This window comes from Rhodoferax sp. GW821-FHT07F03 (assembly GCF_059418745.1).
The window spans coordinates 167,375-224,519 of record NZ_JBWKQM010000006.1 but is presented as its reverse complement, the minus strand read 5'-3'; the positions used below and the strand labels follow the sequence as shown (position 1 = coordinate 224,519).

Here is a 57,145-nt window from a genome sequence, read left to right as displayed (position 1 = left end):
AGTTTTACGGCGCCAAGCAGGATGGCAGCGAGCGTGTGGCCGGTTTTGATGCCGATATGGTGTTGCTGAGTCCTAAAGACACGCTGCGCTATGGTTACCGGATCTGGAGCGAGAAGAAGACAGGCCTGGTCGTCAAGCTGCAGACACTGGACGCGGACGGCAAGGTGCTGGAGCAGGCTGCGTTCTCCGAGTTGCAGCTGGATGCACCAGTAAAGATGGAAAAGCTGGGCCAGATGATGGCCAATACAGCAGGCTACCGTGTGGAGACCAGTTCCATGCTCAAAACCACAGCCTTGTCAGAGGGTTGGGTATTGAAAAATACGGTGCCGGGCTTTAAATCCATGAGCTGCTTCCGCCGCTCCGTGGCGGGCGCACCGGCCAGTGCTGCTGAAAGTACTTTGCAATGGGTCTTTTCGGACGGATTGGCATCAGTGTCCCTGTTCGTGGAGCCCTTTGATGCACAGCGCCACGTCAAGGAGGGTGTGTTGGCCATGGGGGCTACCCAATCTCTGACGCGTCGCATAGGCGCGTGGTGGTTGACCGTGGTGGGCGAGGTGCCTTTGCAAACCTTGAAGGCGTTTGCCCAAGGGCTGGAACGCAAGAAGTAGCAGTAGCGCCGGCCTTATCGGCTGGCCCTTTGAATTTTGAAAGAAAGCATGACGATGTTGCCGCTCAGTTTGAAAAAAGTACGTTTTCTTGCCCTGACGTGGACCGTGGCAGTGGCATCCACCGTTGCTCTGCTGCCCAGCACCCCGGTGTTGGCCCAGACCCGTACCTTGCCCGATTTCACCGATCTGGTGGAGCAGGTTGGACCCTCTGTGGTGAATATTCGTACCTTGGAAAAGGTGTCCTCCCGTGCCACGGCAAACAACAGTATGGACGAGGAGATGCAGGAGTTTTTCCGGCGCTTTGGTGTGCCGATTCCGAACACGCCACGTCAGACTCCGCGCCAGCAAAAGCCGCAGCAAGATCCGGATGAAGAAACGCCGCGCGGAGTGGGCTCCGGCTTCATTCTCAGTTCGGACGGTTTCATCATGACCAATGCCCACGTGGTTGAGGGCGCCGATGAGGTGATGGTCACTCTGACCGACAAACGGGAGTTCAAGGCCAAGATCATCGGTTATGACAAGCGCAGCGATGTGGCTTTGGTCAAGATCGATGCATCTGGCTTGCCTGCGGTGAAGGTCGGAGATGTGAACCGCCTCAAGGTTGGCGAATGGGTCATGGCGATCGGCTCGCCATTCGGTCTGGAAAACACCGTGACCGCCGGCATTGTCAGTGCCAAGCAACGCGATACCGGCGATTACCTGTCTTTCATCCAGACCGACGTGGCTATCAACCCTGGCAATTCGGGTGGGCCGTTGATCAATATGCGTGGTGAGGTGGTAGGTATCAACAGCCAGATCTACTCGCGCTCTGGCGGCTTTATGGGCATTTCGTTCGCAATACCGATCGATGAAGCGGCCCGCGTGGGTGATCAGCTGCGGGCTTCCGGGCGAGTCTCGCGTGGCCGTATCGGTGTGCAGATTGAGCAGGTTTCCAAGGATGTCGCTGAGTCGGTTGGACTGGGTAAAGCGCAAGGTGCGTTTGTGCGGGGTGTGGAGGCGGGCGCTCCGGCGGAAAAGGCTGGCGTGGAGGCGGGCGACATCATTACCAAGTTCGACGGCAAGGCAATTGATAAGTCTTCGGACCTGCCACGTCTGGTGGGTAATACCAAGCCCGGCACAAAGAGCAGCCTGACAGTATTTCGGCGAGGCACGTACAAGGACTTGTCCGTGGTGATTGCTGAGATCGAAGACGATAAACCTGCCAAAAAACCCACTGCCAAGGAGGAAAAGCCCAAGGCATCTTCGGCTGGCCAATTGCTCGGCCTGGCCGTGAGTGAATTGAGTGACGCACAGAAGAAGGAGCTGAAGCTCAAAGGCGGCGTCAGAGTAGATAGCGCCACTGATGGTGCAGCCAGGGCCGGGGTGCGTGAGGGAGATGTGATCGTGGCAATCGCAAATGTCGAGGTCAATACGGTCAAGGACTTTGAGGCTGCAGTGGCCAAAATGGACAAATCCAAGCCCGTAAATCTGTTGTTCCGGCGTGGTGAGTGGGCGCAGTACGCACTGATACGTCCTGGTAAATAAGCTTGTAAACCCATAAAAGTCCCCCTTCCCAACTAGGGATTGGGGCTTTTTTTGTCGCTGAAAACCTGTAAATGGGCTGTCACAAAAAATTCTTGTGTGCCTTTCGGGTTCTTTGGATGTTTGTAATTACTAACTTCAAAAAGTGCTAACAACGATTTTGGATAGAATCAGCGACTCGCTCTATGGGTTTTGGACATATCAAAAATGGTGAAAACCACGATGCGGGACGAAGCCTTGTGGAACGCAGGCGATCCACAGATCGCCCACAAGTTGTCCAGAAAACTATCCACCGACTCTGTTGATAAGTTGTGAATAAGTTGCCTGTTGTGACCTTGCAACGCTTGCATGGTGCTGGTGCGTGGGCTGTGCTGATTCGCCTTTTTACCTACAATGAAGCTCCAGCTATCGCAGTTGCCAAAGATTGTTGGTTCAGGGCGCGTTCGTCATCGACGCGCCCTTTTTTCATTTCTGCGCCTTTTAATTCAATCACTTAAAGCTTCCCGTTGATGAACCACATCAGAAATTTTTCCATCATCGCGCATATTGACCACGGTAAATCAACGTTGGCGGACCGCCTGATTCAACGCTGCGGCGGACTGGCTGAACGCGAAATGGAGGCCCAGGTGCTCGATTCGATGGACATCGAAAAAGAGCGTGGGATAACTATCAAGGCACAGACGGCAGCGCTGCACTACAAGGCCAAGGATGGTCAGATTTACAACCTGAATCTGATCGACACGCCCGGCCATGTGGACTTCTCGTACGAAGTGAGTCGCTCGCTGTCTGCGTGTGAAGGCGCGTTACTGGTGGTCGATGCCAGCCAGGGCGTGGAAGCACAAACCGTGGCCAATTGCTACACCGCGCTCGACCTCGGCGTGGAGGTCATGCCGGTGCTGAACAAGATCGATTTGCCGAATGCAGACCCTGACAACGCACGGGCTGAAATTGAAGACGTGATCGGTATCGATGCGACCGATGCCATCCCTTGCTCGGCGAAAACGGGTTTGGGTATTGATGAGATTCTGGAGGCTATCGTGGCCCGGGTGCCAGCACCCAAGGGCAACCCGGACGCACCCTTGCGCGCCATGATCATCGACAGCTGGTTCGATTCTTATGTGGGCGTGGTGATGCTGGTGCGCGTGGTCGATGGCCGTTTGGGCAAGGGCGAGCGCATCCGCATGATGGCTTCGGGCGCGGTCTATAACGCCGATAACCTGGGCGTGTTCACGCCGGCCACCGAAGTGCGTCAGTCCCTTGAGGCGGGCGAGGTGGGATTCATCATTGCCGGCATCAAGGAGCTGCAAGCTGCCAAGGTGGGCGACACGGTAACCTTGGAGAAGAAGCTGCCGAACAACGCCGGCCCAGCGGCCGAGGCCTTGCCGGGTTTCAAGGAAATCCAGCCCCAGGTGTTTGCCGGTCTGTATCCGACCGAGGCCAGTGAGTACGACTCACTGCGCGACGCGCTGGAAAAGCTCAAGCTCAACGATGCATCACTGCACTACGAGCCCGAGGTGTCGCAGGCCTTGGGCTTTGGTTTCCGCTGCGGTTTCCTCGGCCTGCTGCACATGGAAATTGTGCAAGAGCGCCTGGAGCGCGAGTTCGACCAAGATCTGATCACTACCGCACCTAGCGTGGTGTACCAGGTGGCGCGTTCTGACGGCACCGTCACCATGGTGGAGAACCCATCTAAGATGCCCGACTCCAGCCGCATGGAGGAAATACGCGAACCCATCGTGACCGTGCACCTGTACATGCCGCAAGAGTACGTGGGTGTGGTGATGACGCTGGCGAACCAGAAGCGCGGCGTGCAAATGAACATGGCCTACAAGGGCCGCCAGGTCGTGTTAACTTACGAGATGCCGTTGGCCGAGATCGTGCTCGATTTCTTTGACAAGCTCAAATCAGTGAGCCGCGGCTACGCCTCTATGGACTACGAGTTCAAGGAGTACCGCGCTGCGGATGTGGTGAAGGTGGACATTTTGCTGAACAGCGAAAAGGTCGATGCCTTGTCGATCATCGTGCACCGCAGCCAGTCGCAGTACCGTGGCCGCGCGGTGGTGGCCAAAATGCGCGAGATCATTTCCCGCCAGCAGTTCGACGTGGCGATCCAGGCGGCCATTGGCTCCGGCATTATTGCGCGTGAGACAATCAAAGCGCTGCGCAAGAATGTGATCGCCAAGTGTTACGGCGGCGATATTTCGCGCAAGAAGAAACTCCTCGAAAAACAAAAGGCCGGTAAAAAACGTATGAAGCAAATCGGCTCGGTAGAAGTCCCGCAAGAGGCTTTTCTGGCAATTCTGCAGGTGGAAGATTGATGCAAGCTCTGACTTCGGTAATTTTGGCGGCCTTTGTGGGCTACTGCGGCGCCTGGTATATGGGCGTGGTGGAAGGCAACTTTGCGTTGCTCTTGTTTTTGGCGACCTTGGTCACCGGTTTGTACTGGTTGGCCGAACGGTTTTATTTTCTACCGCAACGCAAGTTGGCCGTGGTGCGCCTGGAAGAGGCTTCCACCCAGCGATTGGCTGAATTGAACAAGATGGGCATCACCCAGGTAGACCAGGTGGTGCCTGATGCCAAGGCCCGTCTGTTGATGCAACCCTGGTGGCTGGACTGGACCGCCGGCTTGTTCCCGGTGATCATTGCTGTCTTTTTGCTGCGTTCCTTCTTGTTCGAACCCTTCAAGATCCCGTCTGGCTCCATGATTCCGACGCTGTTGGTGGGCGACCTGATTCTGGTGAACAAATTCCACTACGGCATTCGCTTGCCGGTACTGAACACCAAGATCACAGCCGGCACGCCACCCCAGCGTGGCGATGTCATGGTGTTCCGTTACCCACCCAAGCCCAGCATGGATTACATCAAGCGTGTGGTGGGCGTGCCCGGTGATGAGGTGGCCTATATCAATAAGCGCCTGACTATCAACGGCAAGGAAATTGCGACCAAACCCACCGCAGACTTCTTTGACGAAGACCAGATGCGCTACTTCAAGCAATTTGAAGAAAACCTGGGTGATCGGCCCCACCGTTTGCTGAATGACGACAGCCGACCTGCTTTTGTACAGGGTACGGATGATTTCCCCTTCAAGGAAAACTGCAAATACAGTGTCGAAGGCGTGGTGTGCAAAGTCCCCGAAGGCCAGTATTTCATGATGGGCGACAACCGCGACAACTCGGCAGATTCCCGCTATTGGGGCTTTGTGCCGGACAAGAATATCGTCGGCAAGGCCTTCTTCGTATGGATGAATTTCAGTAGTCCCAGGCGCATTGGCTCGTTCCACTAACCGTAATCGATGCAAAGTTACCGTATGAACACATCTGCATTCAAATCCAAGCAACGTGGCCTGTCCTTCATCGGGCTGGTTCTCATGATGGCACTGGTGATTTCGGTATTCATCGTAGGCGCCAAGGTGGTGCCGACCGTGATCGAATACCAGACCATCCTGAAGGCCCTGAACAAGGCCAAAGAGGGCAATACCGTGTCGGAAGTGCGCGTTATTTTTGACAAGGCCGCCAGCATTGATTTGATCTCCTCGGTTACAGCCAAGGACTTGGAAATCAGCAAAAACGGCGACAAGGTTGTCGTCTCGGTGGCCTACAACAAAGAGATCGAACTCTTTGGTCCGGCATATCTATTGATCAAGTACTCTGGCTCCAGCAAATAGCGTGAACGATGGTCTTCTTGCGTTGCAGCAACGTCTGCAACATGTGTTTTCTGATGAAAAACTGCTGGTCCGTGCCACCACGCACCGCAGCTTTTCGGCAGACCACAACGAACGCCTGGAATTCCTGGGCGACTCGGTATTGAATCTGGCCGTTGCCGGCCTGCTCTACACCCGTTTGAGTTCCTTGCCCGAAGGCGATTTGTCCCGCGTGCGCGCCAATATGGTCAAGCAGGACACGCTGTACCAGCTGGCGGTGGTGCTGGACCTGCCAGGCGTGCTGCGCCTGGGCGAGGGCGAGGCCCGCTCGGGTGGGCAAAAACGCCCGTCCATTCTGGCCGATGCGCTGGAAGCGGTGATTGGCGCGGTGTTCCTCGATGCCGGCTACGGCGCTGCCGAGGCCTTGGTGCACCGCCTGTTCAAGACGGTGGAAATCAACCCGCAGATGCAGGCGATCGGCAAGGACCCCAAGACCGAGTTGCAGGAGTGGCTGCAAGGCCGCAAAATGAAGTTACCCGCTTACCGCGTGGTCAGCACCTTGGGGGCGGCCCACCGGCAGACCTTTGATGTGGAATGTGAAATTGTTGAGCTTGGCCTGGCCGAGCGCGGCATCGGCGGCTCGCGCCGCGCTGGCGAACAGGCGGCGGCCGCTGCCATGCTGGTCAAACTTGAATCCAAAGCCGTCGCCGTGAAAGCCTCCAAATGACAGCAAGCTCTAACCCTCCTAATCCCCCAGAGTCCTCCACCGAACCCACAGACGCACCAGACGATGCCATGGCGTCCCTGGAAGGCATGCTGGCCGATTTAAAAAAAGCATCTCCTGATGCGCCTGTAACCGGCCAGCGCTGCGGCTTGGTGGCCATTGTCGGCAAGCCCAATGTGGGCAAGTCCACTTTGCTCAACGCGGTGGTGGGCCAGAAGATCAGTATCACCTCGCGCAAGGCCCAGACCACGCGGCACCGCATTACCGGTATCCGTACCCGCGACAACACGCAGTTCGTGTTTGTCGATACGCCCGGCTTTCAGACCCTGCACAACAACGCGCTGAACCGCTCTTTGAACAAGACGGTGCAGGGCGCGGTGAGCGACGTGGACCTGGTGCTGTTCGTGGTGGAAGCCGGCAGCTTTACCCTGGCCGATGCCAAGGTGCTGTCCCTGCTCAAGCCGAATATTCCGGTGCTGCTGATTGCCAACAAGCTGGACAACGTACACCGCCGTGCCGAGATCGCGCCCTGGCTGCAGAGTATGCAGGAGCGCCACCCGTTTGCCGAGTTCGTGCCCATGTCGGCCAAGAACGCCAAGGATATCGAGCGCCTGTTCGGCATCTGCGCCAAATACCTGCCCGAGCAGGCCTGGTGGTATGACGAAGACGAGTTGACCGACCGCAGCGAGAAATTCCAGGCCGCTGAAACCGTGCGCGAGAAGCTGTTCCGCTTGACCGGCGACGAGTTGCCCTATACCTCCACCGTCATCATCGACAAGTTCGAGGAAGAGCCGCCTGCGCGCAAAGGCCAGAAGCGCCTGCTGAAGATAGCCGCCACCATTGTGGTCGAACGCGATGGCCACAAGGCCATGGTGATCGGTGACAAGGGCGAGCGCATCAAGCGCATCGGCATGGAAACCCGTGTCGAACTCGAAAAATTGATGGATGCCAAGGTGTTCATCGAGGTCTGGGTGAAAGTGCGCTCCGGCTGGGCCGACGACGAGGCAAGAGTCCGCTCCTTTGGCTACGAGTGATTCGTGGCTCCAAAACGGTTCCATGATGAGCCTGCATATGTTTTGCACCGCTACGACTGGAGCGAGTCCAGCCTGATCCTGGAGGTCTTCACCCGCCACCACGGCCGCATGGCGATTGTGGCCAAGGGGGTGAAGAAGCCGACTTCCAACTTCCGTCCCATCCTGCTGCCGTTGCAGCCTTTGCGCCTGTCGTTTGGCGGTGATGCGGAAATCCGCAACCTCAAGGCGGCCGAATGGGTGGGCGGCCACGTGATGCCGACCGGCGATGCGCTGCTGTCCGGCTACTACCTGAACGAGCTGCTGATGCGCCTGCTGGCGCGCGACGACCCGCACACGGCTTTATTCGACGCCTACGGCGTTGCGGTACAGGTGCTGGCCTCTGAACATGGCGAAGCGTTGCAACCGGCGCTGCGGGCGTTTGAGCTGCTGTTGCTGCGCGAGATTGGCCTGCTGCCCTTGCTGGACGTGCAGACCATGACCTTCGAGCCCCTGGAGCCCGAGGGCCGCTACAGCCTGGTCGCCGAAGGCGGCCTGCGCCAGAGCCAGGCGGACGACCGGGCCAGCCTGAGCGGCACACAGTGGCTGTCGCTGCAGCAATCGCTGCAGCCCGGCGCACCGTTCACAGCCACTTTGCGCGCCTGCGCCGAGGTATTGAACGGACTGAAGCCCCAGTTGCGCGCCGTGCTGCACTACCATTGCGGCATGGCAACGCTGCATACGCGGCAATTGATGATGGATCTGCAAGCCCTATGACTTCTCCCCACGCTGCGGTGCGAACCGCCCTCTCGGTCAACGTCAACAAGGTGGCGCTGGTGCGCAACACCCGGCATCTGGGCATCCCCAGCGTAGCCCGTGCCGCCACCTTGTGCCTGGAGGCCGGTGCCCAGGGCATTACCGTACACCCGCGGCCCGACGCGCGGCATATCCGCACCGAAGACGTCTACGAGCTGTCTGACCTGCTGACCGCCTGGCCCGACCGTGAGTTCAACATTGAAGGCAACCCGTTCCAGAACCTGATGGACTTTGTGCGCCGCTGCCGCCCCCACCAGTGCACTTTTGTGCCCGACGGCGAAGACCAGTTCACCAGCGACCATGGCTGGAACCTGGCCCAGGACGGCGACCGCTTGCGGCCGCTGATCGCCGAGGCGCAGAGCCTGGGCGTGCGCGTCAGCCTGTTCATGGACCCCGTGCCCGAGGCCATGGCGTTGGCCAAGGCCGTGGGCGCAGACCGCGTCGAGCTCTATACCGAAAGCTACGCCAGCGCCTACGGCAAGCCCCAATTTCAAGAGGTTTTAAGCCAGTTCGCGCAGGCAACACAAGCGGCAGCAGCTATCGATTTAGGAGTGAATGCCGGCCACGACCTGAGCCGTGACAACCTCACCGCCTTTCTGCGCGCCTGCCCGCAGGTGCAAGAAGTGTCCATAGGCCACGCGCTGGTGGCCGACGCGCTGGAGCTGGGCTATGCCGCCACGGTGCGTGACTACCTGCGCTGTATTGCCGACGCCGCCCGGCCATGATTTACGGCATAGGTACCGATATCTGCGACGTGCGCCGCATCCGCGCCAGCCTGGAGCGCCATGGCGATCGCTTTGCCGAGAAGGTGCTGAGCGATGCCGAGCTGGAGACCTGGCGCAAGCGCGGCGCGCGCTGGCCCGAGCGGGGCGTGCGCTACCTGGCCACGCGCTTCAGCGCCAAGGAGGCGTTCAGCAAGGCCATAGGCATGGGCATGCGCATGCCCATGACCTGGCGCTCCTGCGAGATCGTCAACCTGCCCAGCGGCCAGCCCAGCATTGTTTTGCACGCGGCACTGAAAACCTGGTTTGAGGCGCAGGGGCTGAGCGCCCACGTCACCGTGACCGACGAAACCGACTACGCCGCCAGTTTTGTCGTCGTGGAGCGTTTGCCAGCGTGATTCTTGATTGCTATAGTATTCATAGCTGCTTGCACAGGTATTGCCTGCGCTAGAAGCATTTATTTGATAAATCCTTCCTATGTCCCAACACGCCCCCCTGATCATTGACATTGCCGGCACCACGCTGACCCGCACCGACCGCCAGCGCCTCAAGCATCCGCTGACCGGCGGCATCATCCTGTTTGCTCGCAATTGGCAAGATCGGGCCCAGCTCACCGCCCTGTGCCGGGACATCAAAAAGGTCCGCAAAGACCTGCTGATCTGCGTGGACCATGAAGGCGGTCGGGTCCAGCGTTTCAAGACCGATGGCTTTACCCACCTGCCGCCCATGCGCGTACTGGGCGAGATGTGGATGCGCGACGCGCTGCAGGCCACCAATGTCGCCACCGCCTGTGGTTATGTGCTGGCCACCGAGTTGCGCGCTTGCGGCGTGGACTTCAGCTTCACCCCGGTGCTGGACCTGGACTTTGGCGAGAGCAGCGTGATTGGCGACCGCGCCTTCCACAGCGATGCGCGGGTCGCCAGCCTGCTGGCTAAGAGCCTGATGCACGGCCTGCTGCAAGCCGGCATGGCGAACTGCGGCAAGCACTTCCCCGGTCACGGCTTTGTGAAGGCCGATTCGCACACGGACATTCCGGTGGACAAGCGCAGCCTGAAAGCCATCCTGGCCGAAGACGCCTTGCCCTACGCCAGCCTGAACACCAGCTTGTCCAGCGTCATGCCGGCCCATGTGATCTACCCCAAGGTGGACAGCCGGCCCGCGGGCTTCTCCAGCAAGTGGCTGCAATACGTGTTGCGTGGCCAGCTGGACTTCCATGGCGCGATCTTCAGCGACGATTTGAGCATGGCCGGCGCGCGTCGCATTGACGGTAAGGACGTGAGCTATACCGCCGCCGCCGTGGCCGCGCTGGAAGCCGGTTGCGACATGGTGCTGTTGTGCAATCAAAGCCTGGCCGACAAAGGACGGGCAGTGGATGCCTTGCTGCAAGGCCTGACCGAGGCCCAGCTCAAGGGCCAGTGGGAACCTAACGAAGCCAGCGAAGACCGTCGCCAAAGCCTGTTGCCCACCACGCCCGCGCTGGAATGGGACAAGCTGATGACCCATCCGGCCTATATGCAGGCGCTCTGGCTGGTGCCTTGAGGTGCTATTTATTTGGTAGCTACTAGCGCTGCTAGTACATGCGCTAGGGGGCTATTGGGTATTGGAATTTGCAGATGAGAGCTATCCCCTCCAAAGCGCTGCTGCCCATTTGTTTTTGCTTCTGCAGATGGGCAGCTAACGCGGGGAAAAGTGAAGCTCTAGTTTTGGAGTTGGGGTAAGACTGAATGCTGGAATTTTTCGACGGCTGCCACGATCGCCTGCACGATGGCATCTTGCTTGGCGTTGTCGGCCACATACTTTTCATCCCCCGCGTCCACGATTACACCGACCTCCAGCAGCACTGCGGGGACCGTGGTTTTTCGCAAAACCAGTAGCTCGTCAAATTTGTAAATGCCCAATTTGGCATCGAGCAGTTCGCGGTTTTCGCCTGCAATAGGTTCGGCGTGGTGCAGCGAGGGATGGCGACCCAGTGCGAGCAATTCCTGCCCCAATAGCTTGGCAAACTGCTGACTCTGCGCAAACTTGGGATTCCGTTGGGACACAAAGATCGAGTAACCGGTAATAGGCTGAACGGCTTGGTAGGCGGGTGTGCCGTTAACCTCAATTTTGGCCAGGTATTTCAGCTGCGCCGAATCATGGTGCAACGCTAAAAATAAATCTGCCTGTCGGGCGTTTGCCAGCTCCGCACGTCTGTCCAGGCTGATTTCTTCTGAGGATGCGCGCGTGAGTACCACCTGCACTCCTGTGGCTTCCAAGCCCTTGGCCAGTTTTGCACTCAGTGCATCGTTGTAGGCGACTTCATAGATTCCCTTGACGCCCAAAGCACCGGCTTGCTTGGGGGTGTGGCCGGGGTCTAGCACGATGACGAATGGTTGGCCCGCGGTGCGCGGTGCGTCAGCCGCATTCGAAGCGGCGGCGCACGTAAAAAAAGCGCACAGACACAAAAGTGCCTGTGCGCTGCGCGTTTTCAAATAGCGCGGCAACATGTGCTTGCGCCTATCCGTTCAAGCTGCTTATTCCCAAGATTTTTTGGCGATGGCGGCGTCGTTGCAAGTGCCGGTTTTGCACTCACGGGCACGGTCGCGCAGGTACTCGGCGCGCTCACGGTTGAGTTTGTAGTTGCAGCTCACGTCGATGGAGCCAGAGCGCTCGCAAGACGCATCCCGGAATTTAATCCAGTCGCGCTGTGTTTCGGTTAGTTGCTGTTTGACGTTATCTTTGAGCGGTTTGCGTAGCTCTGTGTACACAGAATTCAGCTCTTTGTCGGATTCCAAAAACAACTTGGCGACGCAATAAGTTTTGTCGTAGCTGGTCTTGAACTTGTCGCAGCTGTCAGTGTTATCAGCGTGGGCAAATTGCGCCGAAAAAAACAAACCTGCAGCCAACGAAGCCAAAGTCAAAAATTTCATAAATTCTCCGAATATGGGATTGGAAATTATGGGCGATTTGCACACTGTAGAAACCAGTCGCTAAGCCCATCCGCCGTATTTTCATGCGGTGGCTAGCACCCACATTTTTACTTCTTTTTTGATAGCTGCTAGCGCAGGTGCTATCTGCGCTGGCGCTCTATCGGATGATGAAAATTAAGCCTCGCGGCGCAGCGCCGGGAACAGGATGACGTCGCGGATGCTGGCGCTGTCGGTCAGCAGCATCATCAGGCGGTCAATGCCGATGCCGCAGCCGCCGGTGGGGGGCATGCCGTATTCCAGGGCGCGCACAAAGTCAGCATCAAAATGCATGGCTTCGTCGTCGCCGCTGTCCTTGGCCGTGACCTGGGCCTGGAAGCGCGCAGCCTGGTCTTCGGCGTCGTTCAATTCGCTGAAACCGTTGCCGAATTCGCGGCCGGTGATGTACAGCTCGAAGCGCTCGGTGACTTCCGGGCGGTCGTCGTTGGCGCGGGCCAGTGGCGAAATTTCGGTCGGGTGTTCCATGATGAAGGTCGGCTGCCAGAGCTTTTCTTCCACGGTTTCCTCGAAGTACAGCACCTGCAGGCTGGCCAGGCTGCGGCCGGCGAGCTTGTTCTTGGCTTCGGTCAGGCCCAGCTTTTTCACGGCGTTCGTCAGCCAGGTGGCATCGAACACGTTGTCGCCGGCTTCGGTGTACTTCTGGATGGCTTCGACGATGGTCAGACGCTCAAACGGCTGGCTCAGATCGACAGGCTTGCCCGCGTACGTCAGCTGCAGTGAGCCGGTGGCGCGCTGGGCCGCATCGCGGATCAGCTTCTCGGTGTAGTCCATCAGGTCCTGGTAGTTCCAGTAGGCCGCGTAGAACTCCATCATGGTGAACTCGGGGTTGTGGCGCACCGAGATACCTTCGTTGCGGTAGCTGCGGTTGATTTCAAACACGCGCTCAAAGCCGCCGACGATGAGGCGCTTCAGGTATAGCTCGGGCGCGATGCGCAAGAACATTTCCTGGTCCAGCGCGTTGTGGTGGGTCTTGAAGGGCTTGGCGTTGGCACCGCCGGGAATCGGGTGCAGCATGGGGGTTTCGACTTCCAGGAAGTCATTGGCCACCATGAATTCGCGCAGTGCGCTGACGGCCTTGCTGCGCGCCATGAAACGCTGGCGGGCTTCCACATCGGTCATCAGATCGACGTAGCGCTGGCGGTACTTGGTTTCCTGGTCAGCCATGCCGTGGAACTTGTCGGGCATGGGGCGCAGGCTCTTGGTCAGCAGGCGCACGCTGGTGGCGTGGATAGACAGTTCACCGGTCTTGGTCTTGAACACCGTGCCCTCGGCGGCGACGATGTCGCCCAGATCCCAATGCTTGAAGCTGGCGTACAGCTCAGCGCCCACGTCTTCGCCCTTGACGTAGATCTGGATGCGGCCACCGGTGCCGCCCAGCGAGGCATCTTGCAGCGTGCAGAAGCTGGCCTTGCCCATCACGCGCTTGAGCATCATGCGGCCGGCAACCTTGGCGGTGGCGCCCAGGGGTTGCAGCTCTTCTGCGGTCTTGTCGCCGTAACTGGCAAACAGGTCGGCCGCGCGGTGGCTGGGCTTGTAGTCGTTGGGGAACGCCACGCCCTTGCCTTCGGCTTGCTGTTGGCGGATGGTTTTGAGCTTTTCGCGCCGCTCCAGGATCAGCTGGTTTTCGTCTTGGGCCGGAACGGGAGGCAGGGCGGAGGTGTTTTCAGACATGCTGTTATAGAAAGAGGAGGGCGAAGTTCGCCAAACCTTTGATTTTAAGTCCGGCTCGGCAGGTTCAGTGCGTGATGCCGTCGCGGCGCAAGACTTTGAGGAACGTCAGGACTAGTATCTTGCAGTCCAGCCCCAGCGAGTGGTGCTGCAGGTAATGTGTGTCCAGCGCCACCTTGGCAGGAATAGGCAGCTCGTCGCGCCCGTTAATCTGCGCCCAGCCGGTCAAGCCGGGCAGCAGCTCGTGCACGCCTTCCGCGGTGCGCAGCGCAATCAGGTCTTGCTGGTTGAACAGCGCGGGCCGCGGGCCGACAAAGCTCATGTCGCCACACAGAATGCTCCATAGCTGGGGTAACTCGTCCAGGCTGCTTTTGCGCAGAAAGCTGCCAATCGGCGTGAGGTGGGCGCCGGGGTTGCCCAGCAGGTGCGTGGCAACGGCCGGGGTATTGATCTTCATGCTGCGGAATTTGGGCATCTTGAAGATGTGGTTGCCTCGGCCCACGCGGTCCGACCAGTACAGCACCGGGCCGGGCGAGGTGAGTCGTACGGCAACCGCCACCAGCAGCATGGCGGGCGCGAGTATGGCCGTGGCAACCAGGGCCAGCAGCAGATCCAATAGCCGCTTCACGACCGGTACTCCTCCAACGCGCGACGCAATCCTTCGTCCAAGCTGACCGGCGGCACCCAGCCAAGCAGGGTGCGCGCCTTACTGCTGTCTATTTGCAAGTTGCTGCATAAGCGCTGGACTGCAGCGCGCTGGCCCAACAGGGTGGCCCCAGCAGACAGTATCCATGGAGGGATGGCTAGCAAACGGGGAGGACGGCCGATAGCCAGAGCCATGCGCTGCACCAGTGCGGTGGTGGATAGGTCCTCTCCATCGCTGACCATAAAGGTCTGGTTGGCTGCTGCGGGGTGGGTCAAACAGAGGGTGATTAAATCGGTCAAATTGTCCAAAGCAACGAGGCTGCGTTGGTTATGGATATCGCCCAGGGGTAAAAGTTTTCCCCTGGCTATGGCACGGGCCAGACTTGCGAAATTGGCTTTCACGCCAGGGCCGTAGATCAGTGGTGGGCGCAGGATGGTGATCTCCATTCCGCTGGTCTGCCCCAGTTGCCGCAAAGCATTCTCGGCTTCGAATTTACTGATGGCATAGGGCTCGTGAGGCGAGGGAGGGCTGGTTTCGTTGAAGGGGTGCCCGGTGGGCGTAGTTTCACCGTTGACCTTGACCGAGCTGATGAAAATCAAACGCTTGACGCCGGCTTGGGCCGCCATTTGCGCCAAGTGCAAGGTCGTATGTACATTGCTGTCCCGAAATGCCTGCAAGGGGTTGGGGTCTTGTTCCTGCATGACGTGCACTCGGGCCGCCAAGTGGACTACGGTATCTATGTCCGATAGCGCGGCCCGCCAGTCCGTATTGGCATGCATATTGCCCACCAAAATCGAGTTGACGGGGTCGCTTTCGCGTGCTGGTGTAGCCTGACGGAGCGAGGTGCGGAGATGGAAATCCGGGCGCGCTTGCAACTGGGTCAGCAGAGCGCGACCGACAAAGCCCGTGCTTCCTGTGATAAGGACTTTCACAGGCGTACATACTCCAATAGTTTGCGGGGATATTTGGACAGGATCTTGAACCAATTGGTGGAAATGCCATTGTCCCTGCAAGCGCGCAGCACCTCTTGGTTAAGTAGCAAAGTATTGCGCCATCCACGGGTGCTGACGCCGCCCATTTGCATGCGTACCAGAATTTCATTTTTGTGCTGGTATCGCACCTGTCCATTTTTGAACGCTCTGGCGATCCAGTCATAGTCTCCCGCAATCTTGAAATCCGTGCGAAAGGGCCCGACCCGCTCATAAATTTCTCTGCGTACGAAGAGCGCAGGGTGAGATGGCATCCAACCCCAGGCCAAACGGTCTGGCTTGAAGTGAGATGAGCTATACCGCCGCACTAGTTGTTCAGGCGCTTCTGCGCGAAAGAAGGCTACATCGCCCATGAGGGCATCCAGATTTTCGTTCTGCATTTGCGCAGCGATACCTGCTAAAACATGGGTGTTCGCATAGCGGTCATCGGCATTGAGGAATGCAACCACATCCCCGGTTACCCTTTCCAAGCCCTTGTTCATTGCGTCGTATATGCCGCTGTCCGGCTCCGACACCAGAGTGCTGACGTGCTGGCCATGCTTCCGTATCTGTTGCAGCGTGGCGTCTGCAGAACCACCGTCGATCACGATATGTTCGATGCTGGGATGCGTTTGGGTGGCAACGGAGGCTAGTGTTGCTGTAATGGTGTCGGCGCTGTTATAGCAAACGGTGATGATGCTCAGTTTCACGGATGTCAGATTGGTTGCGTTGGGTCCAGCTCGTGCATCACCATGGCACGTGCAACTTCGCGCATCGACATGCTAGCCTTCCAACCCAGGTGCTGGAAGGCCTTGGACGCATCGCCGCAGCTATGGCGAATTTCTGTGGGGCGGAACAATTTTCGGTCTTGAATGACGTGGTCTTGCCAGTCCAGGCCCACCTGCTCGAAAGCGGTTTGCACGAATTCCTGCAGTGAGCTGGATATGCCGGTTGCGATCACAAAGTCCTGGGGGCTGTCTTGCTGCAGCATCCGCCACATGGCGTCCACATATTCAGGGCTCCACCCCCAGTCGCGGCGTATGCCCAGGTCGCCCAAAACCAGTTTGTCGTTGCTGCCACGTGCAATCGCAACCACTCCCTGCGTGATCTTCCGGGTCACAAAGCGTGGAGGTCGCAGCGCCGACTCATGGTTGAACAAAATGCCGTTGCAGGCAAAAAGGCCGTAGGCATCACGGTAGTTGGTTACCAGCCAATGGGCAGTAGATTTGGCCACCGCATAGGGGCTGCGCGGCTCAAATCGGGTTTGCTCGGTCGCAGGCATTTCGCCCACATCGCCGAAGCATTCGCTGGACCCCGCCTGGTAAAACCGAATGGGCAGATTGGTAAACCGGATGACTTCCAGCAAATTGATGGTGGCTGTCGCAATACTTTCTAGCGCCTCTGCGGGTTGCTCAAAAGACAGCCCCACTGACGTTTGGCCTGCCAGGTTGTAGATTTCTGTGGGCTGGCTCCGCACGATGGCTTGCAATACGCTGCGGAAGTCATTGGTGGCCATGGAGATGGTGGTGACTTTATCCCGTATGCCCAGGCGTTGCAGGTTGGAAAAAGTCGATAGTTGAGCATCGCGGGAGGTGCCCCACACTTTATAGCCTTTGGAGAGCAGCAGCTTGGCTAGATAAGCGCCATCTTGACCACCTACGCCGCAAATTAGAGCTCTCATTGGGCTAGCGTTGCACGGTAAATGTTGACAGTTTCTTCGGCACACTTACGCCAGGAGTATTTCATTTTCTGGGTCCTTCCCCGGTTAACTAGATCATCAGACAAAGTGGGTGAATTTAATACAGCCTCCAATGTAGATCTTATGGAGTCAGCACTTGATGGGTCAAAAAAAGCGGCAGCATGCCCTACTACCTCCGGTATTGAGCTGGTTTGGCTGCAGGCGACAGGGCAGTCCATGGACATGGCTTCTAAAGGGGGGATTCCAAAGCCCTCATATAACGAGGGATAGACAAAAACCGCTGCATGTCGATAACAAGACGCCAGTACGGAGTCGTTTCCTCCAACTTGACGAACACGTGCAGTATTTCCTGTACTGGCAATCATCGCTGCTTCTTTTTCGTTAAATTTGCCGCCACCAAAGCATAGTAAGTAAAAATTGTTCCTCAGCCATGTTGAGCAGCTATATGCCTGCAGAAGGGCGGTAAAGTTTTTGTATCCAGAGCGATGGCCTACGAAGAGTAGATATGGAGTGTCTACCCCCAATGTCCGAAGTCGAAAGGCGGCACTTGCTTCGTCGGTAAGCAGGTCACTTAGTGCATCAAAACCTAGATGGGTTACAGATACCTGATCTGGCGAAATAGCATCATATTGTTCGAGCAAGTCTTTGCGTGTATTTTCTGAGATGCAAATTATTTTATCTGCTTGCGAGACAATTCTTTTTTTCCAGCGTGCGATGGGATCTTTTCTTGAGTAATTTTCAGGATATTTTTCATGAATCATGTCATAAACTGTAATGACATTTTTGGCATACTTCGATGGTGCTGGAAAGGGATAGTAATAGGTTCTATGCAAAATATCTGAGCTATGAGTGTATTGCAGAACCTTTCCCATAAAAAGACTGGCCGCTCGAAATATAGGTTTTGCTGTACGAATGGCCGGTGCGGGTTTCCCGATTATCAATGTATTTGATAATGCTTTGAGGTATTCGTTGCAATGGTAAGGAGCAATGATTCTAGGTTGTATGCCTTGAATTTCATTCATTTCCTTGGCTAAACTGGCAAAGTAACGTGAAATTCCTCCCACTGTTTGTGAGCAAAAAATTTGTGGATCAAAATTCACGCGCATGATTTTACGATTGAGTATTGGCTTTATTTATCTTCGACATTTCTTGAAATGCTGAAAAATATGAAGCAGATGTATACCCCTGTGCCAATCCTTGGGAGGTTCTTTGGGCATTAATAAGCATATTGTTGTCCCATTGAGATATGCTGATGAGTGCTTGGGCTAAGGATTTTGCAGACATTTCGTGGAATACAAAGCCATTAATACCGGATCGTACTAAATCCTGCGCAGCACCTACCCACCGTGATGTAATTAACATCGCCCCACTCGCGGCAGCTTCACACACCACCGTACCCCAGTGATCTTCTCGACTGGGTAGAACCAAGCATCTGGTTTCACGCATACGTTGAGAGGCAAGTTGTGCTTGCGCGAAACCTTCGAAAATAATTCCGTTACCGAGGCATTTACTCTGCATTGGACCGCTGCCTAGGATGCGCAGATTCCAGTCGCCACCAGATTTTCTATAAATGCTGAAAGCATCTAGTAATACATCAAGTCCTTTTCTTGGAATCAATTGCCCTACAAAAAGAAATTCTTTTTTTCGTTCTAAAATGGAAGGGCCAGCTTTATATATTTCTTCGTATGCACCATAGTACCCTGTGAATATGCGATGGGCGGGCATCCCCAAGAAGCGCATCAGGGTGGTGGACGAATGTCCAGGGACGAACGCTGCATCAAAATGTTGGCGCAACCATAAGCGGAACCATGCTGCACCGACCCACTGTCGTAAATTTCCTTTAAAGTTATTATCTGCTGCAAAAACAATTGTGGCACCTCGTTTTTTCATCCATCGATCAAAACGAAGCCATCCTTTGTGTGCCCAGCCTGTGTGGATAATGAAATTACGATCGGAAAATTCATGTCGCCGTTCCCAGATGTCATCGGCATTGTCAAGCCATTGGATCTTGTGAGCAAGTAGTTCCTCAAGTCCTTCAAAGGGAACTGCCGCCTTGGTTCCCAATAAGATCAATTGATCTCCAAATGCGTCAGCTACTTTTTTTGTAAGTAAACCGCAAGGCGGGAAGCCTTCCCAGAAAATAAGTGGACGTAGCTTTGAGTGCATTACCGTGGTATCAAGAGTTGTCACTTTGTTTATTTGAGGTTTCAAAAGGTGTAATAAGTTTTTAAACTATTTTGAAAATTCGCCGTGAATTTCTTAATTTGTGATGCCGAAGGGTTGGTAAATGCTTAAGAATTCTTTATAAAGATAAATTACGCGATCGAATTGGCCAAAGAGCTAGCAGCTGCATTTTTAGGATGCGGGGTGCAAAGAATACATTTGATGCTACAACTGCAATAAATTGAGCGAATACGGATGCTATTGCTGAACCTTGTATGCCTATTCGAGGTATTAGGACGATATTTCCTATGATGCTTGTTATTACTCCGAGGGTGGTTCTGTATAGCGTTAATTTTCCTAGTCCTTCATTAATAAGCCACAAACTTTGCCCAATGCCTAGGAAAATAAATATATTAGAGAAAATGTGAATGGATAGAACGGAGGTCGCTTCGGAGTAATTTGGGCCATAAAGAAGATGAATAATTTGTGCCGAAAAAAAAGTTGTGAAAATAATAATTACTACGGCTGTTATGGAGAATATACGAAATATTAAAAAAATAGTTTGCATATATGCTTGATGATTTTCAAGTTTTTTTCGAGCAATGTGTGGGGCAAGCGCGATGGCTAATGTGACTGGAATCACGTTCCATAGTTGTGATGGAGTGAGTGCGGCAGAATATAAGCCAAGTTGAGTTTCCCCTAGAAGTTCTCGGATCATGAGTTGGTCGATGCGCATGTATATAAGGGCGGCCAGTCCACTTAACATAAATGGCCAGGACTGAATGAGTAACTCTTTGCTGCGCTGTTTACTGATGGACCAGTTCGCAGTAGTTGGGAATTTCCGATAAGTATTTGTTAGAGCTACTGCTAAAAATGTTGCATCAAGCAGTGCTGCCAATGCATATGTCCATAGTGGAGTGTCTAGCGCAATAAATACAATGCGTATCGAGTTTGCCAGCGCATAGGAAATTAGCTTCGAGATAACAGTCTTATGATTTTTACCTTGACACTGAAACCATAGATCGACGGTGTCTGTGCATTGAAGTACAAGACTGGCGCCAATGATGGCAATCAGCTGGAGTGTTCGGCTATCTCCGGGTCGAAGAATCCAGATGAGGACGATGGCAGCAAGCCAACATAGCAAGCCTGCTACTAGTCGTAGACGAAATGTTGTGCCCAGAATTTCCGCCGCTTCGTTGGGGTTGCGCGCTAAGTCCCTTACAACGATGCCGTCTAGGCCCAAATTGGATATTCCTTGGAATAACGCAATGAATGTAATTGCGTAAGCCAACTCTCCAAAAGCGGTTGGACCTAGATGGCGGGCAACCCATGCTCCTACCGTGAGAGCAAGTAAAAGTCTGATGAACTTGTCCAAGAGCAACCACAGGGAATTACTTGCAAACTTGGATGCAGCTGGGTGTTCTGTTAGATATTTTTTCCGGAAATTTGGAAACCGGTCAAACCATTTCTCCGGAGGCGTTACGTTTGGCATTGTGACGTATCGTTTGCTGCCGATTTCTTAAGTACAGCCACGAGGTTGGATGAGAAAGACACGCTCAAACCACCCATAAAAAGGTGTTTAATAGTCGAGCCAATAGCCCAGCGGAAAGGAAGCCCAATCAGAATGGATATACGTCGTTTGAGGCTAATGCCTTGTAGTGGTTGAATAGGTGATCGCAGTGAAATTACTTCAAATCCCGCAAGTTGGGCAATCTGGCGTAACATCATTTGACCAATGGCGGTTTTGTGAGTGATGTCACCATTTTGTAATGGTAAGGAGAAGGGGTTGTCTCCATTGGGGAATCTAAATAGGAATAGAGTGTGGTCGGTGGATATATTTGCCAGTTTTTTGAAAAAAGAAACTAGTGAATCTCGGTCTATATGCTCTAAAACATCAAAGGCGGTAATCAGGTCGTAGTTTTTTTTGGAGTGTTCGCAGGGTAAATCACCAATGCTTTCTGTCGCGGTGTAACCATGGGCGTTGGCTCGGGCTACTAGCCGTGAGTTGACTTCAATGCCGTCGCATTGCCAACCGCGGCTGCGACACCATCCTAAAAAGGATCCATTGCCAAAACCAATATCTAGAACGCGCAATTGCTGCTGCGATATTAGTCCCAATTGCTGGAGCTCAACTGTGTAATAGTTGCTTTGCTCTTGCGTGAAGGATGCAAAATTTGACGCCTCCCACCCTTGTGCAATTTCGTAATTCTCGTAATTCATGGATGCTCACAGAGGGCGGCGTTAATTGAGGTTGAATGGACACTGTGCGTTGCGTGCATCAACATGTTTGAGCTACGTTATGCTCAAAAATATCAGTTGACACAGGTTGGTAGTCGTTGACCAAAGATTGAAGAAGCATCTTGATTTGATTTGCTTGGTTGTTTTGTGATGCGAGCTTCAATTCATGGAGTTGGGGCTCCAATGCCCGCCAAGGAATGAATTCTTCCTGAGCCTTCATGATGCGCAGATGTTCCGTCGGCCTTGGGTTGTTTCCAATCAACAGTTCCTCATAAAGCTTCTCTCCGGGGCGCATTCCAGTGATGGTGATTTCTATATCACCATCAGGGTGGTCTTTATCTCGGACTTTTAATCCCGAGAGCGCGACCATGCGATGAGCCAAGTCCAAAATTTTTACAGGCTCTCCCATTTCCAGTACAAATACATCGCCGCCGTGGGCCATGGCGCTGGCTTGAAGTACCAATTGTGCGGCTTCGGGGATGGTCATGAAGTAGCGGGTAACCTCGGTGTGTGTGACCGTCAGTGGGCCGCCGAGCGCAAGTTGCTGTCTAAACAGCGGTACTACGCTACCGCTAGATCCCAGTACATTGCCAAATCGCACCATCGCAAAGATAGTTTTGTTGATGGCAGAGACCGGGGAATTCGTGCATTGGGTGAAAAGGACAGTGGGACATGCTGCGATGGCCTGCAAAACAAGCTCCGCAATGCGTTTGGTTGCCCCCATGACATTGGTCGGGCGTACGGCCTTGTCGGTTGAAACTAGTACGAAATGGCCTACCTCCAGTTCAACGGCTACGCGGGCCATATTCAGCGTCCCAAACACATTGTTTAAAACGCCTTCTGTGGGGTTGCTCTCTACCAGCGGCACATGTTTGTACGCAGCCGCATGGTAGATGGTTGATGGACGATACTGAGCGCATATGTCCAACATGCGAGGGTAGCTGGTTACGCTACCGAGCGTCGGAATGATGTCAATGGTCTGGCCCAGAGTGGCAGAAAGAGCTTGCAGTTCTGAATGTATGGAATAAAGCCCGAATTCATTATGGTCTACTAACACCAAGCGCGTGGGGCGTTGCATCAAAATCTGTCTACATAGTTCGCTGCCAATGCTACCCCCAGCCCCTGTTACCAACACCGTTTTATTGGTCAAGTTGCGGGCCAGAAGCGCGGGGTTGGGCGGTATGGGCTCTCTGCCCAAAAGATCTTCAATATCCAATTCACGAATATCTTGCACGGTGACGCGGCCACTTGCCAGATCCGACATACCAGGCAGTGTGCGCACGTGCACAGGCAACTTTTGTAATGTCTGAAGAATTGCGTTGCGGCGCTCGCGTGTGGTGCTAGGAAGCGCTAGCAAGATATCGGTGACATCTTTTTGTTCTACCAGCTTCGGGATTTGTTCGGGCCTGTAGACATGCACTCCGTTAATGCTGCGTTCAGCTTTTCCAGGATCGTCGTCTACAAATCCTAGCAGGGTGTACGTGCGTGTGCTTGCAAGAGCTGCTGCTGTTTGAACCCCGGCTTCTCCGGCTCCATAAATTAAAAGGCGTGCATTGCCACGAGCATCTGCGGGCCCTAATCCAGATAGCCAGAATCGGGCCATGGCGCGGCTGGTGCCTACCAACAACAAAAATATCAATGGTTGCAAAATCCCGATGCTGCGTGGAATTACTTCCCAGTGCATCCATTGCATCCATTGCAATGTGGTGAACAAGAAGAGTGCATATATCACCACTGCCGTTGCTGTCGCAGTTAATGCCGCCATGCCGGTATAACGAAAGATGGCGCGGTATAGCCCGAATCGTACAAAAATGGGTACCGCAAGAATAGGCGCCACCAAGTAGACAGCCCATTGAGCGCCCATGGGCCTGTGCAGGCTATCCAGTCTGAGCGTGAAGGCGATCCACATCGCCAGCAGACTCAAGACAATGTCCAGCGAGACGACGACTAGGCGTTTGGTTGAGCGCGGCCAGTTCAGGATGGATGGATGGTTCAGGAAGCGTGCAGGCATCAATGTGGTGGGGTATCTGAAAAACGCGTATGTGCCAATACGTCAGTGACCAGCTCCAGGCGAAGCAAAGGACTATCGAGGGACATCAGATTGTGCTTGTCCAAGATTGGCAAAGGTAGTAGTTCACACCAGCGGTTGGCTACCCAACCGCAATCGTCCAGCTGGTATGTGCCAGGTTGTGGTAACCGGTCACTGCCGGCGTTTTGGGTGTGCAACGTCTGTATCAATTGGTCCAGGCTCTTGGCGCTGTGCTGCAGATCGGGTGGAATGGGACTGGCGGTATCTTCAGCTATCAAGGTCACATCGGCCATCCAGAGGCCAAGATGCGATTGGTGCTGTGAGTTTATGCGAAAGCGTTGGCCTCCCTTGCAATCCAGCATGAGCAGTCCTGGCTGCAGCATTTGCAGTTGGGTGATGTGCGCCAGTACACCTACTGGATGGAAACGTTCAGCCGGTGCGGTGGGAGTACGCACTTCCGCGCCTTGCGCCAGCGAAACAACGCCAAAAGGCGTTCCCGTGCGATAGCACTCTCCAACCATATGAAGATAGCGGACCTCGAAAATGCGCAGCGGTAGTACACCACCGGGAAAGAGCACGGTCCGTAGAGGGAAGAGCGGAATGTTTAACAAGACAGGCTATGCCAGCGTATGGTGACAGGCGCTATCATCCCACGAGCTCATATAGGCCCATCGCATGCTGTACCAAATCATCTCGTTTCTGCTAGAGGTCGTTACTGGACTTTTTGGAGGAGCTTGCCTGTTGCGTTTGTATATGCAATACCAGCGCATCCCTTTTCGTAATCCTGTGGGCAGCATGGTTTTTTCTTTGTCCGATTGGATTGTGCTGCCGTTGCGGCGTGTTATCCCTGCATTGGGTCGGTGGGATTTGGCCAGTCTGGTCGCAGCGTTTTTGTTGAAGTTGCTGCAATTCGCGCTGTTGTGGCTGGTGTCAGGCAGTTTTGCGGGTTGGGCAGTTTTACCCTTGCTTGCCTTATTTGGCTTGGTGTCACTGTCGATCTCGGGACTGACGGGATTGCTGTTGGTGTACACCGTCATGTCATGGATGCAGACCCGAACACACTTGTCGGATGTGATTGAGCGCTTGTGCGTGCCGCTGCTTGCGCCTATACGGCGTGTTCTTCCGACCATGGGCGGCCTGGATTTATCTGCGCTGGTGCTATTGGTGCTGCTGCAGGTGGCAGCGATTGTCGTTGGCTACGCTTTGCCTATGGTGCTGGCCTATTTTTAGGCCAGTCTGGAATCAAACCACGGCGTCTGCAGGTTGCTTGAGCAGCATCGCCAAGGTGTGGGCGATGGTCTTGCGCAGGTCTTTACGGTTGCAAATCAGGTCAATAGCACCTTTTTGTTGCAGAAATTCAGCCCGTTGAAAGCCCTCGGGCAGGGTCACTCGCACCGTGGATTCAATCACGCGGGGACCAGCAAAACCGATCAAGGCCTTCGGTTCTGCTATCACCACGTCACCTACAAAGGCAAATCCGGCGCTGACACCGCCCATGGTCGGGTCGGTCAGCACACTGATATACGGCAGTCCTTTTTTGGCTAGACGTGTTAATGCTGCATTGGTCTTTGCCATTTGCATCAGGCTGAGCAGGCCTTCTTGCATGCGCGCACCGCCGGTTGCGGTGAAGCAAATGAATGGTACTTTTTGTTCAATGGCCGCGTGTACGGCACGCACAAAGCGCTCACCTACAACGCTGCCCATACTGCCGCCCATGAACTCGAATTCAAAGCAGGCGACGACGGCGTTGATGCCGTGGATGGAGCCACCCATGACCACCAGTGCATCGGTTTCGCCGGTGTTTTCCATGGCCTCTTTGATGCGTTCCGTGTATTTGCGGCTGTCCTTGAACTTGAGTGGATCGACGGGAACAACTTCTTGACCCAGTTCATAGCGGCCTTCGGCATCCAGGAATACGTTGAGCCGGGCACGGGCGCCGATGCGGTGGTGGTGGCCGCAGCTGGGGCAAACGTTTTGGTTCTGTTCCAGATCATTCTTGTACAGCACCGTTTCGCAGCTCGGGCATTTGATCCACAGCCCTTCGGGCACGCTGCGGCGGTCGGCCGGGTCAGAGCGCTGGATTTTGGTGGGAAGAAGTTTTTCGAGCCAAGACATAGGTGCAATCCTCAGGGAGGGGCGCCTCGCAGCGCCCCTGGTTCACGGGGGGTGAATTATGCGTCCAACGCAGTGCGGATGTCCCGCAGGAAGTTTTCGGCCACGGGTACGACTTGATCGTGCGGCTGGTTTTCGATCAACTGGATGATCCTGCTGCCAATCACCACCGCATCGGCCACCTGGCCAATGGCGCGGGCGGTTTGGGCATCCCGGATGCCAAAGCCCACGCCGACCGGGATTTGCACATGCTCGCGGATCCGCGGCAGCATGGCTTCAACAGCAGCCGTGTCCAGCGTGCCGGCACCGGTGACGCCTTTGAGCGACACGTAATACACATAGCCGCTGGCGACATGGGCTACCTGCTGCATGCGTTTCTCGGTGGAGGTGGGCGCCAGCAAGAAGATCAGGTCCATGTCGTGGGCTTTTAGCTTGGCCGCGAAGTCCACGCACTCCTCGGGTGGATAGTCCACCACCAGCACGCCATCCACACCGGCTTCTGATGCATGCGCAATGAATGCATCGTGGCCGTGTGCCTGGTCATAGCGCTCAACCGGGTTGGCGTAGCCCATCAGCACCACCGGCGTGTGGGCGTTTTGCTTGCGGAATTCCCGCACCATGTCCAGCACCTGTGCCATGCCAATGCCGAAGGACAAAGCGACATCGCCGGCCTTTTGGATCACCGGCCCATCGGCCATCGGGTCGCTGAAGGGCACCCCCAGCTCGATAACGTCGGCCCCAGCAGCGACCATGCCATGCATCAGCGCGGGTGTGATGTCAGCAAACGGGAAGCCCGCGGTAACGTAAGGGATCAGTGCTTTGCGCCCGTCTTTCTTGAGCTGGGCAAAGGTCGTGGTGATACGGCTCATACGGCCTCCTTCAGCGTGGTGCCTGCACCTTTGACGGTGAGGCCGCGCATCGACGGTCGGTCGTAAAAATCAGAACCCGACAGATCAGCTACTGTGCCAATATCCTTGTCGCCCCGGCCGGACAGATTCACCAGAATCGACTGGTCGGGTCGCATGGTCTTGGCCAATTTCATCGCGTAGGCAAAGGCGTGGCTGGATTCCAGTGCCGGGATGATGCCTTCGGTACGGCACAGGTAGTGAAAGGCTTCCAGCGCTTCTGCGTCGGTGATACCGACGTATTCGGCACGGCCAATGTCTTTCAGGAAAGCATGCTCCGGGCCGACGCCGGGGTAGTCCAGGCCGGCACTGATGCTATGGGTTTCGGTCACCTGGCCGTTCGCGTCCTGCAGCAAATAGGTACGGTTGCCGTGCAGCACGCCAGGGCTGCCTTTTTGCAGGGATGCCGAATGCTTGCCCGACTCCATGCCTTCGCCAGCCGCTTCCACGCCGATCAAACGGGTTGCCGCATGGTCGATGTAAGGGTAGAAGATGCCCATGGCATTGCTGCCGCCACCCACGCAGGCGATGACTGCATCGGGCTGCTCGCCCGTGCAACCGGCCGCCGCCAGCATCTCAGGCATCTGCACCAGGCATTCGTTGCCAATGACGCTCTGGAAGTCGCGCACCATCATCGGATAGGGGTGTGGGCCGGCCACGGTACCGATGATATAGAAAGTGTTGTCCACATTCGCGACCCAGTCGCGCATGGCTTCGTTCAGTGCATCTTTCAGGGTTTTGCTGCCGCTTTCCACCGGGACGACGGTGGCGCCCAGCAGCTTCATGCGGTAGACGTTGGGGCTCTGGCGCTTCACGTCTTCGCTGCCCATATAGACCACGCATTCCAGGCCGTAGCGGGCGCAGATGGTGGCCGTGGCCACGCCGTGCTGGCCTGCACCCGTTTCGGCAATGATGCGCGGCTTGCCCATGCGCTTGGCAAGCATGGCCTGGCCGATGGTGTTGTTGACCTTGTGGGCGCCGGTGTGGTTCAGGTCTTCACGTTTCAGGAAGATCTGCGCGCCGCCCATTTCCCGGCTGGTGCGGGCTGCGTGGTAGACCGGCGAGGGGCGACCGACGAAGTGCGCCAGTTCCGAGGCGAACTCGGCCAGAAAGGCCGGGTCGTGCTGGTACTTGGCGTAGGCGTCTTTCAGTTCTTCGATGGCATGGGTCAGCGTTTCAGAGACGAAACTGCCGCCGTAAATGCCGAAATGGCCTGAAGCATCAGGCTGCTGGTAAGTGGACATGGTGTGACTTTGCAAGTTGGGCGTCTGCCGCGCGCACAGCGGCGACAAACTGGTGGATTTTTTCGGCATCCTTGATTCCCTTGGAAATCTCGACGCCGGAACTCACATCAACGGACAGCGACAGAGCGCGTGGCCGGACCTGCAAAATACCATCGGTCACGTTTGCAGGCGTGAGTCCACCACTTAAGACGAGGTGAGAGTTGACGCTTGGAGGAAGACGTGACCAATTGAATGTTTTTCCGCCGCCGCCGTATCCATCGACATGGGCGTCGAGCAGGATGGCTTGGGCTTTTGCGTAATCGGACGCGAATTTTACCAAGTCGAAGCTGCCACTGTCACCCAGGGGAATACGCGCCGCGCGCAGGAACGGGCGTCGGCCCTGTGCACTGGCTTCCCGGCACTGCTCTGGCGTTTCTTCACCATGAAATTGGACTGTGGCGCAGGGTATATCTGTGCAGGCAGCTATCACATCTGTAGCAAGTGCATTCACGAACAACAGCACAGGGGTGACGAAGGGCGGCAGTCGTTTGGCCAGTTCCGCCGCGCGCTGCGGTGTCACATAGCGGGGGCTGGGTGGATACAGCACAAAACCGACAGCGTCGGCACCGGCGGCCACGACGGCATCCACGTCTTGTTCACGGGTCAGGCCGCAGATTTTGATGCGCGTGCGCGCTTGCAGGTTCGTCATGGCAGCCAATCAAAGGCAGGGGTACGGTCTGGCAAACCCCAGTGGGCAGGATACACCGGACCCATGAAGTACAGGCCATCAGGGGAAAACGTGGGTGCGGCGGCATTGCGGTTGCGTGCCGCCAGCACCACTTGTATCCATTCCGGTGGCTGTTCCCCTTTGCCGATGACCAGTAGGCAACCCATCAGGTTGCGGATCATATGGTGCAGAAAAGCATTGGCTTCGAATTCGAATCGCCAGTACGCTCCGCGCCGAGAAATATCCAGGCGCATGAGTGTCTTGACCGGCGATAAGGCCTGGCAGCGCGCGGCACGGAAGGATGAAAAATCGTGTTCGCCCAGCAAGTATTGGGCAGCTTGCTGCATGGCGGTCAAATCCAGAGGCCGGAATACCCAGCCCACACGACCACCTTCCACACTGGGGCGCACCGGCGACTCCAGCAGGGCATAGACATATCTGCGGGCAATGGCACTGGCGCGGCAGTGGAAGCTATCGGGAACCTCTTGCGCCCATTGCACAGCGATGTCTCGGGGCAGCAAGGCGTTCACGCCGCGCACCCAAGAGGCCGTGGGCCGTTGCAAGCGGGTGTCGAAGTGCACTACCTGCATCATGCCGTGTACGCCCGCATCGGTGCGGCCCGCGCACAAAGTGGATACACGTTGCTGAGTGAAGCAGGCCAACGCCGCTTCCAGCTTGTCCTGTACCGTGTTACCTGAGGGCTGGCTCTGCCAGCCGTTGTAAGGTTGACCGTTGTAACTGACGGCTAATGCCAGACGCATGACCGGATCAACCCTGCATCACCGACCATGGCATCAAGACAGGCTGGCTAGGAATTGTTGTGCCTTGGCGCGCAGCGCGCCAGTGGCTTCTGCCAGCACTTCTTCGGCCAAGGCCCGGGCGCCATCTTCATCGCCGATGGAGTTGAACTCTTCGGCCAGCGACAGCTTGGTTGCTAATGGATCGCCGGCATCGGGCTCTTCTTCCGGCTCGGCAGGACTGGCAGGGGCAGGGGTTTCTTCCAGGTCCAGCGACAGAGATCCCATGTCGAATGGGATTTCGTTGCCATGGTTGGCCGGAGGGGCTGCTTCCAGTTCTGCCGTGGGTACCAGGTCGATGTCGAAGTCCAGGGCGTCCATGTCGGCCGGCGCATCGGGCAGGTCGAGCGCGGCAGGGACTGTCAGTGACGACACGGGGTCAAAGTGGTCCGCATTGCTATTGATTTCCGGGAAGGATGCAGCCGGAGGCTGTACCGTATCGGGCGGCAGCGTACTGGGTGCATCCGTAGCCGCAGGACCGTTCTGTAGAAAGTCCAGATCGAGATCCAGGTTAGAGAACGCGTCCGGCGTGGATGGGGTCTGTGGGGTCTCCATGCGCGGCTCTACCAGACCAGCGGTGGCTGCGAGTGTGGCTACTGCAGCGGCCCCGTGGTACAGGGCGTTGTTCGGATCCAGATTGCGCCCCAGTTCGGCGATGTGGTCCCATTCAGGACCCGCTCCACCGGTCAAGCCGTGTGCCTGGGTAGCCAGCGCAGTGAAGCTGCTCAAGTCCCGACGCTTGGCGTAGATGTCTTGCAGCTTGGCGTGGATAGCGACACGGCCCGGGTTGCTGCGTAAAGCCTCTTTGAGGATTTCTTCGGCCTGCAGGTCCCGGCCATAGGCCAGATAGACATCTGCTTCGGCGACCGGGTCCACATCGCCTGCGGCGTCCAATTGGCTGGGCGAATAGGACATGGACGACGCAGGCGCATCTGCCGCGTTGGTGTCAATCCGTTGGCCGCCGCTGGCACCGAAGAAGGAGTCGGGCTGCAGCCGGCTTTCCAGAAAGGAGCTGTCAGCACTGGAGGCATTTTTACGTTTGCGTGAAAAGTACAGGCCAGTACCAGCAAGTAAGACGACTATGCCGGCCCCCAGGGGGGCTAGCGGGTTGTCCAGAAGGGCATTGAGCCAGCCGTCCTCTTCTACAACGGCTGGGGCGGGCGGCGCACTAGCGGTTACGGCGGGCGCGGGTGCAGAGGCGGCAGGTGCAGTCGGAGCGGGTGCGGGTGCTGGCGTAGACGCCGGCGTGCTTGGCTCCGAGGCTGCTGGTGCGGCCGGCGCGGCGGGTGGAGCCGCTACCGGCACGGGCACGGTTACCGCGGGTATTTCTGCTGCTGCCTTGGCGGCACTGGCTGGCGGAGCTGCCGGTGTGGCTGGTGCAGGTGCGCTGGCGGAAGAAGCGCCCAGCTTGTTCAGATCGGTGATGTTTTTGGACAGTTCGGCAACCCGTGCTGCGGCTTCTTTGGCAGCCTTTTCCTGGGCGATGGCGTCTTCCGTGCCTTTGCTATTTTTCAGTGCGCCTTTGGATAGCGTCAACTTGTCGGGGACGGCGACGGAGGGCTTTTTCTCGCTGACTTCCGCCTGTACACGGCCACTGGCTTTGCGGTCGGCTTCTGCTGTCTGCACGGCGGGCACACCACCGGCCAGCTTGCTGCGGAACTCGTTGAAGTCCCGGCTTTGTGCGTTGATGATTTGAGTGGCTTCCGGCGCGGGAGTCGCGGCGGCCTGGTCGCTGTCTGGCAGCTTGATGACTGCACCGGCCTTGACGCGGTTGACGTTGCCGTTGATGAATGCGCTCGGGTTGGCGCGCAACATGGCCACCAACATCTGGTCCAGCGACACATTGGCGGGTTTGGTACTACCTGCAATCTTGCTGGCGGTGTCGCCCGCCTTGACCACTACCTGCTTTGCCTCGCTGGGAGCCGGCGCGGGCTTGGGGGCTGCGGCTACGGGTGGACGCGGCGTGACCGGGCGTACAGCTTCTGAATTGGCTGAAGGCGCCACTGCGGGTGCGCTGGGTGCAGCAATAGGCGCTGGTGTGGTGACTTGTGGAGCGGTTGCGGCAGTCGCTGGTGCTTGGCGCTGCGAAGGCGGGTCCAACAAAATGGTGTAGTCGCGCACGATCCGGCCCGAGGCCCAGTTCACCTGCAGGATCAGGTCCACAAACGGGTCGTTAACAGCACGGTTGCTGTTCAGGCGTAACACCGAGCGGCCATCGGGGCGGCGCTGCAGTTGTATTTTCAGGTCGGTTAGCGCCGGGCTGTATTCCAGACCTGCCGCACGAAAGGCTTCTGGGGGGGCGATTTCGGGCCGCAGGCTGCTGGCTTCGTCGGCGGAGATATCCGGTAGCTCGATTTCCGCGCGTAGGGGCTCACCCAGGCCTGACAAGACGGTCATGCGTCCCAGTGACAAGGCGGCGGCATGATTGGCAAAACCCAGCAAAGTGGCTGCAACTGCAGCTGCAATTGCAGAGGTTCTCCAGCCACGCAAAGGCAGATTTTGGCCAGAGGGGCTAGAAGCGCGTTCAACCGACATATTCTTGTTCATCATTCGGGCATGTACTACGATACAAAAAAAGAAAAAGTACCATAGCATCAATGTCTTACGCAGACAAGTTGATGTGGGCTTTTACGGTTGAAGCATCGCGCGGCAGCGATGTTGCAATACCTTACATGTTACCAAACACGCGTGGCCTGCCCTAGACGAGCAGGCCATGTGTTGTGTTTACGCTTCCAGCAGGATACGCAGCATGCGGCGCAGGGGCTCGGCAGCACCCCATAACAGCTGGTCGCCGATGGTGAAGGCGCCCAGGTATTCGGGGCCCATGGCCAGCTTGCGCAGGCGGCCGACCGGGATGCCCATGGTGCCAGTGACGGACACCGGCGTCAGGTCTTTCACCGTGGCTTCACGGGTATTCGGTACCACGCGCACCCACTCGTTGTCCTGGGCGATCATGGCTTCGATGTCGGCCAGCGGCACGTCTTTCTTCAGCTTGAAGGTCAGCGCTTGGCTGTGGCAGCGCATCGCGCCCACGCGCACGCAGAAGCCGTCGACTGGCGTGATGGCGGTGCCGAAGCCCGGGCCTTGGCCCAGGATCTTGTTGGTTTCGGCGCCGCCCTTCCATTCTTCCTTGCTGGAGCCATCGCCCAGGTCCTTGTCGATCCAGGGGATCAGCGAGCCGCCTAGCGGCGCGCCGAAGTTGGCGATCTCGGCCGCGCTGAGGTTCTGCTGCTTGGCCAGCACCTTGCGGTCGATTTCCAGGATGGCCGACTTGGGGTCGTCCAGCAGCGTGCGGACTTCGGCGTTCAGCGTGCCGAACTGCGTCAGCAGCTCACGCATGTGCTGGGCGCCACCGCCGGATGCGGCCTGGTAGGTCATGCTGGTCATCCATTCGACCAGGCCGGCCTTGTACAGCGCGCCCACGCCCATCAGCATGCAGCTGACGGTGCAGTTGCCGCCAATCCAGTTCTTGCCGCCCTTGGCCAAGGCGTTCTTGATCACCGGCAGGTTCACCGGGTCCAGCACGATGATGGCGTCGTCGTTCATGCGTAGGGTGGAGGCCGCGTCGATCCAGTGGCCGTTCCAGCCGGCAGCGCGCAGCTTGGGGTAGACCTCGGAGGTGTAGTCGCCGCCTTGGGCGGTCAGGATGATGTCGCAGCGCTTCAGCGCGTCGAGGTTGTACGCGTCTTGCAGCGTGGTTTCGTTCTTGGCCTGCGCGGGGGCTTTGCCACCGGCGTTAGACGTGGAGAAGAACATCGGCTCTATCAGGCCGAAATCGCCCTCGTCCTGCATGCGGTCCATCAGTACCGAGCCGACCATGCCGCGCCAGCCCACCAAACCTACGAGATTACCTACCTTCATCACATTGCCCTTTCAGAAAAATTGATTTCTCTTCTCCCGGCTCGTCGGGCCGGGAGGGGCGTGACGAACCGGGCTAAGTCTTAGCCTTTAATGGTCGTCTTGGTAATGGCAGCCACGACGGCATCGCCCATTTGCTGGGTGCCGACCTTGGTCGTGCCTGCCGAGTAGATGTCGGGGGTTCTCAGGCCTGCAGCCAGCACGGATTGCACTGCGGACTCGATACGGTCGGCAGCGTCGGCTTGTTGGAGGGAGAAACGTAACATCATGGCGGCGGACAGTATTGTAGCCAATGGATTGGCCACGCCCTTGCCGGCGATATCCGGCGCGCTGCCGTGGCTGGGTTCGTACAGGCCCTGGTTCTGCGCATTCAGGCTGGCGGAAGGCAGCATGCCGATGGAGCCTGTGAGCATGGACGCTTCGTCGGACAGGATGTCGCCGAACATATTGCCGGTGACGATCACATCGAAGCTCTTAGGCGCCTTGACCAGCTGCATGGCGGCGTTGTCGACCAGCATGTGGTCCAGCGCCACGTCCGGGTACTGGGTGCCGATCTCGACCATCACGTCTTTCCACAGCTGCGAGGTTTCCAGCACATTGTTTTTGTCCACGCTGGTCACGCGCTTGTTGCGCTTGCGGGCGGCCTGGAAGGCGACGTGGGCGATGCGTTCGATCTCCGGGCGGCTATAGCGCATGGTGTCGAAGGCTTCTTCCGCACCGGGGAAGTGGCCATCGTCGGCGATGCGGCGGCCGCGTGGCTGGCCGAAGTAGATGTCGCCGGTGAGTTCGCGGATGATCAGAATGTCCAGGCCGGACACCAGCTCGGGCTTGAGACTGGAGGCGCTGACCAGTTGCTCATAGCAGATGGCGGGGCGGAAGTTGGCGAACAGGCCCAGGTTCTTGCGCAGGCCCAGGATGGCTTGCTCGGGGCGGAACTGGCGCTCCAGCTTGTCGTACTTCCAGTCGCCGACTGCGCCGAACAGCACGGCGTCGGCTTCTTTGGCCAATTTCAACGTGGCTTCGGGCAGCGGGTGGCCGTGGGCGTCATACGCGGTGCCGCCGACCAGGGCGGATTCCATCTCGAAGGGCAGGTCGAGTACGTTCAGTACCTTGATGGCCTCGGCGACGATTTCGGTGCCGATGCCATCACCGGGGAGTACTGCGATTTTCATAGAGCTCATTGGAATTTATAAAAAATAGGCTGCCAGCGCAGATATCTCCTGCGCTGGCAGCTATGAATTTGATAGTGGACGGGCTTAGGCGCCAGCTACCGTGGTGTGGGCCAACCAGGGTTTGGTGGCTAGGCGTTCAGCTTCAAATGCCTTGATCTTGTCGGATTGGCGCAGGGTCAGGCCGATGTCGTCAAAGCCGTTCAGCAAACAGTATTTGCGGAAGGCCTGCACTTCGAAGGGCAGCTCTTCGCCCTGCGGCTTGACGATGACCTGGCGCTCCAGGTCCACCGTCAGCTGGTAGCCCGGGAAGGCCAGGCAGGCGTCGAACAGCTCGGCCACCTGGGCTTCGGGCAGCTGGATCGGCAGCAGGCCGTTCTTGAAGCAGTTGTTGAAGAAGATGTCGGCGTAGCTGGGCGCGATGATGGCGCGGAAGCCGTATTGGTCGATGGCCCAGGGCGCATGTTCGCGCGACGAGCCGCAGCCGAAGTTCTTACGCGCCAGCAGGATGGAGGCGCCCGCATAGCGCGGCTGGTTCAGCACGAAGTCGGGGTTGGGCTTGCGGCTGGCCGGGTCCTGGCCGGGGAAGCCCGGGTCCAGGTAGCGCCATTCGTCGAACAGGTTTTGGCCAAAGCCGGTCTTGCGGATCGACTTCAAGAATTGCTTGGGGATGATGGCGTCGGTGTCGACGTTCTCGCGGTCCATGGGGGCCACCAGGCCCTTGAGTACGGTAAATTTCTGCATGGTGAGGTGCGCCTTATTTGGAGATGTCTCGAATTTTTTCGCCAGCTTTCTCGACACCTTTGCCAGCGGCCGTACCGACCTCCTTAGCGTCTTGCTTGACGCCGGACCAAGTGTTGCAGCCAGACAGGAGCAGCAGGGCAAAAGTAGCAATCAGGGCGATGAATGTTTTCATGATGAAAAGCTCCAGAGAAGGGGTCAGCTGAATTTGCGGATATCGACGAAATGTCCGTGGATGGCGGCGGCAGCGGCCATGGCCGGGCTGACCAGATGGGTGCGGCCACCCGCGCCCTGGCGGCCTTCGAAGTTGCGGTTGCTGGTGGAGGCGCAGCGTTCGCCGGGCTCCAGCTTGTCGGCATTCATGGCCAGGCACATGGAGCAGCCGGGTTCGCGCCACTCGAAGCCGGCGGCGATGAAGATCTTGTCCAGGCCTTCGCGCTCGGCCTGTTCCTTCACCAGGCCGGAGCCGGGCACCACCATCGCCAGCTTGATGTTCTTGGCAACCTTCTGGCCCAGCTTCTTCACCAGGGCTGCGGCTTCGCGCATGTCTTCGATGCGGCTGTTGGTGCAGGAGCCGATAAACACCTTGTCGACGAAGATGTCGTTCAGCGCCTTGCCGGGTTCCAGGTTCATGTAGGTCAGCGCGCGCTCGATGGCGCCGCGCTTGTTGCTGTCTTTTTCCTTTTCAGGATCGGGCACGCGGCCGTCGATGCCCAGCACCATCTCGGGCGAGGTGCCCCAGGTGACCTGCGGAATGATCTGGCTGGCGTCCAACTCGACCACGGCGTCGAAATGCGCGCCGGGGTCGCTGTGCAGGGTGCGCCAGTAGGCGGCTGCGGCATCGAATTCGACGCCCGTGGGGGCCAGCAAACGGCCTTTGACGTAATTGACAGTCTTCTCGTCCACCGCCACCAGGCCGGCGCGGGCGCCGGCTTCGATGGCCATGTTGCAGACCGTCATGCGACCCTCCATGCTGAGTGCGCGGATGGCCGAGCCGGCGAATTCGATGGTGTAGCCGGTGCCGCCTGCCGTGCCGATCTTGCCGATGATGGCCAGCACGATGTCCTTGCCGCCGCAGCCCTTGGGCAGCGTGCCTTCGACCTTGACCAGCATGTTCTTGGCCTTCTTGGCCAGCAGGGTTTGCGTGGCCATCACGTGCTCGACTTCGCTGGTGCCGATGCCGTGGGCCAGTGCGCCAAACGCACCGTGGGTCGAGGTGTGCGAGTCGCCGCAGACCACGGTCATGCCGGGCAGGGTAGCGCCGTTTTCAGGGCCGATGACGTGCACGATGCCCTGGCGTTTGGACATGAACGGGAAGTAGGCCGCCGAGCCGGATTCGGCGATATTGGCGTCCAGCGTGGTGATCTGCTCTTTGCTGATCGGGTCGGTGATGCCGTCGTAGCCCAGCTCCCAGCCGGTGGTTGGGGTGTTGTGGTCGGCGGTGGCGACGATCGAGCTGATGCGCCAGACTTTGCGGCCTGCCTGGCGCAGGCCTTCGAAGGCCTGCGGGCTGGTCACTTCATGGACCAGATGGCGGTCGATGTAGAGGATGGTCGTGCCATCGTCTTCGGTGTGGACGACGTGTTCGTCCCAGATCTTGTCGTACAGAGTGCGTGCCATTTGTGCTTCTTTCGTGGAACTTAATTTTATGCTTCTGGCCGGGGGCTGAGGTGGTCCAGCAGCAGGCGGGCGGTGACGGGCAGGGTGGAGAAATCGCGCGCCACCAGCTCGATCTGGCGCGTAGCCCAGCTGTCGTTCAGGGGCACTGCGACCAGCTGGCCGGTGCCGCGCATCAGCTCGAAGGCGCGCTGCGGCATCACGCCAATGCCGAGACCATTGGCGATCATGCGGCACATTGCGTCTAGCCCGGCGACGTGGATGCGCAGCTTGATGCTGCGGCCCTGGGCGGCGGCGGCGCGGTGCATGGCCAGGTAGATCGAGCTGGTGGCCTGCAGGCCCACATGGTCGAAATCCAGGGTATCTTCAAAATTGATAGCGGTCTGTGTAGATAGAACGTGCGCTGCAGGCACTATCAAGGCCAAATTGTCTTGCCGGTAGGCGCGGGTTTGCAATGTACCAACGCCGTCGGCGGTGTTGCAGATGCCCAGGTCGGCCGCGCCTTCCTGCACCGCGCGAATCACTTCGGAGCTGAGGTGTTCCTCCAGGTCGATTTTTACCTGGGCATGCTCGCGCACAAAAGCGCCTAAATCTTCGGGCAGGAACTGCACCACGGCGGAGATGCTGGCGTGGATGCGCACATGGCCGCGTACGCCGAACGCGTACTCGCTGAGCTCGCCCTGCATCTTCTCCAGGCTGTAGAGCATGGAGCGTGCGTGGTGCAGCAGGCTTTCGCCGGCGGGTGTGAGGTCCACGCCGCGTGCGTGGCGCACCAGCAGGGGCGTGCCCAGCGTGGCTTCCAGGTCGCTCAGGCGTTTGCTGACGGCGGAGGCGGCGATGAATTCCCGTTCCGCCGCGCGGCCTATGCTGCCGAGCTCACAGACCGCTACAAACAGCTGTAGCGAGGTAAGGTCCATGCGGCGGGCAAAGTTGCGTTCGGTGGGTTGCATCGGGGTTGGGCATCGCTGTGGGCGATGGCTAGCTATTTTCCTGCTTTTGAATTGGCTTTGCCTTCTGTATTGGCGATGGCTGCCATCGCGTGCATGCGACACGGAATTTATATGTTTTATGGCTATGGCGCACGTATTACATGCGCTGGCAGCTATCTAAAGTGTAGCAATCTCGGCAGGCATGAAAAAACCCGCCGGCATTGCTGCAAGGCGGGCTTCTGAGGGGCTGCGTGGATTAACGCGAAGCGATGGGCTTGACGTTGCGAGCCACGGAGCCGGTGAACAGCTGGCGTGGGCGGCCGATCTTGTACTCGGGGTCGCCGATCATTTCATTCAGCTGGGCGATCCAGCCGGAGGTGCGGGCCAGTGCGAACACGGCGGTGAACAGCGGCGTGGGGATGCCGATGGCGCGCTGCACGATGCCGGAGTAGAAGTCCACATTCGGGTAGAGCTTGCGCTGCACGAAATAGTCGTCTTCCAGGGCGATCTTTTCCAGGGCCATGGCCAGCTTGAACAGCGGGTCGTTTTCCAGGCCCAGCTCGGCCAGCACTTCCTTGCAGGTCTCTTGCATCAGCTTGGCGCGCGGGTCGTAGTTTTTGTACACGCGGTGGCCAAAGCCCATCAGCTTGACGCCGGAGTTCTTGTCCTTGACCTTTTCCATGAACTCGCCAACCTTGGCCACGCCACCCATCTTCTGGATGTCGGTCAGCATGTTCAGGCATGCTTCATTGGCGCCGCCGTGGGCGGGGCCCCACAGGCAGGCCACACCGGCCGCAATGGCTGCGAACGGGTTGGTGCCGGAGGAGCCGCACAGGCGTACGGTGGAGGTGGAGGCGTTTTGTTCGTGGTCGGCGTGCAGCGTGAAGATACGGTCCAGGGCGCGTTCCAGCACGGGGCTGACCTTGTATTCTTCGCAGGGCGTGGCGAACATCATGTGCAGGAAGTTGCCGGCGTAGCTCAGCTCGTTCTTGGGGTACATGTAAGGTTGGCCAATGGTGTACTTATAGGCCATGGCGACCAGCGTTGGCATCTTGGCGATCAGGCGGATCGCGGCGATTTCGCGGTGCTGCGGATTCGTGATGTCGGTGCTGTCGTGGTAGAAGGCCGACAGGGCGCCGACCAAGCCGGTCATGATGGCCATGGGGTGGGCATCACGGCGGAAGCCGCGCAGGAAGAACTGCATCTGTTCGTTGACCATGGTGTGGTTGGTCACGAGCTTGGTGAAGTCGGCTTTTTGGGTGGGGTTGGGCAGCTCACCGTACAGCAGCAGGTGGCAGGTTTCCAGGAAGTCGCAGTTGGTGGCGAGTTGCTCGATGGGATAGCCGCGGTATAGCAGCTCGCCCTTGTCGCCGTCGATGTAGGTGATGGCCGACTGACAGGATGCGGTGGACAGGAAGCCCGGGTCGTAAGTGAACATGCCGGTTTGGGCATACAGCTTACGGATATCGATCACGTCGGGACCCACGTTGCCGTGGTACACCGGGAGGTCCACACTCGGGCTGCCGTTACTGAACGACAGGGTGGCTTTATTGTCAGCTAGTTTCATTTTTACCCTTTCAGCGGTTTCTCAACATACTCAAAACTTCGTGCACGTCGCTGCGGTCCAGCGCGGGCTCTACCTGGTCAAGTGGCTTACGCGCCAAATGCAGATCCAGCAGATCGTTGTCACTCAGCTCCATTAGATCGCTCAAGGCTTTCCCTTGACTGACGGTCAGGCTATCGGCGTATTTTTGGAAAAACTGGTCGATATAGAGATCGTTCTCCAGCAGACCACGCCGGCAGCGCCAGCGTAGTTTGCTCAAGGCACGCTCGTTGAGCAACTCCGAGCCGGCGGCCAGGGCCGCAGGCGGGGGGGCGTGGGAAAGTGGTTGCACCAATCAGCCTTAGACGGCGCGGCGGACCATCAGTTCCTTGATCTTGCCAATCGCTTTGGTAGGGTTCAAGCCTTTGGGGCAGACGTCCACGCAGTTCATGATGGTGTGGCAGCGGAACAGGCGGTATGGGTCTTCCAGGTTGTCCAGGCGGGCCGCGGTGCTGTCGTCGCGGCTGTCGGCGATGAAGCGGTAGGCTTGCAGTAGGCCGGCGGGGCCGACGAACTTGTCTGGATTCCACCAGAAGCTGGGGCAGCTGGTTGAGCAGCTGGCGCATAAGATGCATTCGTACAGGCCGTTCAACTCTTCGCGTTCTTCCGGGCTTTGCAGGCGCTCGCGCTCGGGCGCCAGGCTTTCGTTCACCAGGTAGGGCTTGATCGAGTTGTACTGCTTGAAGAAGTCAGTCATGTCCACGATCAGGTCGCGGATGACAGGCAGGCCGGGCAGCGGCTTGAGCACGATAGTGCCCGGCAGCGTCAGCATATTGGTCAGGCAGGCCAGACCGTTCTTGCCGTTGATGTTCATGGCGTCGGAGCCACACACGCCTTCACGGCAGGAGCGGCGGAACGACAGCGTGGGGTCTTGTTGCTTCAGCTTGACCAGTGCGTCCAGCAGCATGCGTTCATGGCCGTCGAGTTCGATCTCGATGGTCTGCATGTAGGGCTTGGCATCGGTGTCCGGGTCGTAGCGGTAGATTTGGAATGTACGTTTTGTCATTTTTCTATCCTTAGAAGGTACGGACCTTGGGTGGCACGCTGTCCACGGTCAAAGGCTTGAGGTTCACCGGCTTGTAGTCCAGGCGACTGCCTTCGCTGTACCACAGGGTGTGTTTCATCCATTCCTTGTCGTTGCGGCCGAGTGGGAATTCGGCGTGGTCGGCCGGGTGTTCGTAGTCGTACACCGTATGGGCGCCACGGCATTCACGACGGGCGGCGGCGGAGACGATGGTGGCTTGCGCGACTTCGATCAGGTTGTCCACTTCCAGCGCTTCGATGCGCGCCGTGTTGAAGATCTTGGACTTGTCTTTCAGCGTGATGCTGGCGACTTGTTTGCGGATTTCGGCAATCTTGGCCACGCCTTCGTCCATGCTGGCCTGGGTGCGGAACACGCCGGCGTGCAGCTGCATCGCTGCGCGGATGTTGCCTGCCACGTCTTGCGAGTAGGTGCCGTCGGTCGAGGCTTCGAGCTGGTTCAGGCGCTCTAGAGTGCGGTCGGCCGCGTTTTCCGGCAGGGGCTTGTGCTCCTTGCTGTTCTTGGCGAATTCCACGATGTGGCGGCCAGCGGCCTTGCCGAAAACCAGCAGATCGAGCAGCGAGTTCGTGCCCAAGCGGTTGGCGCCGTGTACGCTGACGCAGGCGCATTCGCCCACGGCGTAGAGGCCATTGACCACGGAGTTGTTGATGCCGTCTTTTTGCTCCACGACTTGGCCGTGGATATTGGTTGGCACGCCACCCATCTGGTAGTGGATAGTAGGCACCACAGGGATCGGTTCCTTGGTGATGTCCACGTTGGCGAAGTTGACGCCGATCTCGTACACCGAGGGCAGGCGCTTGTGGATGGTGTCGGCACCCAGATGGTCCAGCTTGAGCAGGATGTAGTCCTTGTTGGGGCCGCAGCCACGGCCTTCCTTGATTTCCTGGTCCATGCAGCGCGATACAAAGTCGCGCGGCGCCAGGTCCTTCAGGGTGGGCGCGTAGCGCTCCATGAAGCGTTCGCCATTGCTGTTCAGCAGAATCGCACCTTCGCCACGGCAGCCTTCGGTCAGCAGCACACCGGCACCGGCCACGCCGGTGGGGTGGAATTGCCAGAATTCCATGTCCTGCAAGGCGATGCCGGCACGTGCCGCCATGCCCAGTCCGTCACCAGTGTTGATGAAGGCGTTGGTGGAGGCGCCGAAGATGCGGCCTGCACCACCGGTGGCCAGCAGCACAGTCTTGGCTTGCAGGATGTGCAGGTCGCCGGTTTCCATTTCCAGGGCAGTTACGCCAACCACATCGCCCGCGGCATCGCGGATGATGTCCAGGGCCATCCATTCAACGAAGAAATTCGTCTTGGCCTTGACGTTTTGTTGGTACAGCGTATGCAGCATGGCGTGGCCGGTGCGGTCGGCCGCGGCGCAGGCGCGTTGCACGGGCTTTTCACCGTAGTTGGCGGTGTGGCCGCCGAACGGACGCTGGTAAATCGTGCCATCGGGGTTGCGGTCGAACGGCATGCCGAAGTGTTCCAGCTCATACACCACCTTGGGGGCTTCGCGGCACATGAATTCGATGGCGTCCTGGTCACCCAGCCAGTCGGAACCCTTGATGGTGTCGTAGAAATGGTAGTGCCAGTTATCTTCCGACATATTGCCCAGCGAGGCGCTAACGCCGCCTTGGGCGGCCACGGTGTGGCTGCGGGTGGGGAAGACTTTGGACAGCGAGGCCACGTTCAGGCCGGCCTTGGACAATTCGAGGGCTGCGCGCATACCGGAACCGCCGGCACCGACGATCACGACATCAAATTTGCGCTTGGAAATGTGGGCTTTGGTATAGGTCATTTTTATTTCTGCGTGGGTCAAACGGGTATCACAGACGCCAGAGCACTTGAATGGCCCAGCCAGCGCAGCCAACCAGCCAGACGATGGTGAAAATTTGCAGCAATAGGCGCAGGCCGACATGGGCGGTCACATAGTCCATCAAGACGTCACGCATACCGACCCATACGTGGTACAGCAAGGCAATGATGACCGAGAAGGTGACGATCTTCATCCATTGCGCAGCGAAGATGCCGGCCCACAGGTCGTAACCGATAGGGCCTTTGGCGATCAACAGCTGGGCCAACACGGCCACGGTGAACAGGGCCATGATGCCCGCAGTGACGCGCTGTGCCAGCCAGTCGCGCAAGCCATAGTGCGCGCCGACGACAACGCGTTTAGATCCGTATTTAACCGACATGGTGGAGTGCTCCGGGGTGAATTAATACAGGCCGAACAGCTTGGCTGCCAGCACAACGGTCAGCCCCAGGCTGATGGCGAGTGTGAACTTGGCGGACTTGGCGCCAAACTCCTTGGTGACCGCGTCATGGTGGGTGTCCATCCACAAATGGCGCAGACCGGCAGTGAAATGGTGCAGGTAGGCCCAGATCAGCGCCAATGCCACCAGTTTGAAGATGAAGCCTGGTACGAATCCTGCTCCGATATTGAACACGGCTTTGAATTTGGCAAACGAGATTTCGCTGGAAACCGAGGTGTCAAACATCCAAATGATGAAGGGCATCAACAGGAACATGATGACGCCGCTGACGCGGTGCAGGATGGATACCCAGGCTGCCGGTGCCATGCGATAGGTCGGCAGGTCCGTGAGGGCGTTGATGTTGCGAAATTCAGGTCGTTTTGTTTTCAGGGGGGAGGCAAGCTCGGACATAAATGCGCTTTCGTGGAGGTAACAGGCTGTAATTATTCGAACAAGTGCAACCTAAAATTCTATTGCAATGCAGCATAAGAACCTTTGCTGCATCGGAATAGGCTTCAACTTGCTTCAACTTAACTCATTGCGGTAGTGGTGCGATTCCGTGTTGTAGAGGCCGCGCCGTAACTCCATGGGAACACCGTTGTAGGTGTAAGCGACCCGCTCCACGCACAGCAAGGGGGCGGCAGGCCCCACTTTGAGCAGGCGGGCCTGGTCGATCTCCGGGTTGACCGCGCGTATTTTTTCCTCGGCCCGTACCATGCGCACGCCAAATTCGGTTTCAAACAATGCGTACATCGGGCCACGGTAGCCGGCCAGGCGCTCCATGGTCAAGCCCTTGAACGGTACACCCGGCAGCCACAAGTCGTCCAGGATTGTCGGTACAAACTCGCCATTGCGCTTGAAGGACAACATGCGGCGCACATGCAGCACGGCGTCGCCGCTGCGCAGGCCCAATGCTTTGGCCACGTCGGCGGAGGCACGTTGGCGTTTGCAGTCGATGATGTCGCGCTGGGCCGGGCCTTCGCTCTGGATGTCACCTTGGTCTGGCATCAGCTTCAAGAAGCGGTACTGCACATGCTGTTCGGCATGGGTTGCGACAAAAGTGCCTTTGCCCTGGCGGCGCACCAGCAGATTGTCTGCCGCCAATTCGTCAATGGCTTTGCGCACTGTGCCTTGGCTGACGCGATAGCGTGCCGCCAATTCCATTTCGCTGGGAATGGCTTCGCCCGGTTTCCATTCGCCGGCCTGCAGACTTTGCAGAATGAGTCCCTTGATCTGCTGGTAGAGCGGGCTGAATGCTGGTGTCAGCGTTGGTGCAATGCTGGCACTGGCGTCACTGGCCGCCGGTGCTGGATCGACGGCGATGGCGGGTGTGTGGGTCATTGGCAAACTGGGGTGGTGTGAGCAAATGCGTAGGGATGAAACAATCCGAATCATATCTTATATAAGACATAAGACAAATTGACGTTTGCGGGTTTTCGAGAGTAAACTCCATGGCTGTTTGTGTCGCACCCGGCGACTGGCATGGGTGTGCGGTCCAACCTCGTTTTTCAACACTTCCTGGAGTCTTCCCCATGAGCAAAAAGCCTGTTCGCGTTGCCGTTACCGGTGCCGCCGGTCAAATCGGTTACGCCATTCTGTTCCGCATCGCCTCCGGCGAAATGCTGGGTAAAGACCAGCCTGTGGTGTTGAGTCTGCTGGAAGTGCCTGTAGAGAAGGCCCAGCAAGCGCTGCAAGGCGTGATCATGGAATTGCAAGACTGCGCCTTCCCGCTGCTGGTGGGCATCGAAGCGCACAGCGACCCGCTGGCTGCATTCAAGGACGTGGATTACGCATTGCTGATCGGTTCGCGCCCCCGCGGCCCCGGCATGGAACGTGCCGAACTGCTGGCCGTGAACGCCGAAATCTTCACCGCCCAAGGCAAGGCCTTGAACGCTGTAGCCAGCCGCAACGTCAAGGTGCTGGTGGTCGGCAACCCCGCCAACACCAATGCCTACATCGCCATGAAGAGCGCGCCAGATCTGCCACGCAAGAACTTCACCGCCATGCTGCGCCTGGACCACAACCGTGCGCTGAGCCAGATCGCCGCCAAAACCGGCAAGGCCGTGGCCGATATTGAAAAACTCACCGTATGGGGCAACCACTCGCCCACGATGTACGCCGACTACCGTTTCGCCACCATCAACGGCGAAAGCGTCAAGACCATGATCAACGACGAAGTCTGGAACAAAGACACCTTCCTGCCCACCGTGGGCAAGCGCGGCGCGGCCATCATCGCGGCCCGCGGCGTGTCTTCCGCTGCCTCGGCCGCCAATGCAGCCATCGACCATATGCGCGACTGGGCGCTGGGTACGAATGGCAAGTGGGTCACCATGGGTATCCCATCGGATGGCCAGTACGGCATCCCCAAGGACACCATGTTCGGCTTCGCCGTGACCTGCGAAGGTGGCGAATACAAGGTTGTGGAAGGTCTGGAAGTCGACGCGTTCTCGCAAGAGCGTATCAACATCACCCTCAAAGAGCTGCAAGACGAGCAAGCCGGCGTCGCCCACCTGCTCTAAGCCAGCATGCTGCATCCGCGTCAAGTTCTGCTGGGTGCCCAGGCTGCGGAGGCTTTCCTCCCGGTCTGTGACCACTACAGCGGTGTTGAAGCGCGGATGCGCAAAAGCCTGCAGTTGCAGGCCGAAATGACGGAAGAGTTCGGCGCCTGCGTTTTCGACGTGACGCTGGACTGCGAAGATGGTGCGCCCGCTGGTGGCGAGGCCGAGCATGCTGCCATGGTGGTGGAGCTGGCTTTGGCTGCACCGGCATCTGCCCGCGTGGCTGTGCGGGTGCATGCGGTGGACCATCCGTCGTTTGCCCAGGACATGGCCCTGATTGCCGGCCAGGCCGGCCACCGCTTGTGCCACGTGATGGTGCCCAAGATCGAATCCGTGCACGATATCGACGTGGTCGAAAAGGCACTCCAGCGCACATCTCCTGTGCATGTGCCGCTACAAGTTTTGATTGAATCTCCGGCGGCGGTGCAACACGCCTTCGAGATTGCAGCGCATCCGCGGGTGCAGTCCCTGAGTTTTGGCCTGATGGATTTTGTGTCCAGCCATGGCGGAGCCATTCCCGCGGATGCGATGGGGGTCGAGGGTCAATTTACCCATCCGCTGGTGGTGCGGGCCAAGCTGGAAATTGCATCCGCCTGCCATGCGTATGGCAAAGTGCCGTCGCATTGTGTGGTGACCGAATTCAATGACACCCGGGCGCTGCAGGCTGCAGCCCGGCGCGCGGCACAAACACTGGGTTTCACCCGGATGTGGAGCATCCATCCTGGCCAGATTCGCCCCATCCTGGAGGCGTTTTCGCCATCGGAGTCTGAAGTGGACAAAGCCGCTCGCATCATCGAGGCGGCCGTGCGTGCCGAATGGGCGCCTATTTCCTTTGCCGGGCAACTGCACGACCGTGCAAGCTACCGATATTTTTGGCAGGTACTAGAACGCGCCCATAAAACCGGGCGCCACCTGCCTTCCGAAATGGCCGGATATTTCCAGCCATCCCACTCTCCTGTTCAATTGGAAAACGTATGAAATTAGTTCTGTCTGCGGCTGCGTGCCTGCTCTCCGTCAGTTTGGTCTGGGCGCAAGACGTGCCCAAATCCACCAAGGCTGCACCCAAGCCCACCAGCAGCCGCCAGCAGCTCAAGTCGGCGGCCAAGAATGTCGCTGCCGGTATTGAAGCCGCTGAAGCTGCCCTGACGCCTGCGGAAATGGCGATTGCCGAACGTGTGCAAGTCGGGGCTGTGCCTTGTGAGTTGGGCACCGTCGTGAACCTGGTTGCCGATCCCAAATACCCGGGTTACTTCAATGTCCAGGTCAAGTCGCTGAAGTACCGGATGTTCCCGGTGGAAACCAGCACCGGCGCGATCCGCCTGGAAGACAAGAAGGCTGGTGCCGTGTGGCTGCAGTTGGCCAATAAGTCCATGCTGATGAACCAGAAACTGGGCCAGCGCCTGGCTGACGAATGCATGAGCCCCGAACAGGTGGCTGTGGCTGAGGCCTTGAAGAAGCTGCCGGCGCAAAGCATGTTTGCGCCAGCGGCACCCGTAGAGACGGCCACCAAATAAATCGAAATTTCTAGTTTTACCCCACGATTTTTGAACCAGGAGAAAACCATGTTGCAAGCCTATGCCGCCCATGTAGCTGAGCGCGCCGCCCTCGGCATTCCCCCGCTCCCTCTGTCTGCCAAGCAGACCGGCGAGTTGATCGAACTGCTGAAGAACCCACCCGCAGGCGAAGAAGCCAATCTGCTGAATCTGATCACACACCGCGTTCCAGCTGGCGTGGACGATGCCGCCAAAGTGAAGGCCAGCTACCTGGCAGCCGTGGCCCATGGCACTGAAAAATGCCCGCTGATCTCGCGTGAAAAAGCCACTGAACTGCTGGGCACCATGCTGGGCGGCTACAACATCAGCCCCATGATCGACCTGCTGGACGATGCTGCTGCCAGCGTGGCTTCCGCCGCCGCAGACGGCCTGAAGAAAACCCTGCTGATGTTCGACCAGTTCCACGACGTGCAGGAAAAGGCCGAGAAGGGCAATTCCCACGCCAAGGCTGTGCTGCAAAGCTGGGCCGATGCCGAATGGTTCACCAGCCGCCCCGAAGTGCCCAAGAGCATCACGGTCAGCATCTTCAAGGTGGCCGGCGAAATCAACACCGACGACCTGTCGCCCGCGCCTGACGCCTGGAGCCGCCCCGACATTCCGCTGCATGCTTTGGCGATGCACAAGAATGCCCGCCCCGGCATCACCCCCGAAGAGGATGGCAAGCGCGGCCCGGTCAAGTTCCTGGAAGACCTGCGCGCCAAGGGCAACCTGGTCGCCTATGTGGGCGACGTGGTGGGTACCGGCTCCAGCCGCAAGTCCGCCACCAACTCGGTGCTGTGGTTTACCGGTGAAGACATCCCATTTGTGCCTAACAAGCGTTTCGGTGGCGTCTGCCTGGGCGCCAAGATCGCTCCGATTTTCTACAACACCATGGAAGACTCGGGCGCACTGCCGATCGAGCTGGACGTGAGCCAGATGGCCATGGGCGACGTGGTCGAACTGCTGCCCTATGAAGGCAAGGCCCTGAAAGACGGCAAGGTGATTGCCGAGTTCAAGCTGAAGAGCGAAGTGTTGTTCGACGAAGTGCGCGCCGGCGGCCGTATTCCGCTGATCATCGGCCGCGGTCTGACCGCCAAGGCGCGTGAAGCCCTGGGTCTGCCCGTCAGCACCTTGTTTCGCCTGCCGCAAAACCCGGCCGACACCAAGAAGGGTTTCACCCTGGCGCAGAAGATGGTCGGCCGCGCCTGTGGCCTGCCGGCTGGCCAAGGCGTGCGCCCCGGTACCTACTGCGAACCGAAGATGACCTCGGTGGGCTCGCAAGACACCACCGGCCCCATGACCCGCGACGAGCTGAAAGACCTGGCCTGCCTGGGCTTTAGCGCCGACCTGGTGATGCAATCCTTCTGCCACACCGCCGCTTACCCCAAGCCCGTGGACGTGAAGATGCACCACGAACTGCCCGACTTCATGAGCACCCGTGGCGGCGTGCCCCTGCGCCCCGGTGACGGCATCATCCACAGCTGGTTGAACCGCATGCTGCTGCCCGATACCGTCGGCACCGGTGGCGACAGCCACACCCGCTTCCCCATCGGCATCAGCTTCCCCGCCGGCTCCGGCCTGGTGGCGTTTGGCGCGGCTACGGGCGTGATGCCTCTGGACATGCCCGAGAGCGTGCTGGTGCGTTTCAAGGGCGAAATGCAGCCCGGCATCACCCTGCGTGACCTGGTGAACGCGATTCCGCTGTACGCCATCAAGGCTGGTCTGCTGACCGTGGCCAAGCAAGGCAAGAAGAACATCTTCTCGGGCCGCATCCTGGAAATCGAAGGCCTGCCGAACCTGAAGGTCGAGCAAGCGTTTGAATTGAGCGATGCGTCGGCCGAGCGTTCCGCTGGCGGCTGCACCGTGCACCTGAACAAAGAGCCGATCATCGAGTACATCAACAGCAACATCACCATGCTGAAGTGGATGATTGCCACCGGTTATTCCGATGTGCGCACCATCAACCGCCGCATCAAGGCGATGGAAGCCTGGCTGGCGAACCCCGAGCTGATGCACGGCGATGCCGATGCCGAATACGCTGCCGTGATCGAGATCGACCTGGCCGACATCCACGAACCTATCGTGGCCTGCCCGAACGATCCGGACGACGTGAAGACCCTGGCCGAAGTCGAAGGCAGCAAGATCGATGAAGTCTTCATCGGCTCCTGCATGACCAATATCGGCCACTTCCGCGCGGCCTCCAAGCTGTTGGAAAACAAGCGTGACATCCCCGTCAAGCTCTGGATGGCACCGCCCACCAAGATGGACGCCAAGCAGTTGTCCGAAGAAGGCCATTACGGCGTGCTCGGCTCGGCCGGCGCGCGCATGGAAATGCCAGGCTGCAGCCTGTGCATGGGCAACCAGGCGCAGGTGAAAGAGGGCGCAACCGTGTTCTCTACCTCGACCCGCAACTTCCCGAACCGCCTGGGCAAGAACAGCAATGTCTACCTGGGTTCGGCCGAGTTGGCTGCCATCTGCTCCAAGCTGGGCCGCATTCCCACCAAGGCCGAATACATGGCCGACATGGGCGTGCTGAACAAAGACAGCAGCAAGATTTACCAGTACCTGAACTTTGACCAAGTGAAGGATTACACCGATCTGGCCGATACCGTGAAAGACACCGCCGCCGCGTAAGTGTCTGGTGGAGGAGGGCTGGTGACGGCTCTCCAGTTGAAATTGCGCCAGGGCCTGTAGCTATTATTTATGTAGCTACAGGCCCTTGTTGTATCTGCGCTAGAGGCATATTTTCTATGTAAGCTCAGATAGGTGCCGCGCCTGGGGCGGCAACGCCACCACGTCGCTGATGTTCACCGGCAGATTGGACTGCATGGACTGCACGCCCGCAATACCGATGGCGATGGATGCCGCGCCCTGCTCGTGCCCTGCGGTGCGGCCCCAGGCGTCCGGGGCTTGCGGTGGGCCGTAAAAATGGGCGTTCAGAATTTCATCGGCGCCGCCATGGGCCGCACGGATCTCCGGCATGGGCACCACATAGCTGTTCTGAAAGTGCGGGAACACGCGTATCCATTCGCCCTCGGCTTCGGCGCCGGGCTTTTCCTCGATCTTCCAGTTCTTCGGGCTGACGGCGCGGTTCATGTGGGTGCCGATGAACTCGTGGTACTCGATGCGGCCGCGGTCGCCGTTGAAGGTCACGCGCATGCCTTCGCGCGGGCTGTAGCAGACCAAAGAGTAGGTCAGGACCTGGCCGCTGCGGTAGCGCACGTTCAGCGACATCTGGTCGGGGATGGTGATACCGTCGCGGAACACGTTCTGGTCGCGCAGATAGCCCGAATCCGCCTCGCCCGCCAGGTACAGGCCGCGGAAGGACTCACTCTCGTTCAGGTCCAGGTAGAAAGGATCGTCCTTGGCCTCGGGCACGCCGGTGTAGCGTGCGTAGCGGGTCAGCTTTTCGTCGCCGCGGTTGATGGCGTTTTGCTTGCCGTAGAACACCAGGTCGCCATAGGCAAACACCTGCTGCGGAATCGCGTCCAGCCACCAGTTCACCAAGTCGAAGTGGTGCGTGCTTTTGTGCACCAGCAGGCTGCCAGAGTTTTCGATGTGCGCATGCCAGCGGCGGAAGTAGTCGGCGCCGTGGTTGGTGTCCAGCAGGTACTCCAGATTCACCGAGTGGATCTTGCCGACCACGCCGCTGGCAATCAACTCCTTGACCTTAGTGCGGAACGGTGCCCAGCGGTAGTTGAATGCCACCCGCACCCGGCGCCCGCTGGCTTTCACAGCCTCCAGAATCGCCTGGCACTTGGCGGCGTCTGTCGTCATGGGCTTTTCGGTGATCACGTCGCAGCCGGCCAGCAGTGCGCGCACGATGTATTCATGGTGGGCCGAATCCTGGGTGCAGACGAATACTTCGTCCGGCTTTTGCTCCCGCAGCATGGCGTCGAACCGGTCGGCCGTGTAAGCCGGTACCGCGTGGTAGCCGATGTCGCCCTCCAGCAGCTTGTTGTAGTAGGCCATGCGGGCCGGACTGGTGTCGCAAATGGCCACCAGTTCATTCTGCCCGGCATAGGTGGTGACCAGGGGTTCGATAAAACTCAGGGCGCGTCCGCCGGTGCCGACAAACGCATGGCGCTTTTTGCTCATGGTGCAAATGGAATGGGTTCTGAAACCACGCGGCTTCAGCGGGGTTGGTAAACCTGGGGCGTCCAGCAGCGGTCGCCTGAGGGACAAATTCGTCTGTAAATCATAGTCTTATTTAACTAAATAGTGAATAGAATCCACAGAAAGTCCTGTCTTGACACCCTGCATGCGCAGATTTTTGGCTGCTGTATTTCTTTGCACTGGAGCGCTATGACTAGCACGCAGACCCCTATAGTGGAGCCCCGTTCGCGCGACGCAGACCGCTCGCAACTGGCCATTCTGGCGGCCGCCCGAGATGAGTTTTCGCGCTATGGTTTTGCCGGTGCGCGCGTAGACCGGATCGCCGAAAACGCCCAGCTCAACAAGCGGTTGATCTACTACTACTTCACCAGCAAGGACGAGTTGTTTTTAGCGGTATTGGAGCGCACCTATGCCGATATCCGCGATGCCGAGCGCGAGCTGCATCTGCGTGATCTGGAGCCGGCCAAGGCCATCCGGCGTTTGACTGAATTCACCTGGGAATACTACATCGCCCACCCGGAATTCATCACTTTGCTGAACAGCGAGAACCTGCACCAGGCCCGGCACTTGACGCAGTCCACCCGCATCCGCGAGTTGAATTCACCCTTGGTCCAGGACCTGGGCGATATTCTGGAAAGAGGGCGGGCTGAGGGGGTCTTTCGTGGCGGTATCGATCCGGTGCAACTCTATATTTCGATTGCCAGCCTATCGTACTTTTACCTGTCCAACCATTACACCTTGTCGGCCATTTTTGGACGGGATCTGATGGCTACCAAGGCGCACAGTGAACGGCTGTCCCACATCTGTGATGTGGTCCTAGGGTATGTCCTGAGAGATTGACTCGCCGCAGCCATTTACAGCGGAAATGGGCGATTTCATAATTCACCAGTGAGTTAACTATTCGCGCATTCCCTGTCTTATAGGAGCTAGCGGTTATGGCACTTTTCACCCGTCGTCAATTTGGAGTCTCTGCCGCTGCGGCAACGGCTGCACTGGGTTTGAATCCCCTGTTGGCGCAGGCCCAGGCGACCCGCCTGCGCTGCTTCTGGTGGGGTAATCCGGACCGCGACAAGCGCACCAAGTTGTTGCTGGACACCTATAGCAAGAAGAGCGGCACCCAGATCGCGGCTGAGTCCCTGGGATGGGGTGACTATTGGACCAAACTGGGTACCCAAACCGCCGGTGGCAATGCGCCCGATCTGATCCAGATGGACTACCGCTATCTGTTCGAATACGCGCGCCGTGAAACCCTGCTGCCGCTCGACAAGCTGCTGCCCCTGGCCGATTTCAGCCCACAGGAAAAAGACGGCGGCAAGGTGGACGGCAAGCTGTATGGCGTGAACCTGGGCTCCAACTCCAAGGCCATGGTCTACGACACCGGCATGCTGGAGAAAGTCGGCGTCAAGTCCATCGACATCAACTGGACCTGGGACGACTTCGCCAAGATCAGTGGCGAGATTTCCAAGATCAACCCCGGCAAATACTGGGGCGCGAGCGACAACAGCCGCTGGGAGCAGGGCTTCGAGCAGTGGCTGAACCAGCGCGGCAAGATGCTTTACACCGCCGAGGGCAAAGCCGCCTTCACCCGCGACGACGTGGCGGCCTGGTTCGACCTGTGGGACAAGCTGCGCAAGGCCGGCGCCATTCCACCGGCCGATGTGGGAGCCACCAACAACGGCAAGGTCGAGGAATACGAGCTGACCCGCGGCCTAGCGGCCATGAGCTTCGTCAACTCCAACCAGGTGGTGGCTTTCCAGGGCATCAACAAGAACAAGCTGGCCATCAGCGTGTTCCCACGCGCCAAGACCGGCTCGTCCGGCCACTACATCAAGCCCTCCCAGATGATGAGCGTGTCGGCCCGCTGCAAGGCGCCGGAAGAAGCGGCCAAAGTGATCAACTTCATGGTCAACGACCCCGAGGGAGTGAAGATTCTGGGCATCGAGCGCGGTGTGCCTTGCTCTGCTGCAGCACGCGCGGCACTGGCGCCCGATCTGGATGCCCTGGGCAAGATGCAGCTCGACTATGTGGCTGCCGTCACCAAGGTGGCCGTACCCCTGCCGCCGCCGCCACCCAAAGGCGCGGGCGAGGTGGAGAACCTGCTGCGCCGGGTTGCCGATGCCGTGGCCTTTGGCCGCACCAGCATCAAGGACGGCGCCCAGCAGTTCCATACCGAAGTCGAAGGCATTCTCGCCAGGGCCTGACGGCCACGGCATGCGACCGCATGGGGCGCTTCACTTCCGCTTTTTTGCTGTCTAGCCTGGAAGGCAAACTACGTGTCAACCCTTGATGAAAAAACCTCCCGTGCGCGGCGAGGGCAGTCGCGTGCAGCCTGGCGCAGGGACTTGGTGGGCTATGCCTTCCTGATGCCCTGGCTGATCGGCTTCGTCTGCTTCTCGCTGGGGCCGGTGCTGGCGTCGCTGTATCTGTCGTTCACCAAGTTTGATTTGTTGCGTCCGGCCCAGTGGATAGGCGCGGACAACTATGTGCGGATGTTTACGGCGGACGCCCGGTTCTGGCAGTCGCTCAAGGTCACTTTCAGCTACATGCTGATGGAGGTACCGCTGAAGCTGGCATTCGCGCTGCTGGTGGCGGTGGTGCTGGACAAGGCGATACGCGGCGGTGCCCTGTACCGGGCGCTGTTCTACATTCCGTCGCTGCTGGGCGGCTCGGTAGCAATTGCCGTGCTGTGGCGGCAGCTGTTCGAAGGCAATGGCACGCTGAACCAGATTCTGCTATGGCTCTTCAACTACAAGGGGCCGAGCTGGATCGCCAACCCGGACACGGCCATCTACACCCTGGTGCTGCTGGCGGTATGGCAGTTTGGTTCGCCGATGATCATCTTCCTGGCCGGCCTGCGGCAGATTCCGCAGGACCTGTACGAGGCCGCCTCCATGGACGGCGCCGGCACCTGGCGCAAGTTCCGCAAGATCACCTTGCCGCTGCTGGCGCCGGTGATCTTCTTCAACATGGTGCTGCAGATCATCGAAGGCTTCAAAGCCTTCACCCCGGCCTATGTGGTGTCGGGCGGCACCGGCGGCCCCATCGATTCCACGCTGTTCTACACCCTGTACCTGTACCAGGAAGCCTTTTCCTACTTCCGCATGGGATATGCCTCGGCGCTGGCCTGGGTGCTGCTGCTGATCATCGGCGCCTTTACCGGCATCAGTTTCCTTACCTCCAAATACTGGGTCTACTATGAAGACGATCCGCGCTAACCAACCTCGGCGGCCGGGCGTGCTGCGCCTGCTGGCCGGCGGCCTGGCCCGCCACGCCGTGCTGATCGGCGCGACCTTTCTGATGCTGTATCCGCTGCTGTGGATGGTGGCCTCGTCGTTCAAGCCCGAGTCCATCATCTTCACCGACCTGTCGATCTGGCCGCACGCGTTTGACTTCGGCAACTATGTGCAGGGCTGGACGGCGCTGCAGGAGAGCTTCACCGTGTTCTTCAAGAACTCGGTGCTGGTGGCGGTGCTGGTGGTGGTAGGCAACACCATCTCCTGCTCCATCACCGCCTATGCGTTTGCGCGGCTGGAGTTCCGTGGCCGGCGCATCTGGTTCGTGGTGATGCTCGGCACCCTGATGTTGCCCTACCACGTGACCCTGATTCCGCAGTACGTGCTGTTCCTGAAGCTGGGCTGGATCGATACCTTTCTGCCGCTGATCGTGCCCAAGTTCCTGGCCGCCGATGCGTTCTTCATCTTCCTGATGGTGCAGTTCTTCCGCGGCATTCCGCGTGAGCTGGACGAGGCCGCGGTGCTGGACGGCTGCGGCCCCTGGCGCATCTACTGGAAGATCATCATGCCGCTGTCCATGCCGGTATTGGCCACCACCGCCATTTTCTCCTTTCTCTGGACCTGGAACGACTTTCTGGGTCCGCTGGTGTACCTCAACGAGGCCAGCAACTACACCGTGCCGCTGGCGCTGCGCTCGTTTGTGGACTCCACCGGGCAGTCGGCCTGGGGCCAGTTGTTCGCCATGTCGGTACTGGCCATCCTGCCGATCTTCCTGTTTTTTCTCTGCTTCCAACGTCTGATCATTGAAGGCGTTGCCCAATCTGGAATGAAACGATGACATCTCCTACGATACGCTTTGCCGCCATCGGCCTGAACCACAACCACATCTACGGCCAGACCCGTGCCGTGCTGGACGCCGGGGGCGAACTGGTGAGCTTCTACGCCGTCGAGGACGACCTGGCCGCCGACTACGCCAAGGCCTTCCCGCAGGCCCGCCGCGTGGCCGACCAGCGCGAAATCCTGGAAGACGCCAGTATCCAGCTGGTGGTCAGCGCCACTATCCCCGATGTGCGGGCCGCTACCGCCATCGCCGTCATGCGCCATGGCAAGGATGTGATGGTCGACAAGCCCGGTGTCATCACCTTGGATGAACTGGCCGCGGTGCGCAAGGTGCAGGCCGAGACCGGGCGGATTTTCTCGGTGTGTTTTTCCGAGCGCTTCGAGAACCGCGCCACCGAGAAAGCCAGCCAGCTGGTGGCCGCTGGCGCCATCGGCCGGGTCGTGCAGACCATGGGCATGGGCCCGCATGCGCTGCGCAACAACCCGCGCCCCGACTGGTTCTTCGAGCGCAAGCGCTACGGCGGCATTCTGTGCGACATCGCGGCCCACCAATGCGACCAGTTCCTGCACTTCACCGGCTCTACCCAGGCCGAGGTCGTGGCTTCGCACATCGGCAATTTCGGCAACCCGGAGACGCCTGAGCTGGAAGACTTCGGCGAAGTGCTGCTGCGCGGCAATGGCGGCACCGGCTTCATCCGCGTGGACTGGTTCACGCCCAAGGGCCTGGGTGTCTGGGGCGACGGTCGGCTGACCATTCTGGGCACCGAGGGCTATATCGAGCTGCGCAAATACGTGGACATTGCCGGCCGCCCGGGCGGCGACCACCTGTTCCTGGTCGATGGTAAGGGCACGCAGCACATGGACTGCAAGGCCGAAGTTCTGCCCTATGGCGCGCGGCTGATCCAGGATGTGCTGAACCGTACCGAAACTGCCATGTCCCAAGCCCATTGTTTCTTGGCAACCGAACTGGCATTGAAAGCCGAGGCCTTGGCCACCCGTGTAGGAGGAGTTGCGTGATGGTGCAGAAATTACAGAAATTGCGGGTTGCCGTGGTTGGCCTGGGCGTGGGCAAGGGCCATTTGCAAGCCTATGCCGCGATCCCCGAGCTGTACGATATTGCCGCGGTGTGTGAACTGGACGCGGCCAAGGCCAGCGCCGCCGCTGCCGAGTTCGGTGTGCCCTGGCACACCACCCAGTTCAGCGAGCTACTGGCCAGCGGCAAGGTGGATATCGTCGACATCTGCACGCCACCGTACACCCACCGCGCGCTGATCGAGCAGGCGCTGGCCGCCGGTCTGCATGTGGTCTGCGAGAAGCCCCTGGTCGGTTCGTTGGCCGAGGCCGATGCAATTGCCGCAGCACAAAAGGCCGCCAAAGGCACGCTGTTCCCTATCTTCCAATACCGCTTTGGTCACGGTCTGCAAAAGCTCAAGCATCTGCAGTCCAAGGGCTTTGCGCATACGCCATTCCTGAGCACCATCGAGACCTCCTGGCGTCGTGACGCGGACTACTACGAAGTGCAGTGGCGCGGCAAATGGGCCACCGAGATGGGGGGCTGCTGCCTGACCCAGGCCCTGCATGCGCACGACATGCTGTCGTATGTGAATGGCCCGGTGAAAACTGTGTTTGCTCATCTGGCTACCCGCGTGAACCCCATCGAGGTGGAAGACTGCGCCGCCATTTCCATAGGCATGGAAAACGGCTCGGTGGCCACGCTGTCGGTGACCCTGGGCGCGGCTGAAGAGCTGTCGCGCCTGCGCTTCATGTTCTCCGACCTGACGGTGGAAAGCCGCAGCACCGAGCCCTACCGGCCGGGCAAGGACCCCTGGCATTTCCAGGGCAAGACGCCTGCGATCGATGCCGCCATCAGCGTCGCCCTGGCCGACTTTGTGCCGGCGCTGGAATCCTTCGAGGGCGAGTTCGCGCTGATCCACGCCACCGTGACCGGCGGCGCCCCCACGCCGGTGAGCTTGCATGATGCGCGCCAGTCGCTGGAGCTGATCACGGCGATCTACCACTCAGCCGAAACCGGCACCCAGGTCAGCCTGCCTATTCCACTTGGCCACGCCAAGTACAACAGCTGGGCGCCGACTGGCGGCAGCTTCAACAAGGTGGCGCACCATGGCTGAGCTGTCACTGCGGGGCATCATCAAACGCTACGGCAACGTGGAGATCATCCACGGTGTCGACCTGGACATCCGCGACGGCGAGTTCGTGGTCTTCGTCGGCCCTTCGGGCTGCGGCAAGTCCACCTTGCTGCGCATGATCGCCGGGCTGGAAGAAATCTCCGATGGCGAGTTCTGCATCGACGGCGACCGCGTCAACGAGGTGCCGGCGGCCCAGCGCAAGATCGCCATGGTGTTCCAGTCGTATGCGCTGTACCCGCATATGAGCGTGTACGACAACCTGGCTTTCGGCCTGCAAACTGCGGGCGAAAAAAAGGACGTGATCGACCGGCGCGTGCAGCACGCTGCCAAGATGCTGAAAA

56 protein-coding genes (2 of these 56 cut by a window edge) are annotated in these 57,145 nt (G+C 58.5%); 23 read left to right on the top strand and 33 right to left on the bottom strand.

Features of this window, described 5'->3' with window-relative positions:
* From AC07R0_RS10950 to nagZ, 11 genes are all read left to right on the top strand, one after another.
* On the top strand, positions 1–608 hold the 3' portion of the coding sequence (locus AC07R0_RS10950; protein WP_495104847.1) for a MucB/RseB C-terminal domain-containing protein. It extends 427 nt beyond the left edge of the window; 608 of the gene's 1,035 nt are visible here — the last part of the coding sequence; the start codon falls outside the window, past its left edge; it ends in the stop codon at positions 606–608.
* A 54-nt stretch (positions 609–662) separates the two neighbouring features.
* The gene (locus AC07R0_RS10945; RefSeq protein ID WP_495104921.1) at positions 663–2,132 is read left to right on the top strand and encodes a DegQ family serine endoprotease; all 1,470 of its coding nucleotides are present in this window, start codon (positions 663–665) and stop codon (positions 2,130–2,132) included.
* A 506-nt stretch (positions 2,133–2,638) separates the two neighbouring features.
* Entirely contained in the window at positions 2,639–4,447 is a 1,809-nt protein-coding gene (gene lepA / locus AC07R0_RS10940) for a translation elongation factor 4 (protein ID WP_495075396.1), read from the top strand.
* The gene (gene lepB, locus AC07R0_RS10935; protein WP_495104846.1) at positions 4,447–5,412 is read left to right on the top strand and encodes a signal peptidase I; all 966 of its coding nucleotides are present in this window, start codon (positions 4,447–4,449) and stop codon (positions 5,410–5,412) included. Before lepA ends, lepB begins: the two co-directional genes overlap by 1 nt.
* 24 nt (positions 5,413–5,436) lie before the next feature.
* Positions 5,437–5,793, top strand: a complete 357-nt coding sequence (locus AC07R0_RS10930) for a DUF4845 domain-containing protein (protein ID WP_495075398.1) — start codon at positions 5,437–5,439, stop codon at positions 5,791–5,793.
* Between the two features lies 1 nt (position 5,794).
* Positions 5,795–6,496 carry a ribonuclease III gene (gene rnc / locus AC07R0_RS10925; RefSeq protein ID WP_495075399.1) on the top strand — a complete coding sequence of 234 codons (702 nt, stop codon included), beginning with the start codon at positions 5,795–5,797 and terminating at the stop codon, positions 6,494–6,496.
* 86 nt (positions 6,497–6,582) lie between these two features.
* Positions 6,583–7,527 (top strand): GTPase Era, encoded by a 945-nt coding sequence (gene era / locus AC07R0_RS10920; protein WP_495075490.1) that lies wholly within the window; start codon positions 6,583–6,585, stop codon positions 7,525–7,527.
* 3 nt (positions 7,528–7,530) lie between these two features.
* The gene (recO, locus tag AC07R0_RS10915) at positions 7,531–8,280 is read left to right on the top strand and encodes a DNA repair protein RecO (protein ID WP_495104845.1); all 750 of its coding nucleotides are present in this window, start codon (positions 7,531–7,533) and stop codon (positions 8,278–8,280) included.
* On the top strand, positions 8,277–9,044 hold the full coding sequence (locus AC07R0_RS10910) for a pyridoxine 5'-phosphate synthase (protein WP_495104844.1): 768 nt from the start codon (positions 8,277–8,279) through the stop codon (positions 9,042–9,044). Before recO ends, AC07R0_RS10910 begins: the two co-directional genes overlap by 4 nt.
* Positions 9,041–9,439 (top strand): holo-ACP synthase, encoded by a 399-nt coding sequence (acpS, locus tag AC07R0_RS10905; RefSeq protein ID WP_495075402.1) that lies wholly within the window; start codon positions 9,041–9,043, stop codon positions 9,437–9,439. The genes AC07R0_RS10910 and acpS overlap by 4 nt, the downstream gene beginning before the upstream one ends.
* 79 nt (positions 9,440–9,518) lie before the next feature.
* Positions 9,519–10,580, top strand: a complete 1,062-nt coding sequence (gene nagZ, locus AC07R0_RS10900) for a beta-N-acetylhexosaminidase (protein ID WP_495104843.1) — start codon at positions 9,519–9,521, stop codon at positions 10,578–10,580.
* Positions 10,581–10,738: 158 nt separating this feature from the next.
* Here the strand turns inward: nagZ and AC07R0_RS10895 are convergent, their stop codons facing one another.
* From AC07R0_RS10895 to AC07R0_RS10835, 13 genes are all read right to left on the bottom strand, one after another.
* A complete protein-coding gene (locus AC07R0_RS10895; protein WP_495104842.1) occupies positions 10,739–11,527 on the bottom strand; it encodes an N-acetylmuramoyl-L-alanine amidase family protein in 789 nt (262 codons plus the stop codon).
* Positions 11,528–11,554: 27 nt separating this feature from the next.
* A complete protein-coding gene (locus tag AC07R0_RS10890; RefSeq protein WP_495104841.1) occupies positions 11,555–11,950 on the bottom strand; it encodes a lysozyme inhibitor LprI family protein in 396 nt (131 codons plus the stop codon).
* A 174-nt stretch (positions 11,951–12,124) separates the two neighbouring features.
* On the bottom strand, positions 12,125–13,678 hold the full coding sequence (gene lysS, locus AC07R0_RS10885; RefSeq protein WP_495104840.1) for a lysine--tRNA ligase: 1,554 nt from the start codon (positions 13,676–13,678) through the stop codon (positions 12,125–12,127).
* 64 nt (positions 13,679–13,742) lie between these two features.
* Positions 13,743–14,303, bottom strand: a complete 561-nt coding sequence (locus AC07R0_RS10880; protein ID WP_495104839.1) for a sugar transferase — start codon at positions 14,301–14,303, stop codon at positions 13,743–13,745.
* The gene (locus AC07R0_RS10875; RefSeq protein WP_495104838.1) at positions 14,300–15,253 is read right to left on the bottom strand and encodes a UDP-glucose 4-epimerase family protein; all 954 of its coding nucleotides are present in this window, start codon (positions 15,251–15,253) and stop codon (positions 14,300–14,302) included. The genes AC07R0_RS10880 and AC07R0_RS10875 overlap by 4 nt, the downstream gene beginning before the upstream one ends.
* Entirely contained in the window at positions 15,250–15,999 is a 750-nt protein-coding gene (locus tag AC07R0_RS10870) for a glycosyltransferase family 2 protein (protein WP_495104837.1), read from the bottom strand. The genes AC07R0_RS10875 and AC07R0_RS10870 overlap by 4 nt, the downstream gene beginning before the upstream one ends.
* A 5-nt stretch (positions 16,000–16,004) precedes the next feature.
* Positions 16,005–16,970, bottom strand: a complete 966-nt coding sequence (locus tag AC07R0_RS10865) for a GDP-mannose 4,6-dehydratase (RefSeq protein WP_495104836.1) — start codon at positions 16,968–16,970, stop codon at positions 16,005–16,007.
* Positions 16,967–18,088: a glycosyltransferase family 4 protein gene (locus tag AC07R0_RS10860; RefSeq protein ID WP_495104835.1), complete on the bottom strand. Its 1,122-nt coding sequence runs from the start codon at positions 18,086–18,088 to the stop codon at positions 16,967–16,969. Before AC07R0_RS10860 ends, AC07R0_RS10865 begins: the two co-directional genes overlap by 4 nt.
* A 10-nt stretch (positions 18,089–18,098) precedes the next feature.
* On the bottom strand, positions 18,099–19,178 hold the full coding sequence (locus AC07R0_RS10855) for a glycosyltransferase family 4 protein (protein ID WP_495104834.1): 1,080 nt from the start codon (positions 19,176–19,178) through the stop codon (positions 18,099–18,101).
* Positions 19,179–19,290: 112 nt separating this feature from the next.
* On the bottom strand, positions 19,291–20,643 hold the full coding sequence (locus tag AC07R0_RS10850) for a flippase (protein WP_495104833.1): 1,353 nt from the start codon (positions 20,641–20,643) through the stop codon (positions 19,291–19,293).
* Positions 20,631–21,371 (bottom strand): class I SAM-dependent methyltransferase, encoded by a 741-nt coding sequence (locus AC07R0_RS10845; RefSeq protein ID WP_495104832.1) that lies wholly within the window; start codon positions 21,369–21,371, stop codon positions 20,631–20,633. The genes AC07R0_RS10850 and AC07R0_RS10845 overlap by 13 nt, the downstream gene beginning before the upstream one ends.
* 58 nt (positions 21,372–21,429) lie before the next feature.
* Entirely contained in the window at positions 21,430–23,400 is a 1,971-nt protein-coding gene (locus tag AC07R0_RS10840; protein WP_495104831.1) for a polysaccharide biosynthesis protein, read from the bottom strand.
* On the bottom strand, positions 23,400–24,029 hold the full coding sequence (locus AC07R0_RS10835; RefSeq protein ID WP_495104830.1) for an LON peptidase substrate-binding domain-containing protein: 630 nt from the start codon (positions 24,027–24,029) through the stop codon (positions 23,400–23,402). Before AC07R0_RS10835 ends, AC07R0_RS10840 begins: the two co-directional genes overlap by 1 nt.
* 64 nt (positions 24,030–24,093) lie before the next feature.
* Between AC07R0_RS10835 and AC07R0_RS10830 the strand changes: the two genes are divergently transcribed.
* Positions 24,094–24,648: a YggT family protein gene (locus AC07R0_RS10830; protein WP_495104829.1), complete on the top strand. Its 555-nt coding sequence runs from the start codon at positions 24,094–24,096 to the stop codon at positions 24,646–24,648.
* A gap of 12 nt (positions 24,649–24,660) precedes the next feature.
* Here the strand turns inward: AC07R0_RS10830 and accD are convergent, their stop codons facing one another.
* The 19 genes from accD to AC07R0_RS10735 form a co-directional block, all read right to left on the bottom strand.
* Positions 24,661–25,533, bottom strand: coding sequence for an acetyl-CoA carboxylase, carboxyltransferase subunit beta (gene accD / locus AC07R0_RS10825; protein WP_495104828.1), 873 nt, complete (start codon positions 25,531–25,533; stop codon positions 24,661–24,663).
* Between the two features lie 56 nt (positions 25,534–25,589).
* On the bottom strand, positions 25,590–26,399 hold the full coding sequence (gene trpA / locus AC07R0_RS10820; RefSeq protein WP_495104827.1) for a tryptophan synthase subunit alpha: 810 nt from the start codon (positions 26,397–26,399) through the stop codon (positions 25,590–25,592).
* Complete coding sequence (trpB, locus tag AC07R0_RS10815; protein WP_495104826.1) at positions 26,396–27,679, bottom strand: tryptophan synthase subunit beta; 1,284 nt, start codon at positions 27,677–27,679, stop codon at positions 26,396–26,398. The genes trpA and trpB overlap by 4 nt, the downstream gene beginning before the upstream one ends.
* Complete coding sequence (locus AC07R0_RS10810) at positions 27,657–28,367, bottom strand: phosphoribosylanthranilate isomerase (protein ID WP_495104825.1); 711 nt, start codon at positions 28,365–28,367, stop codon at positions 27,657–27,659. The genes trpB and AC07R0_RS10810 overlap by 23 nt, the downstream gene beginning before the upstream one ends.
* Positions 28,364–29,146 (bottom strand): tRNA pseudouridine(38-40) synthase TruA, encoded by a 783-nt coding sequence (gene truA, locus AC07R0_RS10805; protein WP_495097531.1) that lies wholly within the window; start codon positions 29,144–29,146, stop codon positions 28,364–28,366. The genes AC07R0_RS10810 and truA overlap by 4 nt, the downstream gene beginning before the upstream one ends.
* 33 nt (positions 29,147–29,179) lie before the next feature.
* Positions 29,180–31,717 carry a motility hub landmark protein FimV gene (locus AC07R0_RS10800; RefSeq protein ID WP_495104824.1) on the bottom strand — a complete coding sequence of 846 codons (2,538 nt, stop codon included), beginning with the start codon at positions 31,715–31,717 and terminating at the stop codon, positions 29,180–29,182.
* A 189-nt stretch (positions 31,718–31,906) separates the two neighbouring features.
* On the bottom strand, positions 31,907–33,043 hold the full coding sequence (gene asd, locus AC07R0_RS10795; RefSeq protein WP_495104823.1) for an aspartate-semialdehyde dehydrogenase: 1,137 nt from the start codon (positions 33,041–33,043) through the stop codon (positions 31,907–31,909).
* An 80-nt stretch (positions 33,044–33,123) separates the two neighbouring features.
* Complete coding sequence (leuB, locus tag AC07R0_RS10790) at positions 33,124–34,212, bottom strand: 3-isopropylmalate dehydrogenase (RefSeq protein ID WP_495104920.1); 1,089 nt, start codon at positions 34,210–34,212, stop codon at positions 33,124–33,126.
* 84 nt (positions 34,213–34,296) lie between these two features.
* Positions 34,297–34,953 carry a 3-isopropylmalate dehydratase small subunit gene (gene leuD, locus AC07R0_RS10785; RefSeq protein ID WP_495104822.1) on the bottom strand — a complete coding sequence of 219 codons (657 nt, stop codon included), beginning with the start codon at positions 34,951–34,953 and terminating at the stop codon, positions 34,297–34,299.
* Positions 34,954–34,966: 13 nt separating this feature from the next.
* Positions 34,967–35,125 (bottom strand): entericidin EcnAB, encoded by a 159-nt coding sequence (locus tag AC07R0_RS10780; RefSeq protein ID WP_495104821.1) that lies wholly within the window; start codon positions 35,123–35,125, stop codon positions 34,967–34,969.
* Between the two features lie 23 nt (positions 35,126–35,148).
* Positions 35,149–36,570: a 3-isopropylmalate dehydratase large subunit gene (gene leuC, locus AC07R0_RS10775; protein WP_495104820.1), complete on the bottom strand. Its 1,422-nt coding sequence runs from the start codon at positions 36,568–36,570 to the stop codon at positions 35,149–35,151.
* 26 nt (positions 36,571–36,596) lie between these two features.
* Complete coding sequence (locus tag AC07R0_RS10770) at positions 36,597–37,517, bottom strand: LysR family transcriptional regulator (protein ID WP_495104819.1); 921 nt, start codon at positions 37,515–37,517, stop codon at positions 36,597–36,599.
* 235 nt (positions 37,518–37,752) lie between these two features.
* A complete protein-coding gene (locus AC07R0_RS10765; protein WP_495104818.1) occupies positions 37,753–39,063 on the bottom strand; it encodes a citrate synthase in 1,311 nt (436 codons plus the stop codon).
* Positions 39,064–39,073: 10 nt separating this feature from the next.
* A complete protein-coding gene (locus tag AC07R0_RS10760) occupies positions 39,074–39,391 on the bottom strand; it encodes an FAD assembly factor SdhE (RefSeq protein WP_495104817.1) in 318 nt (105 codons plus the stop codon).
* Positions 39,392–39,400: 9 nt separating this feature from the next.
* The gene (locus AC07R0_RS10755; protein ID WP_495075432.1) at positions 39,401–40,105 is read right to left on the bottom strand and encodes a succinate dehydrogenase iron-sulfur subunit; all 705 of its coding nucleotides are present in this window, start codon (positions 40,103–40,105) and stop codon (positions 39,401–39,403) included.
* A gap of 10 nt (positions 40,106–40,115) precedes the next feature.
* On the bottom strand, positions 40,116–41,924 hold the full coding sequence (gene sdhA, locus AC07R0_RS10750; protein ID WP_490592493.1) for a succinate dehydrogenase flavoprotein subunit: 1,809 nt from the start codon (positions 41,922–41,924) through the stop codon (positions 40,116–40,118).
* A gap of 28 nt (positions 41,925–41,952) precedes the next feature.
* On the bottom strand, positions 41,953–42,321 hold the full coding sequence (gene sdhD, locus AC07R0_RS10745) for a succinate dehydrogenase, hydrophobic membrane anchor protein (protein ID WP_495075433.1): 369 nt from the start codon (positions 42,319–42,321) through the stop codon (positions 41,953–41,955).
* Positions 42,322–42,342: 21 nt separating this feature from the next.
* Entirely contained in the window at positions 42,343–42,789 is a 447-nt protein-coding gene (gene sdhC, locus AC07R0_RS10740; RefSeq protein WP_490592495.1) for a succinate dehydrogenase, cytochrome b556 subunit, read from the bottom strand.
* 114 nt (positions 42,790–42,903) lie between these two features.
* Complete coding sequence (locus tag AC07R0_RS10735) at positions 42,904–43,719, bottom strand: GntR family transcriptional regulator (protein WP_495104816.1); 816 nt, start codon at positions 43,717–43,719, stop codon at positions 42,904–42,906.
* Between the two features lie 191 nt (positions 43,720–43,910).
* Between AC07R0_RS10735 and AC07R0_RS10730 the strand changes: the two genes are divergently transcribed.
* The 4 genes from AC07R0_RS10730 to acnB are packed head-to-tail and all read left to right on the top strand — an operon-like array spanning position 43,911 to position 49,102.
* Positions 43,911–44,897, top strand: coding sequence for a malate dehydrogenase (locus tag AC07R0_RS10730; RefSeq protein ID WP_495097538.1), 987 nt, complete (start codon positions 43,911–43,913; stop codon positions 44,895–44,897).
* A 6-nt stretch (positions 44,898–44,903) separates the two neighbouring features.
* On the top strand, positions 44,904–45,914 hold the full coding sequence (locus AC07R0_RS10725; protein ID WP_495104815.1) for an HpcH/HpaI aldolase/citrate lyase family protein: 1,011 nt from the start codon (positions 44,904–44,906) through the stop codon (positions 45,912–45,914).
* Positions 45,911–46,450 carry a hypothetical protein gene (locus tag AC07R0_RS10720; protein ID WP_495075437.1) on the top strand — a complete coding sequence of 180 codons (540 nt, stop codon included), beginning with the start codon at positions 45,911–45,913 and terminating at the stop codon, positions 46,448–46,450. The genes AC07R0_RS10725 and AC07R0_RS10720 overlap by 4 nt, the downstream gene beginning before the upstream one ends.
* 48 nt (positions 46,451–46,498) lie before the next feature.
* Positions 46,499–49,102 carry a bifunctional aconitate hydratase 2/2-methylisocitrate dehydratase gene (gene acnB, locus AC07R0_RS10715; protein ID WP_495104814.1) on the top strand — a complete coding sequence of 868 codons (2,604 nt, stop codon included), beginning with the start codon at positions 46,499–46,501 and terminating at the stop codon, positions 49,100–49,102.
* A 114-nt stretch (positions 49,103–49,216) separates the two neighbouring features.
* Here acnB and AC07R0_RS10710 read toward each other — a convergent pair whose 3' ends face one another.
* Positions 49,217–50,566, bottom strand: coding sequence for a Gfo/Idh/MocA family oxidoreductase (locus tag AC07R0_RS10710; protein WP_495104813.1), 1,350 nt, complete (start codon positions 50,564–50,566; stop codon positions 49,217–49,219).
* A 207-nt stretch (positions 50,567–50,773) separates the two neighbouring features.
* Here AC07R0_RS10710 and AC07R0_RS10705 point away from each other — a divergent pair, with 207 nt between their 5' ends.
* The 7 genes from AC07R0_RS10705 to AC07R0_RS10675 form a co-directional block, all read left to right on the top strand.
* Entirely contained in the window at positions 50,774–51,424 is a 651-nt protein-coding gene (locus AC07R0_RS10705) for a TetR/AcrR family transcriptional regulator (protein ID WP_495096095.1), read from the top strand.
* Between the two features lie 95 nt (positions 51,425–51,519).
* Complete coding sequence (locus tag AC07R0_RS10700) at positions 51,520–52,785, top strand: ABC transporter substrate-binding protein (protein ID WP_495104812.1); 1,266 nt, start codon at positions 51,520–51,522, stop codon at positions 52,783–52,785.
* 72 nt (positions 52,786–52,857) lie between these two features.
* Entirely contained in the window at positions 52,858–53,799 is a 942-nt protein-coding gene (locus tag AC07R0_RS10695) for a carbohydrate ABC transporter permease (RefSeq protein ID WP_207776293.1), read from the top strand.
* Entirely contained in the window at positions 53,780–54,655 is an 876-nt protein-coding gene (locus AC07R0_RS10690) for a carbohydrate ABC transporter permease (protein ID WP_495104811.1), read from the top strand. Before AC07R0_RS10695 ends, AC07R0_RS10690 begins: the two co-directional genes overlap by 20 nt.
* The gene (locus AC07R0_RS10685) at positions 54,652–55,674 is read left to right on the top strand and encodes a Gfo/Idh/MocA family protein (protein WP_495104810.1); all 1,023 of its coding nucleotides are present in this window, start codon (positions 54,652–54,654) and stop codon (positions 55,672–55,674) included. The genes AC07R0_RS10690 and AC07R0_RS10685 overlap by 4 nt, the downstream gene beginning before the upstream one ends.
* Positions 55,674–56,786 carry a Gfo/Idh/MocA family protein gene (locus AC07R0_RS10680; protein WP_495104809.1) on the top strand — a complete coding sequence of 371 codons (1,113 nt, stop codon included), beginning with the start codon at positions 55,674–55,676 and terminating at the stop codon, positions 56,784–56,786. Before AC07R0_RS10685 ends, AC07R0_RS10680 begins: the two co-directional genes overlap by 1 nt.
* Positions 56,779–57,145, top strand: the 5' end (the start) of a protein-coding gene (locus tag AC07R0_RS10675) for an ABC transporter ATP-binding protein (protein ID WP_495104808.1). 713 nt of this gene lie beyond the right edge of the window; the window shows 367 of its 1,080 coding nt (coding positions 1–367); the start codon lies at positions 56,779–56,781; its stop codon lies beyond the right edge, outside the window. Before AC07R0_RS10680 ends, AC07R0_RS10675 begins: the two co-directional genes overlap by 8 nt.

Coding starts and splice junctions, on each gene's coding strand:
- AC07R0_RS10910 (WP_495104844.1), top strand. CDS start 8,277: ATGACTTCTCCCCACGCTGCGGTGCGAACCGCCCTCTCGGTCAACGTC.
- AC07R0_RS10865 (WP_495104836.1), bottom strand. CDS start 16,970: ATGAGAGCTCTAATTTGCGGCGTAGGTGGTCAAGATGGCGCTTATCTA.
- AC07R0_RS10700 (WP_495104812.1), top strand. CDS start 51,520: ATGGCACTTTTCACCCGTCGTCAATTTGGAGTCTCTGCCGCTGCGGCA.
- trpA (WP_495104827.1), bottom strand. CDS start 26,399: ATGAGCCGTATCACCACGACCTTTGCCCAGCTCAAGAAAGACGGGCGC.
- nagZ (WP_495104843.1), top strand. CDS start 9,519: ATGTCCCAACACGCCCCCCTGATCATTGACATTGCCGGCACCACGCTG.
- AC07R0_RS10680 (WP_495104809.1), top strand. CDS start 55,674: ATGGTGCAGAAATTACAGAAATTGCGGGTTGCCGTGGTTGGCCTGGGC.
- AC07R0_RS10845 (WP_495104832.1), bottom strand. CDS start 21,371: ATGAATTACGAGAATTACGAAATTGCACAAGGGTGGGAGGCGTCAAAT.
- AC07R0_RS10945 (WP_495104921.1), top strand. CDS start 663: ATGTTGCCGCTCAGTTTGAAAAAAGTACGTTTTCTTGCCCTGACGTGG.
- AC07R0_RS10710 (WP_495104813.1), bottom strand. CDS start 50,566: ATGAGCAAAAAGCGCCATGCGTTTGTCGGCACCGGCGGACGCGCCCTG.
- era (WP_495075490.1), top strand. CDS start 6,583: ATGCTGGCCGATTTAAAAAAAGCATCTCCTGATGCGCCTGTAACCGGC.
- AC07R0_RS10840 (WP_495104831.1), bottom strand. CDS start 23,400: ATGCCTGCACGCTTCCTGAACCATCCATCCATCCTGAACTGGCCGCGC.
- leuC (WP_495104820.1), bottom strand. CDS start 36,570: ATGGCACGCACTCTGTACGACAAGATCTGGGACGAACACGTCGTCCAC.
- AC07R0_RS10830 (WP_495104829.1), top strand. CDS start 24,094: ATGCTGTACCAAATCATCTCGTTTCTGCTAGAGGTCGTTACTGGACTT.
- AC07R0_RS10725 (WP_495104815.1), top strand. CDS start 44,904: ATGCTGCATCCGCGTCAAGTTCTGCTGGGTGCCCAGGCTGCGGAGGCT.
- AC07R0_RS10800 (WP_495104824.1), bottom strand. CDS start 31,717: ATGTCGGTTGAACGCGCTTCTAGCCCCTCTGGCCAAAATCTGCCTTTG.
- AC07R0_RS10705 (WP_495096095.1), top strand. CDS start 50,774: ATGACTAGCACGCAGACCCCTATAGTGGAGCCCCGTTCGCGCGACGCA.
- truA (WP_495097531.1), bottom strand. CDS start 29,146: ATGCGTCTGGCATTAGCCGTCAGTTACAACGGTCAACCTTACAACGGC.
- AC07R0_RS10780 (WP_495104821.1), bottom strand. CDS start 35,125: ATGAAAACATTCATCGCCCTGATTGCTACTTTTGCCCTGCTGCTCCTG.
- sdhD (WP_495075433.1), bottom strand. CDS start 42,321: ATGTCGGTTAAATACGGATCTAAACGCGTTGTCGTCGGCGCGCACTAT.
- acnB (WP_495104814.1), top strand. CDS start 46,499: ATGTTGCAAGCCTATGCCGCCCATGTAGCTGAGCGCGCCGCCCTCGGC.
- AC07R0_RS10765 (WP_495104818.1), bottom strand. CDS start 39,063: ATGAAACTAGCTGACAATAAAGCCACCCTGTCGTTCAGTAACGGCAGC.
- accD (WP_495104828.1), bottom strand. CDS start 25,533: ATGTCTTGGCTCGAAAAACTTCTTCCCACCAAAATCCAGCGCTCTGAC.
- trpB (WP_495104826.1), bottom strand. CDS start 27,679: ATGTCCACTTACCAGCAGCCTGATGCTTCAGGCCATTTCGGCATTTAC.
- AC07R0_RS10850 (WP_495104833.1), bottom strand. CDS start 20,643: ATGCCAAACGTAACGCCTCCGGAGAAATGGTTTGACCGGTTTCCAAAT.
- AC07R0_RS10890 (WP_495104841.1), bottom strand. CDS start 11,950: ATGAAATTTTTGACTTTGGCTTCGTTGGCTGCAGGTTTGTTTTTTTCG.
- lepA (WP_495075396.1), top strand. CDS start 2,639: ATGAACCACATCAGAAATTTTTCCATCATCGCGCATATTGACCACGGT.
- AC07R0_RS10810 (WP_495104825.1), bottom strand. CDS start 28,367: ATGACGAACCTGCAAGCGCGCACGCGCATCAAAATCTGCGGCCTGACC.
- leuB (WP_495104920.1), bottom strand. CDS start 34,212: ATGAAAATCGCAGTACTCCCCGGTGATGGCATCGGCACCGAAATCGTC.
- acpS (WP_495075402.1), top strand. CDS start 9,041: ATGATTTACGGCATAGGTACCGATATCTGCGACGTGCGCCGCATCCGC.
- AC07R0_RS10720 (WP_495075437.1), top strand. CDS start 45,911: ATGAAATTAGTTCTGTCTGCGGCTGCGTGCCTGCTCTCCGTCAGTTTG.
- AC07R0_RS10690 (WP_495104811.1), top strand. CDS start 53,780: ATGAAGACGATCCGCGCTAACCAACCTCGGCGGCCGGGCGTGCTGCGC.
- asd (WP_495104823.1), bottom strand. CDS start 33,043: ATGAAGGTAGGTAATCTCGTAGGTTTGGTGGGCTGGCGCGGCATGGTC.
- leuD (WP_495104822.1), bottom strand. CDS start 34,953: ATGCAGAAATTTACCGTACTCAAGGGCCTGGTGGCCCCCATGGACCGC.
- AC07R0_RS10895 (WP_495104842.1), bottom strand. CDS start 11,527: ATGTTGCCGCGCTATTTGAAAACGCGCAGCGCACAGGCACTTTTGTGT.
- AC07R0_RS10735 (WP_495104816.1), bottom strand. CDS start 43,719: ATGACCCACACACCCGCCATCGCCGTCGATCCAGCACCGGCGGCCAGT.
- sdhA (WP_490592493.1), bottom strand. CDS start 41,924: ATGACCTATACCAAAGCCCACATTTCCAAGCGCAAATTTGATGTCGTG.
- AC07R0_RS10755 (WP_495075432.1), bottom strand. CDS start 40,105: ATGACAAAACGTACATTCCAAATCTACCGCTACGACCCGGACACCGAT.
- AC07R0_RS10770 (WP_495104819.1), bottom strand. CDS start 37,517: ATGCAACCCACCGAACGCAACTTTGCCCGCCGCATGGACCTTACCTCG.
- AC07R0_RS10730 (WP_495097538.1), top strand. CDS start 43,911: ATGAGCAAAAAGCCTGTTCGCGTTGCCGTTACCGGTGCCGCCGGTCAA.
- lysS (WP_495104840.1), bottom strand. CDS start 13,678: ATGTCTGAAAACACCTCCGCCCTGCCTCCCGTTCCGGCCCAAGACGAA.
- lepB (WP_495104846.1), top strand. CDS start 4,447: ATGCAAGCTCTGACTTCGGTAATTTTGGCGGCCTTTGTGGGCTACTGC.
- AC07R0_RS10930 (WP_495075398.1), top strand. CDS start 5,437: ATGAACACATCTGCATTCAAATCCAAGCAACGTGGCCTGTCCTTCATC.
- AC07R0_RS10685 (WP_495104810.1), top strand. CDS start 54,652: ATGACATCTCCTACGATACGCTTTGCCGCCATCGGCCTGAACCACAAC.
- sdhC (WP_490592495.1), bottom strand. CDS start 42,789: ATGTCCGAGCTTGCCTCCCCCCTGAAAACAAAACGACCTGAATTTCGC.